This is a genomic window from Alcanivorax sp. REN37, from assembly GCF_041102775.1.
GTDB classification, from domain to species: domain Bacteria; phylum Pseudomonadota; class Gammaproteobacteria; order Pseudomonadales; family Alcanivoracaceae; genus Isoalcanivorax; species Isoalcanivorax beigongshangi.
This window is the reverse complement of record NZ_JBGCUO010000003.1, coordinates 57,027-111,691: the sequence shown is the minus strand read 5'-3', so window position 1 is coordinate 111,691 and position 54,665 is coordinate 57,027. Positions and strand designations below refer to the sequence as shown.

Below are 54,665 nucleotides of genomic sequence, written 5' to 3'. Positions count from 1 at the left end.
AAGACGGCAAGAAAGTGCGTGTCTTCAAATCGAACGGCCAAGCGCTGGGCGCCTGAGAGGTTTGGTGAAGATGAGCTCCCTGAAAGAACAGTACCGTAACGAAATCGTGCCGAAGCTGGTAGAAGAGTTCGGCTACAAGAACGTCATGGAAGTGCCGCGCATTACCAAAATCACCCTCAACATGGGTGTGGGTGAGGCAGCTCAGGATCGCAAGATCCTGGACGGTGCACTGTCTGACATGACCGCGATCTCCGGCCAGAAGCCGGTTGTCTGCAACGCGCGCAAGTCCGTTGCTGGCTTCAAGATCCGTGAAGGCTGGCCGATCGGGTGCAAAGTCACCCTGCGTGGCGAGCGCATGTACGACTTCATGACCCGTCTGATTGACGTGGCGCTGCCGCGCGTTCGTGACTTCCGTGGTCTGAGTGCCAAGTCCTTTGATGGTCGCGGCAACTACTCCATGGGTCTGCGCGAGCAGATCGTGTTCCCGGAAGTGGAATACGACAAGGTCGACAAGCTGCGTGGTCTGGATATCACCATCACCACCACGGCAAAAACGGATGACGAAGCCCGCGCACTGCTGCGTGCCTTCAACCTGCCGATGAAAGGTTAAGAGAGGCGAGTTATGGCCAAGGTTTCCATGATCAACCGTGAGCAGAAGCGCGCCAAGCTGGTAGCAAAATTTGCTGTCAAGCGCGCTGAACTCAAAGAAATTATTCGTGATCCCAATGCTGATGCAGAAGCCAAGTGGGACGCGCAAATCCAGCTGCAAAAGCTGCCGCGCGATTCAGCCCGGACCCGTCAGCGTAATCGCTGCCGGATCACCGGTCGCCCGCACGGTGTGTACCGCAAGTTCGGCCTGGGTCGTAACAAATTGCGGGAAGCGGCCATGCGCGGTGACGTGCCGGGCCTGGTGAAATCCAGCTGGTAAGCAGCCTGCAAAGGCGTAAGAGCGGAGCGAGAGCAGCATGAGCATGCAAGACACCCTGGCGGATATGTTCACCCGTATCCGCAACGCGCAGATGGCCAAGAAGGCGAAGGTGGATATCCCTTCTTCCACCCAGAAGGTGGCGATTGCCAAGGTTCTGCAGGACGAGGGTTATGTTGCTGGATATCAGGTCGGCGGCGAAGAAGCCAAGCCGGTTCTGACCATCGAGCTGAAGTACTATGAAGGCCGCCCGGTGATCGACACCATCAAGCGGGTCAGTACCCCCGGCCTGCGCGTATACCGCGCGGCGAACGAAATTCCCAAGGTGAAGGGCGGTCTGGGCGTCATGATCGTATCCACCAACCAGGGTTTTATGACGGATCGCGCAGCGCGCAAGGCCAACGTTGGCGGCGAGCTGGTCTGCGAAGTGTCCTGACCGTAGCGGCATAAAGGCTAGGTGCAGAATGTCACGTATTGCGAAGAATCCGGTAAAACTGCCGCAGGGCGTCGAAGTTAAGATCGACGGTCAGCTGGTGGCCATCAAGGGCAGCAAGGGCTCGCTGGAGCACACCCTGCACGAACTGGTGTCAGTTGAAGTGGAAGAGGGCGTGCTGAAAGTACGTCCGGCCGCTGAAAGCCAGGCCGCGTGGGCGCTCGCGGGTACCACCCGCTCGCTGCTGAACAACATTGTGGTCGGTGTTTCTGAAGGTTTTGAGCGCAAGCTCGAGCTGGTCGGTGTAGGCTATCGCGCCCAGGCGCAGGGTAAGGTGCTGAACCTGTCCCTTGGCTTCTCCCATCCGGTGGCCTACGAGATGCCGGAAGGGGTGTCGGTTGAGACCCCGAGCCAGACTGAAATTGTGCTGCGCGGCATCGACAAGCAGCTGATTGGCCAGGTTGCGGCCAACGTCCGCGGTTACCGTCCGCCGGAGCCCTACAAGGGCAAGGGTGTGCGTTACGCCGGTGAGAACGTGCGTCGCAAAGAAGCCAAGAAGAAATAACCGGTGAGACTGAAGTCATGAAAGACAAAAAAGTTGCACGCCAGCGCCGCGCGCTGCGTACCCGGATGAAGATCCGTGAACTGGGTGTGTACCGTCTGTGCGTCCACCGCACTCCGCAACACATCTATGCACAGGTGACCACTGCTGCAGGTGATCAGGTCTTGGCCACTGCCTCGACCCTGGAAAAAGACCTGCGTGGTGCAGCCACCGGCAACGCTGATGCAGCGGTTTCCGTGGGCAAGCTGATCGCTGAGCGCGCCAAGGCCGCCGGCGTGGAGCGGGTTGCATTTGACCGCTCCGGCTTCAAATACCATGGCCGCGTCAAGGCACTGGCCGACGCTGCACGCGAAAACGGGCTTGAATTCTAAGGGTACAGGTTATGGCGAAGGTTGATCCCAACGAAGGTCTGGTGGAAAAGCTGGTTCAAGTGAACCGCGTTGCCAAAGTGGTTAAAGGCGGCCGCATCTTTGCTTTCACCGCCCTGACCGTGGTCGGCGATGGCAAAGGTAAAGTGGGCTTCGGTCGCGGTAAAGCGCGCGAAGTGCCGGCTGCAATCCAGAAAGCTCTGGAAGCAGCGCGCCGTAACATGATCCAAGTGGATCTGTCCGGTACCACCATCCAGCACCCGATCAAGGCAGGCCACGGTGCCTCCAAGGTCTACATGCAGCCGGCCTCTGAAGGTACCGGTGTGATCGCCGGTGGCGCGATGCGTGCCGTGCTGGAAGTTGCGGGCGTGCAGAACGTGCTGGCCAAGTGCTACGGCTCCACCAATCCGGTGAACGTCGTGCGCGCGACTTTCGAAGGTCTGCGGGCCATGTCTTCTGCTGAGCAGGTTGCAGCGAAGCGTGGTAAGACCGTCGAAGAAATTCTGAACTAAGCCTGCATTTGAGCGGAAGCAGAAAAATGGCTGCGAATATGATCAAGGTAACCCTGACCAAGAGCACCAACGGCCGGCTTGAAAAGCACAAGGCCTGCGTGCGGGGCCTCGGCCTGCGTCGTATCGGCCACACCGTTGAAGTGGAAGATACCCCTGCTGTACGTGGCATGATCAACAAAGTCTCGTACATGGTTCAGGTTGAAGGAGAATAACGATGCGCTTGAACGAATTGGCTCCGGCTGAAGGTTCACGTCCGTCCGGCAAGCGTCTCGGTCGTGGTATTGGTAGCGGCTTGGGCAAGACTGCCGGCCGTGGTCACAAAGGTCAGACGTCCCGCTCCGGCGGCACTGTTAAGCCTGGATTTGAAGGCGGTCAAATGCCGCTGCAGCGTCGTCTGCCCAAATTCGGCTTCACCTCCCGTAAGGCCATGACCACCGCTGAGGTGCGTCTGTCCGAACTGGCGAAGGTTGACGGTGATGTGGTGGACCTGGACAGCCTGAAGGCTGCCAACGTGGTTCGTCGTGACATGACCCGCGCGAAGATCGTCCTGAGCGGTGAAATCGGCCGCGCGGTGACTGTCCGCGGTGTGGCGATGACCCGTGGTGCCCGCGAAGCCATTGAACAGGCCGGCGGCAAAGTCGAAGACTGATTAGGCGACTGACATGGCCAAAAACCGTGCACAGACATTGAGCCAGAATACCCCCGACGGGTCCGCCCTGCGGGGACTGTGGCGGCGCATTGGTTTCCTGCTCGGCGCCCTCGTGGTGTTTCGCATTGGCGCGCACATCCCGGTCCCGGGGATCAACCCGGACGCGATGGCGCGCTTGTTTGATAGCAACCGCGAAACTGTTCTGGCCATGTTCAACATGTTCTCCGGTGGTGCACTGGAGCGCATGAGTATTTTTGCGCTGGGGGTGATGCCTTACATCACCGCCTCCATCGTCATCCAGCTGTTGTCCGCGGTGCATCCCACCCTGGAACAATTGCGCAAAGAGGGCGAGCAGGGGCGGCGTAAGCTGACCCAGTACACCCGTTACCTCACTGTCGCGCTGGCTATTATCCAGTCGTTCGGTGTCGCGGCGGGCCTGTACAGCCAGAATGTGGCGTTGTTGCCGGCGGTTCCCACCAGCGCTGATGTGATGTCGTTCTACTTCGTCGCCGTCACGTCCCTGGTTACCGGCAGTGTATTCCTGATGTGGTTGGGTGAGCAGATCACCGAGCGCGGCATTGGCAACGGCATTTCGATGCTGATTTTTGCCGGTATCGTGGCCGGGTTGCCCAGCGCGGTGGCGCAGACCTTCGAAGCCAGTCGGCATGACCAGCTCAATCCGTTGGTCATGTTGCTGGTGATGGTGATTGCGATTGCTGTGGTGTTCGCTGTGGTGTTCTTCGAGCGCGGCCAGCGCCGTATTACGGTGAACTACGCGCGACGCCAGCAGGGGCGCCACGGCTACGGTGCGCCGCAAAGCAGCCACCTGCCGCTGAAAGTGAATATGGCGGGCGTAATCCCGGCTATTTTTGCCAGCTCCATCCTGCTGTTCCCGGCCTCCATCAGTCAGTGGTTTGCTGGCGAGTCCGACAGCTGGTGGGCAAGCAGCATGCGGGTCGTGACCGATGCCCTGAACCCGGGCTCGCCGCTGTACCTGTTGCTGTTCACCTTGGGCATCGTGTTCTTCTGTTACTTCTACGCGGCGTTGATGTTCAACCCGAAAGACGTGGCCGAGAACTTGAAGAAATCCGGCGCATACGTACCGGGGATTCGGCCGGGTGAGCAGACTGCACGCTACATCGACACCGTGATGGGCCGTCTGACCCTGATCGGGGCAGCCTACATGAGCGCGGTGTGTTTGCTGCCGCTGTTCCTGCAGGGCATGTGGAACGTCCCCTTCCAGTTGGGTGGTACGTCCCTGCTGATCGTAGTGGTGGTGGTCATGGACTTCTGGGCCCAGGTTAACGCCCAACTGATGTCCACCCAGTACGAAAAGCTGATGAAGAAAGCGAATCTGAAAGGCTATGGCGGCACCGGCCTGGTGCGCTAAAGCGTCGTAGCAAGCGTAGTCACAGCGAGGCAAAGCAATGAAGGTCCAGGCTTCTGTTAAAAAAGTGTGCCGTAACTGCAAAATCGTCCGCCGCAAAGGGCGGGTGATGGTGATCTGCAGCGCCGAGCCACGCCACAAGCAGCGTCAGGGCTGATCGATTTTTCGATCTCACCGACGTTAAGTTGAAAAATTGCCGGCCCGGCTGTACTATGCGGCCCCTTTTGAGGCCCGGGTCAGCCAGGCCGGCATGAAATATTGCGTTAAGCGGAGAAATTTGGATGGCCCGTATTGCAGGCGTCAACATCCCGGATAACAAGCACACTGTCATCTCGTTGACCTATGTCTACGGGATCGGTCGCACCACGGCGCAGAAAATCTGCGAGGCCGTGGGTGTTGCGCCCACCACCAAAGTGCGCGAACTCAGCGAAGAGCAGCTCGATCTGATCCGGGGCGAAGTGGCCAAGTTCACCGTAGAAGGTGATCTGCGCCGTGAAGTGAGCATGAACATCAAGCGTTTGATGGACATGGGGTGCTACCGCGGCATTCGCCACCGCCGCAGCCTGCCGCTGCGTGGCCAGCGCACCAAGACCAACGCTCGCACCCGTAAAGGGCCGCGCAAGCCGATCCGCAAGTAAACTCTGATTCGGGCTAAGACATGGCAAAGTCAAAGAAAGACAGCGGCGTTCGTCGCAAGAAGGTGAGTCGGACGGTTGCGGACGGCATCGCGCACGTGCACGCATCCTTCAACAACACCATCATCACCATCTCTGACCGTCAGGGGAACGTGTTGTCCTGGGCCACTTCCGGTGGTGCAGGCTTCCGCGGCTCGCGCAAGAGCACCCCGTTCGCGGCGCAGGTTGCAGCGGAGAACGCTGGCAACGCGGCCAAGGACTACGGTTTGAAGAACCTGGAAGTGCGGGTCAAAGGCCCGGGTCCGGGTCGTGAGTCCTCCGTGCGTGCTCTGAACGCATGTGGCTACAAGATCACCAGTATTTCAGACGTTACCCCGATTCCGCATAACGGCTGCCGTCCGGCCAAGAAACGTCGTGTGTAACGGGAGATAGAGCGAAGATGGCACGATACATTGGTCCCAAATGCAAACTGTCCCGTCGTGAAGGTACCGACCTCTTCCTGAAGAGTGGTATCCGTCCGCTGGACTCCAAGTGCAAAGCTGAGCAGGCTCCGGGTCAGGCAGCTGCCTCCCGTCGCCAGAGCCGCCTGTCAGACTACGGCGTGCAGCTGCGTGAGAAGCAGAAAGTACGTCGTATGTACGGCGTGCTGGAAAAGCAATTCCGCAGCTACTACAAAAAAGCGGCCCGTTCCAAAGGCGCCACCGGCGAAGTGCTGCTGCAGCTGCTGGAAGGCCGTCTCGACAACGTGGTGTACCGCATGGGCTTTGGCGCTACCCGCGCAGAAGCACGCCAGCTGGTTAGCCACCGTGCAATCACCGTGAACGGCCAGTCCGTGAACATCGCATCCTTCCAGGTGCGTCCGGGTGATGTCGTGGCAGTGCGCGAAAAGTCCAAAAACCAGCTCCGCGTGAAGAGCGCAATGGAACTGGCCCAGCAGCGTGGCTTTATGACCTGGCTGGAAGTGGACGAAAGCAAGTTCGAGGGTACTTACAAGGCCATGCCGGAGCGCATTGACCTGCCGGCAGAGATCAACGAAAACTTGATCGTCGAGCTGTACTCCAAGTAAGCATAGCCTGAGGGAGCCCCATGACCGCAGTGAACGACTTTCTCACGCCCCGCTCGATCGCGATCAGCACGATCAGCCCGACTCACGCGAAGGTTGTGCTGGAGCCGCTCGAGCGCGGTTTTGGCCACACCTTGGGCACCGCGCTGCGCCGTATTCTGCTCTCCAGCATGCACGGTGCTGCCATCACCGAAGTCGAAATCGACGGTGTGCAGCACGAGTACTCGTCTGTGGAAGGTGTTCAGGAAGATGTGATCAACATCCTCCTGAACCTGAAGGGCGTTGCCCTGCGCATGAACGAGCGCGATGAAGTGACGCTGGAGCTCGGTAAGAAAGGCCCCGGTGTAGTGACGGCCGGCGACATTCAGCGCGACCACAGCGTTGAAATTGTCAACCCGGACCACGTTATCTGCACCATCACCGGCGACACCGACCTGCGTATGAAACTGCGGGTCACCCGTGGCCGCGGTTACGTGGCGGCAGATGCCCGCCTCGGTGACGACGATGAAACTCGTGGCATTGGCCGCCTGCAGCTGGATGCCAGCTACAGCCCGGTACTGCGAGTGTCCTATGTGGTGGAAGCCGCTCGTGTAGAGCAGCGCACCAACTTGGACAAACTGGTGATCGATCTGGAAACAAACGGGACCATCGACCCGGAAGATGCAATCCGTTCCGCTGCGACCATCCTCCAACAGCAGATCGCCGTATTTGTCGATCTGGAGCAGGATCGCAAGCCGGAGCCGAAGCAGGAGCGCGAAGAAGTTGATCCGATCCTGCTGCGTCCGGTGGATGATCTGGAGCTGACGGTCCGGTCTGCCAATTGCCTCAAGGCGGAGAACATCTACTACATCGGTGATCTGGTACAGCGCACCGAAGTAGAGCTGCTGAAGACGCCGAACCTGGGCAAGAAGTCGCTCACCGAAATCAAAGACGTACTTGCTTCCAAGGGCTTGTCCCTGGGCATGCGTCTGGAGAGCTGGCCGCCGGCAAGCCTGCGCGACGACGAACGTCTGAGCCACAAGCTGCGCTGATCGGTTAACGTCATTTACACTGCAGTTGAAAAGGGCGTCGTGAGACGCCCCGAATCTTAAGGAACCGGAATCATGCGTCATCGCAAGAGTGGTAGAAAATTCAACCGGAACAGCGCCCATCGCCAGGCCATGTTCCGCAACATGGCGGTGTCGCTGATTGAACACGGCGCCATCAAGACCACGCTGCCGAAAGCCAAAGAGCTGCGCGGCGTGATTGAGCCGTTGATTACCCTGGCCAAGGTCGACTCTGTCGCCAACCGCCGTCTGGCGTTTTCCCGTACCCGCTCCAAGGAAGCCGTGGGCATCCTGTTCAATGAGCTGGGTCCGCGTTACCAAGCGCGTCCGGGTGGTTACACCCGCGTGCTGAAGATGGGCTTCCGCGCTGGCGACAATGCTCCGATGGCTTTCATGGAGCTGGTTGAGCGTCCGCAAGAGGCCGCTGCAGACGCAGAGTGATCTGCTTTTGCATGCTGTAAAAAAGTGCGAGCCAAGTGCTCGCATTTTTTTTGCCTGTCATAAAGTGCCGTCCGGTAGGCATCGCCGGGGCGTTGATGAATAATGTTCAGCATGGCGTTCGCAGCCTGTGCCCAAGCCCAAAGGAGGACTTTACTTTCCGGGCTCAAAGGTGCAGAGTGCCGCGGCGTCAAGCGGTGCAACCCCTATCGAAAGGCCGGCAACGGCACGCTCTGAACAGGCGCTGATGGGGGTTGGGGCCGACGGATGTGCAGGGGAGAGAGTAACGTTCCGACCGCCAAGTGGCGGCTTTTTCGTATTCCCCGCGAGGCGAGCTGCTCCGCCTGCACGGCCCAATCGGGCCGCCGCGCATCCGGTGTCCGCCGGGTTGCCTGATCCAGCCCGGTGTCCTGAACCAGTCAGTAACCGGGGTATCCATTGATGTCCGAAGCCGTCTCCATCTGGCCGTTTGTGGTCTTCCTGCTCGGCATTGCTGCCATGTGCGCCTTCATGCTCGGCGTCTCGTCCCTGCTCGGGGGCAAAGCTTGGGGCCGCGCCAAGAACCTTCCCTTTGAGTCCGGTGCTGAATCCTTCGGTGATGCCCGACTGCGCTTTTCCGCCAAATTCTACTTGGTCGCCATGTTGTTCGTGATTTTCGACGTGGAGGCTCTTTATCTGTTTGCCTGGGCGACTGCCGTCCGCGAAGCCGGCTGGGCCGGTTTCATTGAAGTGACCCTGTTCGTGGCCTTCCTGTTGGTGGGCCTGATTTATCTGGTGCGCATCGGTGCGCTGGATTGGGCTCCGCGTCCGCGCTCTGAGCGCCGGGCTTCCGACCAGCAGGAATAAGGGAGACGACTGATGCAGTACAAACTGACCCGCATCGACCCGAACGCTGCCAATGACCAGTACCCCATCGGCGAGACCTCCATTGTGAGCGACCCGGTGGAAGAGCAGGTTCACCGCAACATCTATCTCGGCAAGCTCCAGGACGTGCTGCACAACAGCGTCAACTGGGGCCGCAAGAACTCACTGTGGCCGTACAACTTCGGTCTGTCTTGCTGCTACGTGGAAATGACCACCGCGTTCACTGCGCCTCACGACGTGGCGCGCTTCGGTGCGGAAGTGATCCGCGCCAGCCCTCGTCAGGCGGACTTCATGGTCATCGCCGGTACTTGCTTCATCAAAATGGCGCCGGTGATTCAGCGCTTGTACGAGCAGATGCTGGAACCGAAATGGGTGATTTCCATGGGTTCCTGTGCCAACTCCGGCGGTATGTACGACATCTATTCGGTGGTGCAGGGTGTCGACAAGTTTCTGCCGGTGGATGTTTACATCCCAGGTTGCCCGCCGCGTCCGGAAGCCTTCCTGCAAGGCCTGCAGCTGCTGCAGGAATCGATCGGCAAAGAACGCCGGCCGTTGTCCTGGGTAGTGGGCGACCAAGGCGTGTACCGGGCTGAGATGCCGGCCCAACGCGAAGAGCGTCGCGAAGAGCGCATCAAGGTGACCAACCTGCGTACCCCCGACCAAGTCTGAGGCCGGGCTTTTCCATCGCAGGTTTTTTTGCGCGTGAGCGCACCTGATCAATCGCTGGTGAACATGAACATGAGCACACCCGGTGCAACCTCTGTGCCGCCGTACAAGGCGGACGACCAGGACATCGTCGTCGAGCTGCAGCAACGGTTCGGCGCCGCCCTTCTCGCGGTGCAACCCACCCGCACCGGTATGCCGGTGATCTGGGTCGGACGTGACCAGGTCAAACAGGTGCTGCAGGCCCTGCGCCAGATGCCGCGCCCTTATGTGATGCTGTACGACCTGAGCGCCACCGATGAGCGCTTGCGCACCCATCGCGAAGGTCTGCCGGCGGCTGACTTCAGCGTGTTCTACCATCTGATGTCGCTGGAGCGAAACAGCGACGTGATGATCAAGGTGCCGCTGGCCGACAACGACCTGTCGCTGCCGTCGGTCACCGGTGTGTACAGCAATGCCAACTGGTACGAGCGCGAAGTCTACGACCTGTTCGGCATCCACTTCAGTGGCCACCCGCACTTGAGCCGCATCATGATGCCGTCCACTTGGGAGGGGCATCCGCTGCGCAAGGACTACCCGGCGCGCGCCACCGAGTTCGATCCGTTTGCGCTGAGTGCCGCCAAGCAGGATATGGAGCAGGAGGCGATGCGTTTCAACCCCGAGGATTGGGGCATGAAGCGTGGCGCCGAACATGAAGACTTCATGTTCCTCAACCTCGGCCCCAACCACCCGTCGGCGCACGGTGCGTTCCGCATCATCCTGCAGCTGGACGGTGAAGAGATCGTCGACTGCGTGCCCGAGATCGGCTACCACCACCGCGGTGCCGAGAAGATGGGCGAGCGCCAGTCCTGGCATTCCTACATTCCCTACACCGACCGCATCGACTACCTCGGTGGGGTGATGAACAACTTGCCGTACGTGCTGTCGGTGGAGAAACTGGCCGGCATCGAGGTGCCGGACCGGGTGAAGTTCATCCGCGTGATGATGGCTGAGTTCTTCCGCATCACCAGCCACTTGCTGTTCCTCGGCACCTACATCCAAGACGTCGGCGCGATGACGCCAGTGTTCTTCACCTTCACCGACCGCCAACGTGCCTACACCGTGATCGAGGCCATCACCGGCTTCCGTCTGCATCCGGCCTGGTACCGCATCGGTGGCGTCGCCCACGACCTGCCGAATGGCTGGGATCGTCTGGTGCGTGACTTCGTCAACTGGCTGCCCAAGCGCCTCGACGAGTACGAAAAGGCGGCGATGAAGAACAGCATCCTTAAGGGCCGTACGGTGGGCGTGGCCCAGTACAACACCCGCGAGGCGTTGGAGTGGGGTGTGACCGGCCCGGGTCTGCGCGCTACCGGTCTCGACTTCGACCTGCGTAAGGCGCGTCCGTACTCCGGCTACGAGCACTTCGATTTTGAAGTGCCGCTCGGCCACCGTGGTGACGCTTACGATCGCGGCATGATTCGTGTCGAAGAGATGCGCCAGTCGATCCGCATCATTGAGCAGTGCCTCAACAACATGCCGGAAGGGCCGTACAAGGCGGACCATCCGTTGACCACGCCGCCGCCGAAAGAGCGCACGCTGCAGCACATTGAAACCCTGATTACCCACTTCTTGCAGGTGTCTTGGGGGCCGGTGCTGCCCGCTAACGAATCATTCCAGATGATCGAGGCGACCAAGGGTATCAACAGTTACTACCTGACCAGCGATGGCTCCACCATGAGCTACCGCACGCGCATCCGCACGCCGAGCTTTGCCCATTTGCAGCAAATCCCGGCGGTGATCCGCGGCGCCATGATTCCGGACCTGATCGCTTACTTGGGTTCCATCGATTTCGTCATGGCCGACGTGGACCGTTGAGGAGAGCACCATGAGCAACACCCTGATTTACTCCGACGGCTACCGGCTCAGCGACGCCGAGCGGGCGGCCATCACCACCGAGATGCAGCACTACGAAGATCCGCGCGCGGCGTCCATCGAAGCGCTGAAAATCGTGCAATCCCATCACGGCTGGGTGCCGGACGCGGCGATTTACCAGATCGCCGACATCCTTGGTATTCCCGCGGCAGACGTGGAAGGCGTGGCGACCTTCTACAGCCAGATCTTCCGCCAGCCGGTGGGCCGCCACATCGTGCGCGTGTGCGACAGCATGGTGTGCTTCATTGGCGGTCACGAATCGGTACTGAGCGCGATTTCGGCGCAGCTCGGCATCGGCCTAGGCGAAACCACCGCTGACGGCCGTTTTACGCTGCTGCCGGTGTGCTGTCTCGGCAACTGCGACAAAGCGCCGGCGTTGATGATCGACGATGACACCTACGGCAACCTGAGCGTCGAGGCGGTGCCGCAACTGTTGGAGAAATACGCATGACTCTGACGTCTTTTGGTCCCCTCAACAGCATTGCCAAGGCGGAGGAAACCCACCCGCTGACCTGGCGGCTGCGCGAAGATGGCGCGCCGATTTGGCTGGAGGAGTACCGCAGCAAGAACGGCTACCAAGCACTGGCCAAGGCGCTGCGTGATTTCGCCACCGACGACATCGTTGAGCAGGTGAAAGCTGCCGGCCTCAAAGGCCGTGGCGGCGCCGGCTTCCCCACCGGGGTGAAGTGGAGCCTGATGCCCAAGGATGAGTCGCTCAACATCCGCTACCTGCTGTGCAACGCGGACGAGATGGAGCCGAATACATGGAAGGACCGCATGATCATGGAGCAGCAGCCGCACCTGCTGATCGAGGGCATGATCATCAGCGCGCGCGCACTGAAGGCCTACCGCGGTTACATCTTCCTGCGTGGCGAGTACGTCGACGCGGCGCGCAACCTGCGCCAGGCGATTGAAGAAGCCAAGGCAGCTGGCCTGCTCGGCAACAACATTCTTGGAAGCGGTTTTGATTTCGAGCTGTTCGTGCACACCGGCGCTGGCCGCTACATCTGTGGTGAAGAAACCGCACTGATCAATTCGCTGGAAGGCCGCCGCGCCAATCCGCGTGCCAAGCCGCCGTTCCCGGCAGCGGTGGGGGTGTGGGGCAAGCCCACCTGCGTCAACAACGTGGAAACCCTGTCCAACGTGCCGGCCATCATCCAGCACGGTGTGGAGTGGTACCAAGGCCTTTGCCTGCCCGGCTCGGAAGACCACGGCACCAAGCTGATGGGCTTTTCCGGCAAGGTGAAGAATCCGGGCATCTGGGAGTTGCCGCTGGGCATCACCGCCCGTGAGCTGCTGGAAGACTACGCCGGGGGCCTGAAAGACGGCTTCACCCTGAAAGCCTGGCAGCCCGGTGGCGCCGGCACCGGCTTCCTGCTGCCGGAACACCTGGACGCGCAAATGTACTCTGGCGGCATCGGCAAGGTTGGCACCCGTATGGGGACCGCGCTGGCGATGGCGGTGGACCACACCGTGAGCATGGTGTCGCTGCTGCGCAACATGGAAGAGTTCTTCGCCCGCGAGTCCTGCGGCTGGTGCACGCCGTGCCGTGATGCGCTGCCTTGGAGTGTGAAAGTGCTGCGCGCACTGGAGCACGGTGAAGGGCAGGAGGGCGACCTCGAACTGCTGGAAACCATTGTCCGTAATGCCGGCCCCGGAAAAACCTTCTGCGCCCACGCGCCGGGGGCGGTGGAGCCGCTGGGCAGTGCGCTCAAGTACTTCCGTGACGAGTTCCAGGCCGGCATCGCGTCGGTGGCTGGGGCGCCCGCTGCGGCGCCGCAAGCGCTGGGTGTGTGATCCGATTTCTTTTCCCACCGCCTGGCGGTGATGAGGCAAGAAGACGTTATGGCCACGATCCATATTGATGGCAAGCAATACGAGGTGGACGGCGCAGACAACCTGCTGCAAGCCTGTCTGTCGCTGGGGCTGGATGTGCCCTATTTCTGCTGGCACCCGGCACTGGGTTCGGTGGGCGCGTGCCGCGCCTGCGCGGTGAAGCAATTCGCCGACGAGAACGACACCCGCGGCCGCTTGGTGATGTCCTGCATGACCCCGGCTGCGCAAAGCGCATGGGTGTCGATCGCCGATGACGAGGCGGTGGCATTCCGCAAGAGCGTGGTGGAGCTGATCATGACCAACCACCCGCACGACTGTCCGGTGTGCGAGGAAGGCGGCCACTGCCATTTGCAGGACATGACGGTGATGACGGCACACAGCGTGCGCCGCTACCGCTTCAGCAAGCGTACCCACCAGAACCAAGAGCTCGGGCCTTTCATTGGCCATGAGATGAACCGCTGTATCGCCTGTTACCGCTGCGTGCGCTACTACCAGGATTACGCCGGTGGCACCGACCTCGGCGTTTACGGTGCCAACAGCAACCTGTACTTCGGCCGCGTCGAAGACGGCACCCTGGAAAGCGAGTTCTCCGGCAACCTCACCGAGGTGTGCCCGACCGGTGTGTTCACCGACAAGACCCACTCCGAGCGCTACAACCGCAAGTGGGACATGCAGTTCGCACCGAGCATCTGCCAGGGCTGCGCCAGCGGCTGCAACATCAGCCCGGGCGAGCGCTATGGTGAACTGCGCCGGGTTGAGAACCGCTACAACGGCGACGTGAACCAATACTTCCTGTGCGACCGTGGTCGCTTCGGTTATGGCTACGTTAACCGCGACGACCGTCCGCGCCAGCCGACCCTGCGCGGTGGTGCCACGCTCGGCCTCGACCAGGCGGTACATGCTGCGGTGGAGCGCCTGCGCGGCAAAACCGTGATCGGCATCGGTTCGCCACGGGCCAGCATCGAAAGCAACTTTGCTTTGCAGCAGATGGTTGGCGCAGAGAACTTCTACTACGGCATCGCCGCCGATGAACTGCGCTGCCAACAGCTGGCGGTGCAGATCCTGCGTGACGGTGCGCTGCCCACGCCGACGCTGCGTGAAGTAGAGCAGCACGATGCCGTGCTGGTGCTCGGTGAAGACCTGACCCAGACCGCTGCGCGTGTGGCGCTGGCCGTGCGCCAGTCGGTCAAGGGCGCTGCCGTGGACATCGCCGCCGGTCACCGCATCGCCGAGTGGGATGCGGCGGCGGTCAAGAACGTGGCCCAGCACGCCCGCCATCCGCTGTTCATTGCCGCGCCGCGCGCCACCCGCCTCGACGACGTGGCGGCCGGCAGCTTCCGTGGTGACGCGGCGGCCATCGCTCGTCTCGGCCACGCCGTGGCCCACCTGCTCGACCCATCCGCGCCGGCGGTTGCCGACTTGGATGACGCCACCCGCGCTCAAGCGGAGCAGATTGCCAAGGCATTGAAAGGCGCCAAGCGCCCGCTGCTGATCTCCGGCGTGTCGCTGAATTCCGAAGCGGTGCTGCAAGCGGCCGCCAACATCGGTCGTGCGCTGAAAGCGGCCGGCGTGGACGGCTCGGCGCTGATGGTCCAGGCGGAAGCCAACAGCTACGGGCTGACGCTGCTGACCGCTGACCAAGCGGCCCAGCGCGATGTGTCGCTGGATGCGGCGCTGACCCGCAGCGACGCCCAGGCGGCGGTGGTGCTGGAGAATGACCTGTTCCGCCGGTTGCCGGCGGCGCGCCTCAACCCGTTGCTGGAGCAGCTGTCCAGCCTGGTGTTGCTCGACCATCAGATGCACGCCACCTCGCTGTCGGCAGACATGGTGCTGTCAGCGGCCAGTTTTGCCGAAGGTGATGGCACTCTGGTCAGCCTGGAAGGCCGCGCGCAACGCTTCTTCCAAGTATTCGACCCGTCCTACTACCGCCCGCAGGACGTGATCAAGGAATCCTGGCGCTGGCTGCACGCGATCGACTGCATGCTGCAGGGCCGTGAGGTGGACTGGACTCAGCTCGACCAAGTGACCCGTGCCTGTGCAGCCAGCCAGCCGTTGCTGGCGGCGATCCCGGATGCTGCGCCGGGTGCTGACCTGCGCATCAAGGGCTTGCGCATTGCCCGTGAACCGCACCGTTATTCCGGTCGCACCTCCATGCGCGCCAACATTTCGGTGCACGAGCCACGCATGCCGCAAGACATTGACAGCGCGCTGGCGTTCTCGATGGAGGGCTACAGCGGCACTCAGGAGCCGCGCCAACTGGTGCCGTTCGCGTGGGCGCCAGGCTGGAACTCGCCGTCGGCGTGGAACAAGTTCCAAGACGAAGTCGGCGGCCACTTGAAAGCCGGTGATCCGGGTGTGCGCCTGACCTCGGCGCCGAGCGGAGCGCTGGGCTACTTTGCCGCGCCGGCTGCCGAGCAGGGCGCCGGGCTGGCAGTGGTGCGTTTGCACCATCTGTTCGGCAGCGACGAGAACAGTGCCCGCGCCACGCCGATCCAGGCGCGTATGGAGCAGCCCTATGTGGCGCTGTCTCCGGCCACCGCTGCGGCGGCCGGCGTGCAGGACGCGGCGTTCGTACAACTGGACGTGGCCGGCGAGCGCGTGGTGTTGCCGCTGCGCCAGGATGACACGCTGGCGGCCGATGTAGTGGGTCTGCCGGTGGGCTTCCCGGGTGTACCGCTGCTGGCGGCCCAGGCCCGAGTGACCGAGATCAAGGGGGTGCGCCCATGACGGATTGGCTGTCTCCGGAAGCGTTGGCGCTTCTGATCCATATCCTCAAAGCGGTGGTGATCTTGCTGGCGGTGGTGATCGCCGGTGCGCTGCTGAGCTTCATCGAGCGGCGCCTGCTGGCGCTGTGGCAAGACCGTTACGGCCCCAACCGGGTCGGTCCGTTCGGCATGTTCCAGCTGGTGGCGGACATGCTGAAGATGTTCTTCAAAGAGGACTGGACGCCGCCGTTCGCTGACAAGCTGATCTTCACCTTGGCGCCGATCGTGGCCATGAGTGCGCTGCTGGCGGCGTTTGCCATCATTCCGGTCACGCCGACCTGGTGGGTGGCGGACCTGCATATCGGCATCCTGTTCTTCATGGCGATGGCCGGACTCGGTGTTTATGCGGTGCTGTTCGCCGGCTGGTCGTCGAACAACAAATACGCGCTGCTGGGGGCCATGCGTGCCTCGGCCCAGACCGTGTCCTACGAAGTGTTCTTGGGCATTGCCTTGCTTGGCATCGTCGCCCAGGTCGGTTCGTTCAACATGATCGACATCGTTAATTACCAGGCCGACCACCTGTGGTTCATCATTCCGCAGTTCTTCGGTTTCGTGACCTTCTTCATCGCCGGTGTAGCGGTGACCCACCGTCACCCGTTCGACCAACCGGAAGCCGAGCAAGAACTGGCCGACGGCTACCACGTGGAATATGCCGGCATGAAATGGGGCATGTTCTTCGTCGGTGAGTACATCGGTGTGGTACTGGTGTCGGCGCTGATGGCGGTGCTGTTCTTCGGTGGCTGGCACGGTCCGTTCGGTTGGCTGCCACAGATCCCGCTGGTGTGGTTCGCCCTCAAAACCGGCTTCTTCATCATGATCTTCATCCTGTTGCGCGCCAGCTTGCCGCGGCCGCGCTATGACCAGGTGATGTCGTTCGGCTGGAAATTCTGCCTGCCGCTGACCTTGATCAACCTGCTGGTGACCGGCGCCGTGGTGTTGGCCACCGCGCCGGCCGTGAACTGACGAGGAACCTGCCCATGTTCAGATATCTTGCCAACGTGGTGCACGGCGCCTGGACCCAGGTGCGCAGCCTGCTGATGGTGTTCTCCCACGCATTCCGCAAACGCGACACGCTGCAGTACCCGGAAGAGCCGGTGTATCTGCCGCCGCGTTATCGCGGCCGTATCGTGCTGACCCGCGACCCAGACGGTGATGAGCGTTGCGTGGCCTGCAACCTGTGTGCGGTGGCATGCCCGGTGGGCTGTATCGCGCTACAGAAAGCCGAACGCGAAGACGGTCGCTGGTACCCGGAGTTCTTCCGCATCAACTTCTCACGCTGCATCTTCTGCGGCCTGTGTGAAGAAGCCTGCCCGACCACCGCGATCCAACTGACGCCGGACTTCGAAATGGGCGAATTCAAACGCCAGGATCTGGTGTACGAAAAAGAGGACCTGCTGATCAGCGGCCCCGGCAAGAACCCGGAGTACAACTTCTACCGGGTAGCGGGCATGGCGATCCAGGACAAGCCCAAGGGCGCCGCCGAGAACGAGGCGGAACCGGTCAGCGTCAAGTCGCTGCTGCCGTAAGGAGGAGAACCATGGCATTTGTGTTCTATTCCGCCGCGCTGATTGCAGTGCTGGCCACCCTGCGGGTGATTACCCACACCGAGCCGGTGCGCGCGCTGCTGTATTTCGTGGTGTCGCTGATGGCGGTGGCGGTGTGTTTGTTCAGTCTCGGGGCGCCGTTGGCGGGCGCGCTGGAAATCATCGTCTACGCCGGCGCCATCATGGTGCTGTTCGTATTCGTGGTGATGATGCTCAACCTCGGCCCGGCGACGCGGGAGCGCGAGCGCAAGTGGCTCAGCCCCGGCGCCTGGGTCGGGCCAGCGATCCTCGCCGCCATTTTGCTGCTGGAACTGCTCTACATGCTGTTCTCGGCACCGTCGCTGGGCATGGTTTCTGGTGACCTGATCGGCGCCAAGGAAGTCGGTGTGGCGCTCTATGGCCCCTACCTGCTGATGGTGGAACTGGCTTCCATGCTGCTGCTGGCCGCCCTGGTCGGCGCGTGGCACATGGGCCGTTCTGACAGCCAGCTGCCGGCGGCGATCCGGGCGTTCAAACAGAAGGAGCAGGGTAAATGATCCCCCTCGAACACGGTCTGGCCCTGTCGGCCATTCTGTTCAGCCTCGGCATGGCCGGCCTGATGATGCGCCGCAACGTGTTGTTCGTGCTGCTGAGCCTGGAAGTGATGATGAACGCGGTGGCGCTGGCATTTGTGGTGGGCGGCGCCCACTGGATGCAGCCGGACGGGCAGGTGATGTTCATCCTGACGCTGACGCTGGCGGCGGCGGAAGCCACCATCGGGCTGGCGATCCTGCTGCAGCTGTACCGGCGCTTCAACAGCATTGATGTGGACACAGCGAGCGAGATGCGCGGATGAACCTCCTTCCTCTGACCATACTGTTGCCGCTGATCGGCTTTGTACTGCTGGCCTTCTCCCGTGGCCGGCTGTCTGAGAACACCGCCGCCACGCTGGGCGTGGGCAGCGTTTTCCTGGCCGCGCTCAGCGCTGCTTGGGTGATCGCTGACTTCCTCGCCAGTGGTGGGCAGCCGGTGTCTATTACCTTGTGGCAGTGGATGACAGTGGGCCGTTTCGACCCGTCGTTCACGCTCTATCTGGACGGCCTTGCGGTCACCATGCTCGGCGTGGTCACCGGCGTTGGCTTCCTGATTCACCTGTTTGCGTCGTGGTACATGCGCGGTGAAGAAGGGTATTCACGCTTCTTCGCCTACACCAACCTGTTCGTGGCGGCGATGCTGTGCCTGGTGCTGGCGGACAACCTGCTGTTCCTGTATCTCGGCTGGGAAGGCGTGGGGCTGTGCTCCTACCTGCTGATCGGCTTCTACTTCCGTGATCCGAACAACGGCGCGGCGGCGCTGAAGGCGTTCATTGTCACCCGCGTCGGTGACGTGTTCCTCGCCATTGGCCTGCTGATTCTCTACACCCAGCTCGGCACCTTGAATATCCAAGAGCTGCTGGTGCTGGCGCCGCAGAAATTCGCTGAGGGCGATCTGTGGATCAACTTGGCCACGCTGATGCTGCTGGGCGGCGCGGTGGGCAAATCAGCCCAGCTGCCGCTGCAAACCTGGCTGGCGGACGCGATGGCCGGCCCGACCCCGGTGTCGGCGTTGATCCACGCTGCCACCATGGTTACTGCCGGTGTCTACCTGATTGCGCGCACCTACGGCCTTTACTTACTGGCGCCGGAAGTGCTGCATTTGGTGGGCGTGATCGGTGCTGTAACACTAGTCATGGCAGGCTTTGCCGCACTGGTGCAGACCGACATCAAGCGGGTGCTGGCGTACTCGACCATGAGCCAGATCGGTTACATGTTCTTGGCGCTCGGCGTACAGGCTTGGGATGCCGCGGTGTTCCACCTGATGACCCACGCGTTCTTCAAGGCGCTATTGTTCCTGGCGTCCGGCGCGGTGATCCTCGGCTGCCACCACGAACAGAATATCTTCCGCATGGGTGGCCTGTGGAAACGCCTGCCGGTGGCCTACGCCTCGTTCTTGATCGGTGGCGCGGCGCTGGCGGCCCTGCCGTTCATTACCGCTGGCTTCTATTCCAAAGATGAAATCCTTTGGGAGGCCTTTGCGGCCGGCCAGAGCGGACTGCTGTATGCCGGTCTGTTCGGTGCCTTCCTGACCTCGATCTATACCTTCCGCCTGATCATGCTGGTGTTCCATGGACCGGCCCAGGGCGAGGCCCAGCCGGGCCGTGGTGTCAGCCACACGCTGCCGCTGGTGGTGCTCATGGTGCTGTCCACTGGCCTCGGCGCCATGATCATCCCGCCGCTGGCCGGGGTGCTGCCGGAAAGCATCGGCCACGCCGGGGGGCCGGAGAAATTGCAGATCGAGCTGGCTTCCATCGCGTTGGCGCTGTCCGGTGTGGTGTTGGCGCTGGTGCTGTGGAGTGGCCGTCGCCGTCAGGCGGTGGCGAGTGTGGCGGCGACCGGCGGTGGCCGGGCGTTGTCCGCCCTCTGGGGCAGTGGCTGGGGCTTCGATGTGTTGTATGACGCCCTGTTTGTGAAGCCTTATCTGCTGCTGACCCGCTTGCTGAAAAGCGATCCGGTGGATCAGCTGCTCGGTCTGATACCGGGTGTGGTGCGGCTCGGCAATCGCCTGGCCGTGTCGTGGGAAACCGGCTATCTGCGCTGGTACGCCGTGACCTTGGCCGGCGGCATGGTGCTGGTTCTGGGCGCCCTTCTGGTGTTGGGCTGAGGCCCCTGTGAGAGGATCTGACGACTCATGATGTTGCCTTGGCTGATTCTGATTCCCTTCATCGCCGGCCTGCTGTGCTGGCAGATGGAGAAAGTAAATACCCTCGCTACCCGATGGGTGGCGCTGCTGTCGATGCTGTTGCTGCTGGGTCTGAGCCTGTACCTGTGGGCCACCGGTGACTACAGCTTGGCGCCGATGCCAGGGGCTGCGCCCCAGTTCGCCCAGGAATTCCACTGGGATTGGATCCCGCGCCTGGGTATCAGCGTGCACCTCGGGCTGGATGGCTTGTCGCTGCTGATGATTGCACTGACCGGTTTGCTCGGTGTGCTGTCGGTGGTGTGTTCCTGGAATGAAATCCAGCACCGCGTGGGCTTCTTCCACCTCAACCTGCTGTGGGTGATCGGTGGCGTGGCCGGCGTGTTCCTGGCGCTGGACCTGTTCCTGTTCTTCTTCTTCTGGGAAATGATGCTGGTGCCGATGTATTTCCTCATCGCACTGTGGGGCCACAAGAGCTCCGCCGGCAAATCCCGTATCACTGCGGCCACCAAGTTCTTCATTTACACCCAGGCCAGCGGCCTGATCATGCTGGTGGCGATCCTCGGGTTGGTGTTCGTGCACTATCAGAGCACCGGGGTGCTGACGTTCTTCTACGGCGACCTGCTGAACACGCCGATGTCGAGTGCCATGCAGTGGCTGCTGATGCTGGGCTTCTTCATCGCCTTCGCAGTGAAATTCCCGGTGGTGCCGCTGCACTCTTGGCTGCCGGATGCTCACGCCCAAGCGCCCACCGCCGGCTCGGTGGACTTGGCCGGTATCCTGCTCAAAACCGCGGCCTATGGTCTGCTGCGCTTCGGCATTCCGCTGTTCCCGGAAGCCTCGGCGGAGTTTGCGCCGGTGGCCATGGGACTGGGTGTGCTGGCCATCGTGTACGGTGCGCTGATCTCGTTCGCGCAGACCGACATCAAGCGTCTGATTGCCTATTCCAGCGTGTCGCACATGGGCTTCGTGCTGATCGCCTTGTACAGCGCCAGCTACACCGCACTGCAAGGGGCGGTGGTGCAGATGGTGGCCCACGGACTGTCGGCGTCGGCGCTGTTCATTCTCTGCGGCCAGCTCTACGAGCGTCTGAAAACCCGTGACATGCGCCAGATGGGCGGCCTGTGGGCACGGTTGCCGTTCCTGCCGGCGCTGAGCTTGTTCTTCGCAGCGGCTGCACTGGGGCTGCCCGGTACCGGTAACTTCATCGGCGAATTCCTGATCCTGATCGGTACCTTCGGCACCTGGCCGTGGGTGGCGGTGCTGGCGACCAGCGGTCTGGTGCTGGGCTCGGTCTACGCATTGATCATGATCCAGCGTGCCTACTTTGGCGCGCCGAAATCCGACCAGCCGCTGGCGGCACCGAGCCACCGCGAGCTGTACATGATCCTGGGTCTGGCGGCGCTGCTGGTGGGCGTTGGTCTGTACCCGCAACCGGTGCTCGACCTGTCCGAACCCGCCATGCGCGGTGTGCAGCAATGGCTGATGGAAGGCGTGGCGCAACTTGGCCGCGTACGGTAAGGGTGAGAAGCCATGAATCTGACGACTGAACATTTTATTGCACTGCTGCCATTGCTGATCACCGCCGGCACGTTGATGGCGGCGATGCTCGGCATCGCTTGGAAACGCTGCCACCGCATGACCTTCCTGATCACCGTGGTGGGGCTGAACTTGGCGCTGCTGTCGCTGTATCCGGTGCTGAAAGTGGCACCGCTGGAGGTCACCCCGCTGATGACGGTGGACCGGCTGGCGGTGATGATGATGGCGCTGGTGCTGGTGGCCGGCTTGGCCGTGGCCACGCTGGCGCGCGCCTACCTCGGTCACCAAGAAGGGGAAGGTTACCCGGCTAACCGGGAAGAAATGTACCTGCTGGTGCTGCTGTCGGTGGCTGGCGCATTGGTGCTGGTGAGCACGCGCCACTTGGCTGGCATGTTCATTGGCTTGGAACTGATGTCGATGCCGCTGTACGGCATGATCGGCTACGCCTTCTTCCAACGCCGTTCACTGGAAGCCGCGCTCAAGTACTTGGTGCTGTCCGGCGCCGGCAGCGCTGCGCTGCTGTTTGGCACCGCGTTGTTGTATGCCGAAGCCGGCAGCTTGGCGTTTTCCGACCTTGCGCTGCTTGATGGCGGCTCACACTTTGCCCAGTTGGCCCTCGGTCTGATGGTGGTCGGCTTCGCCTTCAAGCTGTCGCTGGCGCCATTCCATCTGTGGACCCCGGACGTATACGAAGGCGCGCCGGCGCCGGTGGCGACCTTCCTCGCCACGGTCGGCAAAGTGGCGGTGTTCACCGTCATGCTGCGTCTGTTCATGGAACTGCCGGTGGTGAACGAAGGCTGGCTGAAGCCGATGCTGATGGTGCTGGCGGGGCTGTCGATTTTGGTCGGCAACCTGTTGGCGCTGCAGCAAAGCAACATCAAGCGACTGCTCGGTTACTCCTCGGTGGCGCACTTCGGTTACCTGCTGCTGGTGGTGTTCCCGGGTAACGTCGAGTCGGTGGAAGCGGCGGTGGTGTACATGGCCACTTACCTGTTCACCAGCGTGGCGGTGTTCGGCGTGGTGACCTTAATGTCGAGCCCGTTCGGTGGCCGCGACAGCGATGCGCTGTACGAATACCGCGGTCTGTTCTGGCGCCGCCCTTGGCTTACCGCGGTGATGACGGTGGGCATGCTGTCGCTGGCGGGTATTCCGCTCACCGCCGGTTTCATTGGCAAGTTCTACCTGATCGCAGTGGGTGTTGGTGCTCAGCTGTGGTGGCTGATTGGGTTGCTGATCGTCGGCTCCGCCATTGGCCTGTACTACTACCTGCGAGTGATGACCACGCTGTTCCTGCTGGAAGGCCGCATGATTCGTCGCCAACCGCCGCTCAATTGGGAACAGCAGGCTGGCGGCATCATGCTGCTGCTGGCCGCCGCCCTGGTGATTGTGCTCGGGGTCTATCCGCAGCCGCTGCTGGTGCTGGCACAGGCCGCGTCGCTGTAATCGCTGTGGCTGCCTCCACTCACCGGCGCCGTAAGGCGCCGGTGTTGTTTCCGGCGTCTGAAAACTGACGACGCCATCGCTCCAGTATTTTTGTTGAAGGCCTACTGCCCATGGTTGCTGATCGTCACGGTGCCACGGCTACCGCATTGTGGGTGTCGCTGCTGTGCAGTGCTGCCGCTGGCACGCTCGGCGTCATTGTGTTGCATCACTGGGTGGGCCATGACGGCTTGGCACCTTGGGAGTTTATTGCGGTGTTGGCGCAAGTGATGCTGTATGCGTGGATGGGCATCTGGCTCAGCGTCCGTCACCGCCTAGCCTATTGGCGCTTCATGCTGTTGGTGGCCGCCGAAACCGGTTTGGCGCTGCTGCGACAGCAGGGGCTACCGCCTTGTGCGATCACGGTGCTGCAAGGGCTGCTGTTGACGGCGCTGTGCATCTGGCTGAACCGCACCGGCGATGTGGGGCTGGCGTTGTGGCTGGGCCTGGCGAGCCAACTGTTGCTGTTGCGGGGCGCGGTGTTCAGTACCGAGCAATGCACCGCGGCGGCCTACCTGGCCGGCAGCAGTGCGGTGGCGGTGGGGCTGGCGGTCGGGTTACGCCGTCCGACGCCGAGCTGAGCGAGGAACGTGGCAGCGGCCAATAAAAAAGGCACCTGCGGTAAGCAGGTGCCTGAGTGATGCAGCGGCGGGCGGTCAGCCCGCCACCGGGGTCAGTAACCCAGTGCCAGACCGTCGCCGCGCGGGTCGGCACCGCCTTCATACTGGCCGTCCGCGTGGATGCGGATCGCTTGGGCATGGCCCAAGGTGCCGTCCCAGCCGGCCGCCATTTTCACCGGATGGCCACGCAGCCGCAGTTCGCGAATCACTTCCTCTGGAATGCGTGACTCCAGCATCAGGTCGCGCGATACCGTGCCCCAGGTGCGGCCCATCAGCCAGCGCGGTGCTTCAATCGCCTGCTGCACGTTGAAACCGAAGTCGAGGATACGGGTCAGCATTGCCGCCTGAGTTTGCGGCTGGCCTTCGCCGCCCATGGTGCCGTAGGCCAGCACCGGTTTGCCGTCTTTCAGCAGCATCGCCGGAATGATGGTGTGGAAAGTGCGTTTGCCCGGCTCCAGCGTGTTCGGGTGGGCCGCATCCAGCGCGAAGAACGAGCCCCTATTTTGCATGATGACGCCGGTGTTGCCGGCGATCACTGCCGCGCCGAAGTCGTGGTAGATCGACTGGATGTTGGACACCGTCAGGCCGTCGCTGTCCACCGCGCAGAAGTACACCGTATCGCCGTCGGGGATCTGGCGGCGGGCGTCGTCACCGAAGCGAATGCCCGGTTCGATGCGGCCATCGGCCAGCGCCTGCTCCGGCTGGATCAGCTTCAGCCGTTCACGGGCGTAATCTGCTGACAGCAGCGTGTCGAGCGGAATGTCCACGTGGGCCGGGTCGGTCAGCCACTCGTCACGGTCAGCGAACGAGACTTTGATGGCCTCCACTAGATGGTGGTAATAGTCGGCGCTGTTTGGGCCCCAACTTTTCACATCCGACTGCTCCAGCAGATTCAGGATCTGGATCGCGGCAAAGCCCTGGGTGGACGGCGGCAGCTGGTAAACCTGGTGACCGCGGTAGGAACCGGAAATCGGCTCCACCCACTGGGCTTTGAACGAAGCAAAGTCCTCATAGCGCAGCGGCGAGCCCATGGCTTCCAGGGCGCGGCCCATTTCTTTGGCGATGGGGCCTTCATAGAAACCATCACGAGCGCCGTGCTCGGCCAAATACTCGAAGGTATCAGCCAGCTCTTTCTGTACCAGCAAGGTGCCTTCACGCTGAGGTTTGCCGCTGGGCAGGAAGATGCGCGCCATGTCGGCGTTGGCATTGAGAATCGCCTCGTCGGTCACTAGCCAATCGGCCAGTGAACGGGTGATCGCCATGCCGTTGCGGGCGTAGTCGATGGCATCGGCAAACAGCTCTTTCCATGCCAGCTTGCCGTAACGCTCGTGGGCCAGTCGCCAGCCGTCCACCACGCCGGGCGTGGTCAGGGCGGCCAGTGCGCCGCGCATGGGAATCTGCTCGGTGTGGCCCAACTCACGGTAGTAGTCACGGGTCGCCAGCGCTGCCGCTGGACCACTGGCATCGATAGCTTCCACGTTATGGGCGGCACCGCCGGCAATCAGCAGGAAGGCGTCACCGCCGAGGCCCGCCATGTGCGGGTAGACCACACACAAGGTGGCGCTGATGGCGATGGCGGCGTCCACCGCGCTACCGCCCCGGCGCAGGATGTCCTGGCCGGTGGCAGAAGCCAAGTAATGCGGCGTGCTGACCATGCCGCGCGAAGCGATGACCGCGGGGCGGCCGGTTCTGGGGCCATTGGCACTGATCATTTGTCGATTCCTTTTCCAGTCACACTGCCTGTTCTTCAAACGCTGCGCTTGGGCGGAAATAAAAGGCGCTGAACAGGGGGAATTGCTGCTGCGATGTTGATCGCAATCACGCCCAGCAATGAGTAGAAGCGTTCATCGTTCACCGCGCCGTGGCTTACCAGTGGCAGCGAGATCATGAACAACACGAGCGAGACACTCAGATACGAGAGTCTGTTTTGTAGAATGCGCTTAATCACAAGACGTCTCCGGTCTCAGAAATACAGGGAAAACAGCACCGTCATCACGCCGGTGAGGACGAAGGCTGCCAGCGTCCACGGCAGCGTTTTACGCAAGATCGCGCCTTCCTGGCCGTTGATGTTGGCGGTACTGGCGCCCATCACCACGTTGGCGGGGGCGATGGCGTTGCCGATCGCACCGCCGGCACTCTGGGCGGCCAGAATGGTGGTCGGCGGCAGGCCTTTGGCTTTAGCCAGCTCCACCTGCAACTCCGAGAAAATGACCTGTGATGAGGTGCTGCTGGAAGTCATGAAGGCGCCCAACAAGCCGATGCCGTTGGCGAGGAACGCGAACACGTAGGTCGGCGCAATGGCGGCGACACCCAGCGCCAACATGGCGTTCTGACCGGAGTGTTTCATCACCGAGGCCAGCACCAGGAAGGCGACGATCGGCACCGAGGCTGGCACCGCCGAGGCCACCAGCCCCTGCAAAATGCCGGCCGGCTGCTTGCCACTGCGGGCGGTCCACTGGCGGAAGAAGTCCTTGCGCCGGAACAGAACCCACGTTACCAGCGCGGTCACGGTGATGGTGGCGCCTGGATGGTTGAGGAAATGCAGCGGTGCGTACAGCTCTGCTGCCGCCAAACCGCCGCCGGCAGCAGACTGCAGCGCCGGGAACAGGAAACCGAATGACGGCCCGTGCAGGAATGCACGCAGGGGATCAATCAGCGAGGTGGCCAGTGCCAACACCGTCAACAGGGCGTAGGGGAAGAACGCCATGCCCATGCCCATCGGTGCGGCCGTCGACTGCGCTTCCACATGCGCGTCGCCGAGCATGGCGGGGCGGTCGGTGATGCTCAGATCCGGCTCGCGGTACCGGCGCCAGCGTGACAGCGGGTACAGCGCCAACATCGCGAGGGCGGCCGGCAGGAAGGCGGCCAGAATCGGGTCGATGTAGACCACCAGGAACTGGCCGATGGCGTGGATGCTGGCAATGATCAATACCAGTGGCAGACCGGCTTTCACCGCCGCCCAGCGACCATACATGTAGGCCACGGTGAAGCCGCCGAAAAATGCCTGGATGCTGATCAGCGCGGCCGCTTGCAGGCCCATAGACAGCTCGCTGGCGGGGTCGAAATCCACTACCGCCAACGTTGCCAGCCAGCCAACACCAAGGGTGCCGAAGAACTTGGCCCAGATGTGGGCAATGATCGGAATCGCCACGGCGTAGATCGGCTTCATGCCGAAGGCCACCAGCAGTGGCGCCACCACCGCGATCGGGGTGCCGAAACCGTCGATGCCTTGCAGGAACGAGGTGAACACCCAGCCCAGCGCGACCACCACGAACAGCTCGTTACGGGACAGCTTGGCAATGCCTTGGCGCAACGCGTCATAGCCGCCGGACTGATTCATCACCTGGTACAGCAACAGCGCCGGCCACACCACGTAGAGAATTGGCAGCGCATCCCAAACGCCCTTAGCACCGGACACTGACAGCGCGCGCAGACTCATGTCAAAAACGAAAATGGCCACTCCGACCGAGATGAAGATCCCAGTGGCTCCCGCCTGCTGGGCGGTCCAGTTCATTTGGACCATTAAAATAAGTAGGGCAATGATAGGAAGCGCTGAAAAAATCCAGCTCATCAGGTCTAGCTCTAAAGACACGCAGCCTCCCGGTTGGGCACACATGATTGATGGGGCTCGCCCATGGTGCCATCGACCGTGAAAACGGTGTTGATATGGGTCAATGCAGGTTTACGCCAAAAATGTCCTCGCTGTTTTTTGTTCTTTTTATATCAGTAGGTTGTTTGGCAATGTGTGGGGCTAACTGCCGGAATAGTGGGCCATGCTCGGTGCTTTTTTTTTGCGTGAAGGAAAGCCAATACGGGCCGGTGTTTCGCATCTCAAAAAATTATTTTTTGCGGTCATTGCTGGGCGCCAAACGAGAGGGCGGCTGCTTTTGTTTGGTTTTGGGGATTGCAGTGAGCGAGCGTGGTTAACATTCGGCAGCAATCGGCGGCTCACGCAGGAAAAGTGGCGGGGGGATTGGAGCGGTAGAGGGAAAAATGCACGACTAGGCCGCCCCAGCATCGACAGTGTCAGATTCTGGGGCGGCAGGTTGTTACAGCAGCGGTTTTAGGAAACGCGCGGTATGACTGCCGGCCACTTCGGCCACTTGTTCCGGCGTGCCCTCGGCAATGATCTGCCCGCCGCCATCACCGCCTTCCGGCCCTAGATCAACGATCCAGTCGGCGGTCTTGATGACATCCAAGTTGTGTTCGATCACCAAAATACTGTTGCCCTGGTCGCGCAGCCTGAACAACACGCCAAGCAGCTGCTGGATGTCGTGGAAGTGCAGCCCGGTGGTGGGCTCATCGAGGATGTACAGCGTGCGGCCGGTGTCGCGCTTGGACAGCTCTTTGGCCAGCTTGACCCGCTGTGCTTCGCCACCGGACAGCGTAGTGGCGGCCTGGCCGAGAGTAATGTAACTCAAGCCCACATCGATCAGCGTCTGCAGCTTGCGCGCCAGCGCCGGTACCGCATCGAAGAACTCGCGCGCCACTTCCACGGTCATGTCGAGCACATCGTGGATGCTTTTACCCTTGTAGAGGATCTCCAAGGTCTCGCGGTTATAGCGTTTGCCGGCGCACACTTCGCAGGGCACATAGATGTCCGGTAGGAAGTGCATTTCCACCTTGATCACGCCGTCGCCTTGGCAGGCCTCACAACGGCCGCCGCGCACGTTGAAACTGAAACGCCCCGGCTTGTAACCGCGTGCGCGCGCTTCTTGAGTGCCGGCGAACAATTCGCGGATCGGTGTAAACAGGCCGGTGTAGGTGGCCGGGTTGGAGCGCGGTGTGCGGCCAATCGGCGACTGGTCAATGTCGATCACCTTGTCGAAATGATCGAGCCCGTCGAGCTGGTCGTAACTGGCGGGTTTAAGGCTGGTGGCACCGTTCAGGCGTGTTGCCGCCAGCGGATAGAGCGTGCTGTTGATCAGCGTCGATTTGCCGGAACCGGAAACCCCGGTGACGCAAGTAAACAGCCCCACCGGCACCCGCAGGGTAGCGTCTTTGAGGTTGTTGCCGCGCGCACCGGACAGCGTCAACCACTGCTCCCCGGGTTGGTGGCGCTGCGCCGGCACGGCAATTGCCTTGCGCCCGGACAGGTAATCGCCGGTGATCGACGCCGGGTTAGCCGCTACTTCTTCGGCGGTGCCCTGGGCCACCACTTGGCCGCCGTGCACGCCGGCGCCAGGGCCGATGTCGACCAGGTAATCAGCGCTACGGATAGCGTCCTCGTCGTGCTCCACCACGATCACGGTGTTGCCCAGGTCGCGCAGGCGTACCAGCGTGTTCAGCAGGCGTTCATTGTCGCGTTGGTGCAGGCCGATGGATGGTTCATCGAGCACATACATTACCCCCACCAAGCCAGCGCCGATCTGGGAGGCGAGGCGGATGCGCTGTGCTTCGCCGCCGGACAGCGTGTCGGCGTTGCGCGCCAGCGACAGGTAATCGAGGCCGACGTTGACCAGAAACTGCAACCGTTCGCGGATTTCCTTGAGGATCTTGGCGGCGATTTCGCCACGATGGCCGGCCAGCGCCAACTGACCGAAATAGGCTGCCGCACGACCCACCGGCAGGCTTACCAGGTCTGGCAGGGAACGGTTATCAATGAACACATGGCGCGCGGATTCGCGTAGCCGCGATCCATCGCAGGCCGGGCAAGCCGATGTGCTAAGGAAACCCGCTAGGTCTTCACGGACCGACTCAGACTCGGTTTCACGATAGCGCCGTTCCATATTCGGCAGGATGCCTTCGAAAGGATGTTTGCGGGCCACCACATCGCCGCGATCGTTGAGGTAGCGGAACTCCACTTCTTCGCGACCGGTGCCCTGCAGGATTTTCTTGCGCACCGCGGCTGGCAGCTCGCTGAACGGGGTATCCAGGTCAAAGCCGAAATGGCTGGCAAGAGCACCCAGCATCTGGAAGTAGTACACGTGGCGGCGGTCCCAGCCACGGATGGCGCCCTGCGACAGCGATAGCGAGTCATCGGTCACCACCTTGTCGGCATCGAAGAACTGCTGCACGCCGAGGCCGTCGCAGGTGGGGCAAGCACCGGCCGGGTTGTTGAACGAGAACAGCCGTGGCTCCAGCTCCGGAATGCTGTAACCACAATGGGGGCAGGCGAAGCGCGCGGAGAACACCAGCTCCTCGCCATCACCTTCCATCGGTGCCACCAGGGCGATGCCGTCGGCCAGCTCGAGTGCGGTTTCGAACGATTCCGCCAGTCGGTTTTGTAGGTCAGCGCGTACCTTAAAGCGGTCGATCACCACTTCAATGCTGTGCTTCTTTTTCTTGTCCAGCGCCGGTACATCATCCAGGTCAATCACCAGACCATTGACGCGGGCACGGACGAAACCCTGCGCTCGCAGCTGGTCGAGCAGGTGCAAGTGCTCACCTTTCTTGTCACGCACCACCGGCGCCAGCAGCATCAGCTTGCTGCCCTCCGGCAGCGCCAGCACCTGATCCACCATCTGACTGACGGTTTGCGCGGTCAGCGGCACCTGGTGCTCGGGGCAGCGCGGCTCACCGGCGCGGGCAAACAGCAGCCGCAGGTAATCGTAGATCTCGGTGATGGTGCCAACGGTGGAGCGCGGGTTATGGCTGGTGGATTTCTGCTCGATCGAAATCGCCGGCGACAGACCCTCGATATGGTCCACATCCGGTTTTTCCATCATCGACAAGAACTGCCGCGCGTAGGTCGACAGCGACTCCACATAGCGCCGCTGGCCTTCCGCGTACAGAGTGTCGAACGCCAACGACGACTTGCCCGAGCCGGATAGCCCGGTGATCACCACCAGCTTGTCGCGAGGCAGATCGAGGTCAATGTTCTTGAGGTTATGGGTGCGTGCGCCGCGAACCAGGATGGTGTCCATGGGAAACAGTACTACTGGCCAAAATGACAGCAGAGTATAGGCCCATTGTCAGAGCACCGCTATTGGACTGGTACGAGATCGGTATGGCGGAGAGTAAAAAGATGGCAAGGCCACGGGACAGTGCCCGTGGCCGTCGCGCTCAGAGGTTCTCTTGCGCCCAGTTCACCGCCTGCAGGCGGTTGGAGGCGTTGATCTTCTTAAAGATGTTGTAAATGTGGGTCTTGATGGTGTGCGGGCTCAGGTTCAGCGTCTCGGCGATATCCGAGTTCTTGGCGCCGGTGGCCATCACTTTCAACACTTCCACTTCCCGTTCGGTGAGCGCCACTTCGCTGCGCGAGAAGGTCTTGTTGAATGCGCGGCTGCGCATCAAGTATTGCTGCAGCACTTTGCGCGGCAGCCACAGCTCACCCTCGAACATGGCGCGGATGCCGCGCAGCAGCAGGTCCTGCGGGCAGTCATGCAAGAAGCCGCCGTTGACCATCGGCAGCCCGGCCAGCCGCGACAGCGAGCCTTCGTCATCGACGTTGAACACGGCGATAAACAGATCGGCGTCCACGGTGGGGTCAATGCTCAGCAAGTGGCTGATGGTGTCGTTAATGTCGACGGTGTTGTAGTCCACCAGCACCAGCGCCTGCTCGGCCTGGGCCAGATGGGCCGGCGTCAGATCCTGGATATTGCGGATGCTAATCGCGTGCACGTCCTGCTTGCTCAGGAACTCTGTCAGCAGGGAATTCTGCAGCTGCTGCCCGCCTGTAACGTATACCTGGTGACCATTACTGTTGGAATTCATCGGTCGATCCCTGTGTAAAAGCCATGCCCTGGGGCCTCGTCAGTCACTACGCCAAGGTGCAGCGCTACCGGGGTAGATAAGGAACGAACCGTGCGAGGTCGGGGAGCGGTCGTGCCGGAGCGCCGGAGCTTGAATCGCCTGAAGGGCGCCTGGGCGAGCTACGAAGAAAAACTGACGCGCACAATCTAGCACCAGTTCTGCCGGGGTTCAATTTGCTTGGTCACCGGCGCGATACCTTTCCTGCTACACTGCGCCCCTTTCCGCCGGCGCTTTTTCGACCCAGAGAATCCATGCCCGATACTGCTTCCCGCACCGCACTGGCCCGCAATGAGCGGCGCGTCACCGGCATCCTGGCCGCCATCTTCGGTCTGCGTATGTTCGGGCTGTTTATGATCCTGCCAGTGTTCACCGTGCTCGGTGCTGAGCTGGACGGCGCTACCCCGTTGTTGATGGGCGTAGCGATCGGTGCTTATGGCCTGCTGCAGGCATTGTTCCAGGTGCCGTTCGGCATGTTGTCCGACCGCTACGGACGCCGAGTACTGATGGTGGTGGGGCTGTTGGTGTTTGCCGCCGGCGGTGTGATCGCAGCCAGTGCCGACAGTATCTATGGCGTCATTGCCGGGCGTGCCGTGCAGGGCGCCGGCGCGGTGGCAGCGGTGATCATGGCGCTGCTGGCGGATGTGGTCTCAGAGCAACAGCGTACTCGCGCAATGGCCATTGTCGGTATGACGGTGGGCAGTGCATTCATAGTGGCGCTCATCATCGGCCCGGCGCTGGCCGCCTGGCTCGGTCTGTCGGGCCTATTTTGGCTGGCGACCGGGCTGGCGCTGGTGGGCTTATTGATGACGTTGTTGTGGTTGCCGGAGCCGCAACTGCGTAGCCGCGAAGCCCAGCTGCCGTGGCGGACGCGGGTGGCGGGCGTAGTGCGCGATCCGCTATTGGCGCGCATGAATCTCGGCATTTTCATCTTGCATGCAGTGCTAATGGCCACCTTTGTGACGGTGCCGGGTTTACTGCAGCAGCAATTGCCATTGGCGCAGCACAGCGTGCTCTACCTAGTGGTGTTCATTGCCAGCCTGCTGGTGATGGTGCCGCTGATGATTCGTGGTGAACGGCGTGGGCTACGCGGCGCCAAGCTGGTGGCGATCGTGCTGCTGCTGGCAGCGCAGTTGCTACTGGCGCTCGGGCATAAACAGCTGTGGCTGCTGACGGTGGCGCTGTGGCTATTCTTTGCTGGCTTCAATTTGCTGGAAGCCCTGCTGCCATCGCTGGTCGGGCGGGTGGCTCCGGTTGGCACCCGCGGCACGGCCATGGGGCTGTATTCCACCTTGCAGTTTTTGGGGGTGTTTGCTGGCGCCGCGTTGGGCGGTTGGCTGTTGCAATACCAAGGTGCCGGCGCGGTATTCTGGGCCGCTGCGATGCTGTTAGTACCGTGGCTGCTGGCGGCATTGACCATGCCACCGCTGCGACGGCTGGAAAGCCGCTCACTGCCATTGCCGCCAGCGGCTGCGCTGGCTGGCTGGAGCGAACGGGTGCTGGCGGTGCCCGGGGTGCTGGAAGCAGTGGTGTTCGCCGAGTCCGGGGTGGCGATGATCAAGATTGACCCGGCAGAAATTGACGAGGCCGCGCTCGACGCTGCGGCCGCACAACTGAACTGACCCGATGGAGTAAGTAGCGATGGCACGTGGCATCAACAAAGTGATCCTGATCGGTAACCTGGGCCAGGACCCGGAAACCCGCTTCATGCCCAGCGGGGGTGCTGTCACCAACGTGAGCTTGGCCACCAGTGAAAGCTGGAAGGACAAGAATAGCGGGCAGATGCAGGAGCGTACCGAATGGCACCGGGTGGTGTTCTTCAATCGCTTGGCCGAGATCGCCGGTGAGTACCTGAAGAAAGGCAGCAAGGTGTACATCGAAGGCTCACTGCGCACCCGCAAGTGGCAGGGGCAAGATGGCCAAGACCGCTACACCACCGAGATCGTTGCCAGCGAAATGCAGATGCTGGACGGCCGCGGTGACGGCGGTGGCGGCTTTGGCGGCCAGGGCGGCGGTCAGAACCAAGGCGGTTATGGCGGCGCTGATGCCGGCGGCTTCGGTGGCAACCAAGGTGGTGGCTTTGGCGGCAATCAGGGTGGCGGTTTCGGCGGCAACCCAGGTGGCGCTCAGCAGGGCGGTGGTTTCGGTGGCAACCAAGGCGGCGGCTTCGGCGGCGGTCAGGGCCAAGCCAATCAGAACCGTGGTGGCCAACAGCAGTCTGGTCAGCAGCAGGGTGGCAACGGCAACCGTGGCGGTTTCTCTGCACCGGTGGATGACTTCGACGACGATATCCCGTTCTGAGCGGAGAGATGACCATGCCCCGCGCACGGATCCTGATCCTGGTGTTTGTGGTGTCGCTGCTGGTGTTCGGTCTGTGGCGGTTGCCGGCGGCGCCGGTTTTAGCACAGCTCGACGGCGTGCAGATCGATGGCCAACCACTGCAGCTCGAGCGGGTTCAAGGCCGCATCTGGGACGGCAAGGCGCAGTGGGCTTGGGCGGATCAGCAGGGTCACTTCGGGTGGGCGCTGGCTTGGCGCGGGTTGCGGCCTGGCGCCAACCTGGTGCTGACTAGCGCTGCCGGCAGCCTGCGTGGTTGGGCGACTGGCACGCCGAGCCGAGTGACACTGGAAGAGGTGCGCGTTGACGTGGCGCTGGCGCCATTGTCGCGCGGCCTTGGAGTGGGCCAGGCTGAAGGCGAGGTGCTCGGTCTGCTGTCACGGGTGAGTTGGCAGCGCTCGGGTCTGTTGCAGGTGGACGGGGTCCTCCATTACGGTGGTGGCTCGGTGCGTTGGCAGGGGGGAGGCGCCGAAGCGCCGCCGCTGGAAGCTCGGTTGTTCAACGAAGGCGAGGTGGCGCGTATGGTTACCACCGCCCCGGATGGTGCCACCGTCGCCGATGCCCAAGTTAAGGATGGCTTGGCACAGGTGCGGGTTTACCGCGTCTGGCCCCGTTTGCTGGGGGTCAGCCAAGGCGGCAGCGATGAGGATGTGGTATTCGAAGTCAGCCAACCTCTGGTACCGTCTGGCGGGCAGTCTTGAGCCGCCGATGAACTTGCTAGGCGGTTCAGGCTCATAGCAGTGCAGGGAAGCGGCGCAGGGAGCGCGCAGGTTGCGTTTTTTTGTCCCCAGCCGTCACGACATTGGAACATCTGGCAATAATAATGAGCATCCAGGCCAGAACCTGGGTGAAGCAGGCAGTCGGGACAGTGCATGATCCTTAATCTTCAACCTCCCCACATTGAACGCTTGGCGGCGTTGGCACGCGTGCTGCTGGCCGTGCTGCTCACGGTCTGGTTGGCGTCGGTGCTGGTGAACACGTTCTGGCTGGCATTCTCCGGGCCACAGGACGTGCCGGATGCCGACCCGTCCCAGCGCCGGCTGCAAGCAGTAGCGCAACGCGATCTGGGTTCGCTGGCGCTGACCCAGGTAGAAGCTTGGCGCTTCTTCGGCGTGCCCCCGGAAGCCCCGGAGCAACGCGTGGTGGACGCCCCCGATACCAGCCTGCGGCTAGAGTTGGTGGGCCTGTTCATGCATTCCGATCCGGCGCGCGCCAGCGCCATCATTGCTGAGCAGGGCCGCGACGCGATGCTGTATCGGCCCGGCGACAAAATCCCCGGCAACGCTGAACTCAACGAAGTGCTGGGCGACCGCGTGATCCTGCGCCGCCAGGGGCGGCTGGAAGCGCTGCGGCTGAAAGAGCTGACGCTCGGCGCCGGTGTGGTGGCGGGTCGCACCCCGTCACGGGCGCCGGACCCTGCCCCACCGGCCACGGCGGAAAACACCGTGCCGGATGGTGACCCGGCTCAGCAACGCGCCATGATCATCGAACAACTGGGCCTTGAGCCGGTCACTGAAGGGGCGGCGGAAGGGTACCGCATCCAGCCCAGTGCTTCGGCGTCGGTGCTGGCCAGCGTCGGCCTGCGCCCTGGCGACCAGATTCTCACCGTTAACGGGCATGCCCTGGGTGAAGAGCAGGGGGACTTGAATGCCATGCAGGACGCCATGGCAGCCGGGTCCGCTTCCATCGAAGTGCAGCGCGGCTCACGGCGCTTCACCGTCAACTATCCGCCCTGAGCTGAAGGCGAAGACCCATGAAAGTCATCCATACCAGTTTGGCCGTTCTTTGCTGTGCAGCCGGTGCGCTGACACTGGCACTGCCGGTGCAGGCGCAGAATCCGGCAACGCCGGTGGTCAGTGACAATGCGGAAAAAACCTGGACGGTGAACATCCGCAACGCTGACATTCAGGCATTTGTCGGCCAGGTGGCCGACATGACCGGCAAGAATTTTGTCGTTGACCCGCGCGTGCGGGCCCGCGATGTGACGGTGATTTCGCGCCAGCAGCTGACCTCGTCCGAGGTCTATGAGCTGTTCCTAGCGGTGCTACAGGTGCACGGTTACGCGGCGGTGCCGTCCGGTGAGATCATCAAGATCGTGCCGAACACCACCGCTAAACAGGGCAGCCTGCCGTTAAACCAAGACGCCAATATCAGCGGTGAGGAGCTGATCACGCGAGTGATCAGCATCGACAACTCGCCGGCGGAAGAGCTGGTGCCGGTACTGCGACCGCTGGTGCCGCAGTACGGCCATTTGGCGGCGGTGAGTTCCGCCAACGCGCTGATCATCAGCGATCACGCCGACAACATTCGTCGCATGGAAGCCATCATTTCCCACCTCGATGGTTCCGAAGCTGAAGAAATCCAGATCATCCCGCTGCGTAACGCCTGGGTGGGTGACGTGGTGAAGCTGATTGAAACGCTGACGCCGCAGCAGGCGCCGGCGCAGGGTGCCGCCGCCCGCCGAGGTGCGCCGCGCGAAGGCCGCATTAGCGTGATTGCTGATGAACGCACGAACCGCCTGATCATCAAGGGTGACAGCGTGATGCGCCGCCGGGTGGCGGAACTGGTGCGTGATTTGGATGTGCCGCCGTCGCGCACCGGCTCGGCGCAGGTACTGCGGCTGAACTACGCCGACGCCGAAGCGCTGGCAGAATTGCTCAACAACTTTGCCGACGCCACCGTGAAGGCGGAGGGCAGCGACAAGGCCACGGCCAACCCCAACTCCAATGTGTCGATCCAGGCTGACACTTCGCTCAACGCGCTGGTGATCCGGGCTGAGCCGGCGATGATGGACGATCTGGCCAGTGTAGTGCGCCAGCTCGACGTGCGCCGCGCGCAGGTGCTGATCGAAGCGGCAATTGTGGAAGTGTCCGGCAACAAAGGCCTAGACCTGGCGGTGCAGTGGGCAGTGGGTGGTTCCAACTCGATGGTGGGCGGCTCCAACTTCAATGATGCTGGCCTGTCGCTCAACGATATTCTCGGTTATGCGGTGTCGGGAAGTGTTACCACCACGCTGCCCAGTGGCGCGGTGATTGGCGGCGGTGAAACCGATTCTAAGGGCAACCTGCGTTGGGGCGGGCTGCTGACGGCACTGGCTACCAGCAGTAATGTGAACCTGCTGTCCACGCCCAGCATCCTGACGCTGGACAACCAAGAAGCGACCTTCATCGTCGGCCAGAACGTGCCGTTTGTGACCGGCACCAGCACCAACACCGGCTCTGGTATCAACAACCCGTTCCAGACCATCCAGCGGGAAGACGTGGGTATCACCCTGACGGTAACGCCGACGCTGGCGGGTGATGGCACCGTGAAGTTGCAGTTGGAGCAAGAAGCGTCGTCAGTGCAGGCGTCGGTGGATGGCGTGAACTCGGTCGACTTGATCACCAACAAGCGCTCAATCAAGACCACAGTGTTGGCGGATGACGGCCAGACCATCGTGCTGGGCGGTTTGATTCAGGACGACGTACGCCGGGTGACCAGCAAGGTGCCGTTGCTAGGCGATATCCCACTGCTGGGCGCGCTGTTCCGTTCCACCAGCGACAAAGTGGAAAAGCGCAACCTGATTGTGTTCCTGCGCCCCACCATTTTGCAGGACAGTGGCCGCTTGGTGGCGCTCACCCGCGAGCGCTACATGGGCATCACCGCACTGCAATTCAGTGTGAACCGGCGTGGCGAGTTGGAGCGGGTGGTCAGCCAGCCACTGCCGAAGGATGTGGAAACGCTGTTTACCGGTCGCACCGATGTGCCAGCGGAGCTGCGCGAGTATCTGGAGCGCGGCCGATCGCTGGAAGCCGTGCCGCTGGCGGATCGTGCCTCACGCTGACGTGCGTTTGCGTTTGACCCATGAAAAAGCCCGCTTAATGCGGGCTTTTTCATGGGCAGAGTCTGTCAACGCTGGTTGCGCAACTCCTGTAAGGAGTCGAGCACTTGGCGGGTGCGCGTCAAACGGTTCTGCAGCCCCTCGTGCTCCGCGTTGAGCGGCTGGATGCCGAGCCAGATGTGGTAGGCGCGTTGGTATTCGCCGCGGGCATAGAGCGCATCACCAGTGGCTAGATCGCGGTCGAAGCGGGTTTGTCCAAGCATGCGCAGGGTGTCGGCTTCGGCGCTCAGCAGTTCGCCAGCGTTGGCGTCGCGGATAAATTGCTTGGCCGCGACCCAGTCGGCCACGTCTTGGCTGTTCTGGAAGCGGGCAATGCGTGAGCGGGCTTGCTCCACCAAGGCCTGGCCGCGCTGGCGCTGACTGGATTGCTGCGCCTGCTGTAACCGCTGGCGGGCCTGCTCCAGCAAGGGGTGGCGCTCCAGGCTGTGATCGAGCCGGGCAGCGGCTTGCAGTGCATTGCGCGCGGCCAACCACTGGCCCAGTCCAGCAAACTCATCGCCCAGTGCCAGCAGTCGTTCGACCACATAAGTTTGACGCGCGAGCAGGGCCGCCACTTCCGAGCGAGTGGTGGGGTCGGAGGCCAGCGCCAGTTCGCGCAGTCGGCTGTCCTGCTGGGCAAACCACTCCGCTTCGGCGATGTAAACGCGGCTGCGCACCGGATCGAGCCGTTCCCGCTCCTGTTGCGCCAACCGTGCGCGCTCGGCTTTCAGACGGTTGCTGCTTGGCCACTGCTGCAGCGCTTGGTCGAGGCTGTCGAGCGCTTGGTGCCAGTTATTGAGCGCTGCGGCGTCCGCGGCGGCCTGCAGCGCGTTCCGCTCCAGCTGTGAGATGCGTTGTTCGACGCTGGCGTCGCGTTCCAGCCACAGCGCGCTCTGGTCGCGACGGCGGCTGGCCAGGTCGTGGGCTTGCACCAGGTCGCCGCTGGCTTCGGCGCGCTCGAACGCGCGTGTGGCGCGGCCGTCGGCGGTGAGCACCTGGCAGCCGGCCGCGGACAGCATGGCCGCCATGGCCAGTGCAGACAGGGTGATACGCCGCATTGAAACTCCTTGGTTTACACGCTGCGCAAGGGGGGCCGCTGCGCCGGTGGCGGAGGGCCCTGCTCGAGAAAGAATTGGGTGATGCGCTGGGTCATCTGGTTTTCGCTGCTGCCGTGCACACCGTCCACACGGTGGGTGACCACCGCCGTGCTCTTGCCGCGCACTGGCACCGAGCCGGCAAGGCTGCAGCGGGTGCGCGAGGCAACATTGGTGTCCTGCACCAGGGCATCCGGCACGATGATCTCGCCGGCTTCGGCCATGCTGCACAGGCGCGAGGCGAGATTTACCGCATCGCCGACCACGGTGTACTGCATGCGTTCCTGAGAGCCGAGGTTGCCGGCCAACATCGGGCCACAGTTGAGGCCAATACGGAAGCGCGCCGTGACCAGTCCTCGCTTCTGGCGTTCGACGTTGATCAAGGTGATCAGCCGCTGAATCATCACCGCGCAGCACAGTGCATGGTACTGGTGCTCCTCGTCGGCTTCCGGCACCCCGAACACCAGCATGGCGCAGTCGCCCATGTACTTGTCGATGGTGCCCTTGTAGAAATCTGCTGCGCAGCTGATGGCATTGAAATAACAGTTGAGCATTTCCGCCACCGCTTCCGGTGCCAAGCGTTCCGATAGCCGGGTGAAGCCGGCGATGTCGGCAAACAGCGCCGTGGCCACCACCTCGCGGCCGCCGAGCTGGACCTCGCCGAGATCCGCCATCATCTGCGCCGCTACCCGGGGGCTGACGAAGCGTGATAACACTCGCTCCACTTGGCTTTTTTCCAGCAGCCCGCGCGCCATGCTGTTGTAGGCAGAAATCAGTTGGCCGATTTCATCGTTGCTCTGATTGTGCAGGTGCACATCGAGCTTGCCGGCGCGCATGGCGGAGGTGGCCGCCACTAATGCCCGCAGTGGTTTGACGATGCGCCAGCTGAGCAGCACCGACATCAGCACCGTGATCAAACCCATCAGCGCGGTGGCCATCACCATCGCCCGCCGCGCATCGCGTTGGGCCGCCACGATGCCGGCGCGCGACAGCGACACCGCTGCATAACCGGCCACATGGCCCTCCACAGAGATGGTGGCGAAATAGGTGGTCAGCGGGGTGTCGTTGTAGTGCCACTGCAGCGCGTCGCCGTGCTGGGCGGGGTTGATGTCGGTGGGCAGCAGCCCGACCCGCTCTTTGAGTTTGAAGTGGCGGTCGTACAGCGCTGCGCCGAGCGTGTCGCCGCTGCTGTTGAGGTTGTTGAGTAACACCTTGAGGGTGAAATCATCCGCCGCCAGCAGAGGTTCTTTAACGCCGTAGGCGAGCTGGGTGGCGATCACCTGCCCGTAGCGCTGGCTCTGATTGAGCATGTCGTTGAGCTGGTTGTTCAGCAGCCAGGTGCCGAGCACCCCCATGCCGCCGAGCAGCAGTGCCGAGAACACCAACGCCATCTTCCACGCCACCGGCAGATAGTCTGGCAGCCAGGCACGGGCGCGGGTGCCGAGACGGCGCCAGAGACTGGGACGGCGGTGGCCGGACTGACTCACGTATGGAGGTCCTCGATGCTGCGGCAAACGGCGTCGCAGTGGTCAGCAGCGCCGGTGAAAGGGTGGGGCGATGGTGGCAGGGGCTCCACCCTGCCGCAAGTGCGGCAGGGTGGGTCGGTCACCGCCAGGTTACCAGTGGATGCCCTTGAACAGCCGCGAGAACGCGCGTTGCTCACGGCGGCGGCGCTCCGGTGAAGGGGCTTGCTCGCCCAACGCGGCGGCCGAGTCGGAGAACAACTTGTAGCCAGTGTTCATGATGGTTTCGGTAATACGCGGCGTCAGGAAGTGCGCCACCGAGCCGAGGATGCCCAGCTGCGTGGCCACCCGCTTCGGTTGCTTCACCACCGCTTCGCAGATCATGTCCGCGGCCTGCGACGGACTGATGGTGGGCACATGGTTGTAGATCTTGGTCGGCGCGATCATTGGCGTGCGCACCAGCGGCATGTTGATGGTGGTGAAGCGGATGCCCTGGTGGGCCAGCTCTGAGGCCGCGCAGCGACTGAATGCATCCAGTGCCGCTTTCGACGCCACGTAGGCGGAGAAGCGCGGGGCGTTGGTGAGCACGCCGATCGAGGAAATGTTGATCACATGGCCGCCTTCGCGCTCCAGCATGCTTGGCAGTAGCGCCATGATCAGCCGCAGCGCGCCAAAGTAGTTGAGCTGCATGGTGCGCTCGAAGTCATGGAAGCGGTCGACACTATTGGCCACCGAGCGGCGGATTGAGCGGCCCGCGTTGTTGACCAGCACATCGACTCCGCCATGTTCCGCCAGCACCTGTGCCGCCAGCCGGTCGCAGGCCTCCATGTCGGTGACATCGCAGCTGTAAGCGTGGGCGGTACCACCCAGCTTTTTGATCTCGTCCAGGGTTTCACTGAGCTTGTCGGCACTGCGCGCTACCACCAGCACGCGCGCGCCGGCGCGCGCCAGTTTCAGGGCGCTGGCCTTGCCGATGCCGGAGGTGGCGCCGGTGATCAGCACCACTTTGCCGGCCACTTTCTGCTCCAGTGATGGCCACACTCGGTGCGGGTCCTCACGCTCGTCGCGCTCCGGGTCGAGGTGGTTGCTCCAGTAGTCCCACAGCAGCTGCGCGTAGCTCTCCAGTTCTGGCACTTGGATGTCGGAATCGGCCAGCGCGTCGCGGGTGCGCTGGTTGCTGTAGGTGGTGGGGAAGTTCATGAACTTCATCACCGCTTCCGGCATGTCGAGCCGTTCCAGCACTTGGCTGAGCATGAACTTGCTGGGGGTAATGCGGCCAAGGCCGGCACCGACCTTGCCCAGCATCGGCACGTGGTCGATCGCCGTGGCATCCACCCGCAGCGCGAATTTCGGCGCATCGGCCACCGCTGCGATCAGGTTCATCAGTTCACCGAGCCGGTAGTGGCGGCTGTCGGTGAGGTGGAAGCACTGACCATCACGGTCCGGTTGGTGGGCAATGTGATCCACCGCATCGGCGACGAAGTCCACCGGCACCAAGTTGTAGTAACCGCCTTCCAAGCCGATCAGCGGCACCCAGGGCGGCAGCCAGTCGTGCAGGCGCTGGATAATCTTGAACAGGAAGTAGGGTCCGTCGACCTTATCCATTTCGCCGGTGCTGGAGTCACCGACCACCATCGATGGCCGATAGATGCGCCACGGCACGTCGGTCTGTTCGCGCACCAGTCGTTCAGAATCGTGCTTGGTGCGGAAGTAGGGATCATCCAGCTCGCCGGCCTCGCCAAACATGTCCTCGCCGAATTCGCCGCGGTAGAGACCGCCGGCAGCGATCGAACTCATGTGATGGAAACAGCCGGCTTGCAGAGTGGCGGCCAGCCGCAGGGCCTCGCGGGTGCCCTCGACGTTGGCCTGTTGCTGCTGTTCCGAGCCGGCCGCCAGATCGTAGATCGCCGCCAAGTGGAACACGTGGTCCACATGGCCGGTGAGATCGGTGAGATCGCGGCGGCTGACACCGAGCAGCTTGCGGTTGAGGTCGCCGGAGATGCTCACCAGCTGGTCGGCATCGACCCCTAAACGCCGGCGCAGAGCATCAATTTTGTAATCGGAGCCGGGGCGGACCACTGCAAAGACCCGGGCGCCGGGGCGGCGCAGCAGGCGAGCGATCAGAAAACGGCCAATGAAACCGGTGGCACCGGTGACCAAATAGTTCATGGATTCCTTTCTCCGCTTTATGTTGTGTCAGTGCCGCCGGCACGGTGAGCGCGGGACCAGGGCCGGCATGCAGGGTCATTGCGAGCGCCTGCAGTGGCCACTATAACGCCGGCGGAGCACCTTGGTCCCGTTTGCGTGGTCGAGTTGGTGACTGATTGGTTCTATAGTGTCCGCCGCGATGCAATCCCCTTATCACCATCTGCCCTGAGGAGTTTCCATGACCGCAGCAGACATGAGTCTGGAACAGGCCATCCTGAACCGCCGTTCCGTGCGCGGCTACCGTGCTGACCCGGTGCCGGCCGATACCCTGGACGCCATCTTCCGCTTGGCCCAGCAGGCGCCCAGCAACTGCAACATTCAGCCGTGGAAAGTGTATGTCGCCTCCGGCGCCACCCGTGACGCACTGCGCGAGCGCATGGTGGAGAAGGCGTCCCAAGGCGTCATGATCAACCCGGATTTCGATCATCTGCCCAACTTCGAAGGGGTTTATCGCCAGCGCCAAGTGGATTGTGCGGTGGAGCTGTACGGCAACATGGGCATTGATCGCGGTGACAAGATCGGTCGCGCCAAAGCGGCGCTGCGCAACTTTGAACTGTTCGACGCCCCGCATGTGGCGTTCATCGGCATGGAACGCCATTTCGGCGTCACCGTGGCGCTGGACGTGGGCATGTATATCCAGACGCTGATGCTGGCGATGACGGCCTACGGCGTCGGCTCCTGCGCGCAGGGGGCACTGCGTTACTACCCGGATCAGGTGCGTGAAGAGTTCGGCCTGCCGGACAGCGAAGCGATCCTGTGCGGCATCAGTTTCGGCTTTGAAGACCAGCAGGTGGCGGCCAACCGCACCCGCGTTGGCCGTGAGCCGCTGAGCGCCAACGTCACCTTCAAAGGTTGAGTGGCCGCCGGTGCCCGCCGCCGCGGGCGCCGGCCGGTTGTGCTATACTTGCGCGCTTCAAACCGCTGTCAGGGTATGAAACGCTGATGATCATTGTGAAAGGCGAGTTCCCCATCAAAGCCCAGTGCCGCGAGCAGGCCGTGGCGCTGGTGCGTGCGCTGGCCGACGCAGCGCGGGCTGAGGACGGATGCCTGTCCTACGAGGTCTACCTGCCGATCGACCACGCTGACGTGATTGTGGTGTGGCAGCAGTGGCGCTCGGTAACGGCGCTGGAGACGCACTTCGAGTCCGATCACTTGGACGCCTTCTTGGATGCCATCCCGGATCTGATTGCCGGCGATGTCACCTCGGTGCGTTTCGATGTCCGCGACATTGACGGTGATATCGATGACAACGAGGTGCCCTGCTCCCCGGTCATGTTCGGCGATGAGGTGACCTTGCACTGACCCAGTTGGGCACAGTGATCAAGGCTGGCGCGACGCGGTTGCTTTACACTCGCCGCATCCCGCAACGGAGTGACCAGTTCCGATGAATCCGCTTCCTGCTTCCCCGGCCGATGTGCTGGCGGCGTTCGCTGCCGAGGGCTACATCGGCACCGACGACATCGCCATGTCGGTGTTCCTCGCCCAGCATCTGGACAAACCCATCCTGGTGGAAGGCCCCCCCGGCGTCGGCAAGACTGAGCTGGCGAAAACCGCTGCCGCGGTGCTGGCTGCGCCGCTGATCCGGCTGCAGTGCTACGAGGGGCTGGACGAATCGCGAGCGCTGTACGAGTGGAAATACAGCAAGCAACTGCTCTACACCCAATTGCTGAAGGAAAAGTTAGCGTCGCTGCTGGATAGCGCCGCCAGCGTGGAAGACAGTCTGGCTGCCCTGCAGGGCCCCGGTGAGCTGTTTTATTCGGCGGACTTCCTCCAGGCCCGACCGCTGCTGGCGGCGCTGCAATCGCCGCAGCGCGCAGTGCTGCTAATCGACGAGATCGATAAGGCCGATGCCGAGTTCGAAGCGTTCTTGCTGGAACTGCTGTCTGATTACCAAGTGACCATTCCTGAGCTTGGTACCGTGCGTGCCCAGCAGCCGCCGCTGGTGGTGCTCACCAGTAACAACTCCCGCGAGCTGTCCGACGCGCTCAAGCGTCGCTGTCTGCATCTGTTCATTCCGTTTCCAGATCTGAAGCTCGAGCAGCGCATCCTGCGCGCCCGCTTGCCGCAGTTGGATGCTGAGCTGGCCAGTCAACTGGCGGGCTTCGTCGCCAAACTGCGTGAACTGGATCTGAAAAAGCGCCCCGCGGTATCCGAGACGCTGGATTGGGCTCGCGCGCTGTTGGTGCTGCATGCGGACAGCCTTGACCCGGCGCTGGTGACGGCCACGTTGCGGGTGCTGCTCAAGCATGAGGAAGATGTGGCGCTGGTGCGCGATCAACTGCACCGCCTGCTGAGCGCCTGATGCCGCTGCACAATTACACCGCTTTCATCAAGGCGCTACGTGGCGCCGGTGTGGCAGTGTCGCCGGCGGAAGCAGAAGACGGCCTGCGGGCGCTGTTGCAATTGGGCTATGACTCGCGCCCCGCGCTGCGCAGCGCCTGGGCGCAATGTCTCGCCAAGGATGACGCCGCCAAGCAGCAGTTCTTCACCACCTTCGACCAGTATTTCCGGCCACCGCTGATGGAGGTTGCTGCGGTGCCATTGCCAGCCCCGCCGCCGGCCGCCGCCGACCAGGCGTTCGCACCAGGCCAGTCCGGGCAGGGCGGTGGTGGTCAGGGCGGACAGGGCAGCCAAGGCGAGGGGCAAGGCCAGGGCGAAGGCGGCGAACTAGTGGCGGCGCTGCTCGCCGATGACCAGCCGGCTCTCAGCGCCGCACTGGCGCGTGCTGCCGCCGAGGCTGGGCTGTGGCAGATCCGGGTGATTACCCAGAAAGGTCTGTTCGCGCGGCGCATGTTGGTGGCGATGGGCATCGAACAGGTCGATGAGCAGCTGCTGACGTGGGAGCGGGCTGGGCACCCGCGCGCGGCTGCGCTGCGCGCGGCACGTACCGCCTTGCAGCGGCGGGCGCTGGCGGAGGTGGAGCAGGCGTTTGCATTGCAGGGTCGTGAGGAAGGCGAGCGCCTGCGCGAATGGGCGATGCGCACCACTGATCTGCGCCACCTGCATGAATTCCGAGATGTGGAGCGGCTGATCCAACGCATGGCGCGCAAGCTGGCGGCTCGGCATGGCCGCCGCAAGCGGCGCGCTAAACGCGGCGAACTGGACGTGCGCCGCACGGTGCAGGCCAGCATGCATACCGATGGCATTCCGATGAAGCTGGTATGGCGCGCGCGTCCGCGCCGGCGGCCCAAGGTATGGGTGATTTGCGACGTGTCCTCGTCGGTGGCCACCGCCAGCCGGTTCTTGCTGATGTTCCTCTACGCGCTCAACGACGTGTTGCCGGCGGTGCGCTCGTTCGCGTTCGCTGCTCGCTCCGGGGAAGTGACGCATTACTTCAATGATGGCCAACTGAGTGCTAGCCAGGCGGTGGCGCGGGTGTTGGATGATTTCGCCGGCAGTGGCACCGATTACGCCAGCATGCTGGAGCAATTCTGGCAGCAGCATCAAGCGGCATTGGACCCCCATGCCACGGTGATCATCCTCGGTGATGCCCGCAACAACGGTTTGCCGGCCGGGCAGCAGTGGCTGGCGCGCATTGCCGAACGCAGTGCCCGGGTGCTGTGGCTGAACCCCGAGGCGCGCAACCGCTGGGGCAGTGGCGACTCGGAAATGCCTGCCTACCGACCCTACTGCCGCATGGCGGTGTCATGCCGCACGCTGCAACAGCTGGAGCTGTTCGTCGATCAGTTACTGCGCGAATTGGACTGAGCGGTGGCCGCCAGCGCCCGCGGCGGCGCTAGTACCGCGCGCAGCCCTTGCTCGAGCTTGGCCAGCGTCACCGGCTTGTCGATGTGGCCGACCATGCCGGCGTCAAAACAGGCGGCGACTTTTTCCGGCAGCGCATGGGCGCTGAGGGCAATGATCGGCGCCGGCGCCACCAGTCCCTGCTGCTGCAGACCGATGATGCGCCGCGCGGTGGCGTAGCCGTCCAGGCCAGGCATCTCACAGTCCAGCAGAATCACTTCGAATGGCCAGCGGCTGGACATCAGCCGATCGATGGCAGCCATGCCGCTGTCGGCGCTTTCCACCTCGTGGCCCAATTTGCGACACAGCCCTTCTGCCACCATCAGGTTAATCGGGTTGTCGTCCACCACCAGCAGTCGTGCGCTGCGCACCCCGGCTGGGCGCTCATCGTCAGCGACGGGGTTGATCGCTTGGGAAATCGGCAGCGGTACGCGGAAGGTGAAGCAGGAGCCGCGCTGAGGAATTGAATCAACGCTGATGTCGCCACCCATGGCTTCCACGATTTGGCGGCAGATTGCCAGACCCAAACCGGTGCCCCCATGCCGGCGCGAACTGGAGCCGTCGACCTGGCGGAACTGCTCGAACAGTTCGGTCAGTTGCTCGCGGGGAATGCCGATGCCGGTATCCTCCACCTCACACACCATGAATTCCGGGCGCCGCTCATCACGGTACCAGCGCACCCAGATTTCGCCGTGATCAGTGAACTTCACTGCGTTGCTGAGTAGGTTCACCAATACTTGCCTTAGCCGCAGTGGGTCACCCAGCACCGGCTGCAGCGCTGACGGCGCCAGGTAATGACTGATGCGATTGCCGTCGCGGGCGGCGCGGGACTGGAACAGCTGCACGCATTCCTCGGTCAGCGTCGCCAGATCCACAGTGGCGCTCTGAATCGGCATTTTGCCGGCCTCCAACCGTGAGTAATCGAGCACGTCGTCGATCAGCGTCAGCAGGTTGTGGCCGGACTGCTCAATGATGCCCAAATGCCGGGCCTGATCGCTGGTCAGCGGGGTGTCGCGCAGCAAGTCGAGGGTGCCGATGATGCCGTTCAGTGGTGTGCGGATTTCATGGCCCATCACCGCCAGAAACTGGTTGCGGGCATCGAGCGCGGTGTTGAGTGCCTGGGTGCGTTCGCGCACCCGCTCTTCTAGCTCGCTGTTGGCGGCCTGCTGGGCACGATTGCTGCGCAGCGTCAGCGTGTTCATGCGGTCGGCCAGCGCGAACGACAGCAGCAGCGCCTGTAACGCCAGCCCGAACTGCATAGCGCTTTCCAGCCAGGTGCTCACCGGCAGCACGCCGAAGCCTTTGAGCACGTACAGGGTGGAGCACAGCCCGAGCACGAAGAACGCGCTGAAGAAATAGCCTGCCGAGCGCTGCCCCAGCCGCCATTCCCGGATCGCCAATATGTTGGCAGCCAGCACCCAAATCACCACCACCAGAGCGCTCAGTCGCAGTGCCAGGCTGTAATCCAACGGTGCGGCGAAACTCACCATTAGCACCAGTCCGGCGGCTAGCAGCACATGGCGGTGAATAGCGGGGCGGTCCTTGGACAGGCCAAGGAAGTGCGAGGTGAACAGAATCGACGAACTCACCGCCACCGCGTTCAGCAGCACCAGACTGTAGTGGTTCCAGTGCGGCGCATCCGGCCACAGGTACTGGTAGGCAAGGCCGTCGCGGGTCAACAGGTTGAGGCCGACGCTGGCCAAGTGTGCCACATAGTAGAGGTAACTGCGGTCGCCGCTGGACATGAACAGGAACAGATTGAACAGCACCATGATCAGCATGGCGCCGTAGAACAGGCCAAGGCGCAGACCGTCGCGGGATTGCTGGCGTGCGAACTCGGACTGGGTCAGCAACCGGATTGGCAGGTCGATGGCGGTATCGGTTTTTACCGCTAGCAGGAAGCTGTGCTGACCGGGGGCCAGTGTCAGCGGTACGCTCAGACTGCGATCAGCCAAAGGCCGCTCGTGGAACGGCTCGGCACCCCCAAGCGTGTGCAGCAAAATGGGTTGATCTTGTTCCACTCGATACAGGCGCACGTGATCAAGATAAGGGCGGCCCAACTGCAGTACCCATTCGTGCTGGGCGCCGGTCTGTTCCAGCTGTAGCAGGAACCACTGCGTGTTGGAGCGGAAGCCGAGCGCCGGGAAGGTGGCATCGAGGATACGGCCGTAACCGTCCTGCAAACGTCTCAGCGCCTGCTCGGCGTCTAACGGTGTGGGGCTGTTGAGCCACCATAATGGGCCAGACAGTTGCTGGCGCGGCAGCGGTGTATCGGCCAGCTGGGTCGGCGTCGGGCCACTGGCTAAAGCGCTGCCGCAGAGCAGGCACAACATCAGTAGCAGTACAGTGCGCAGAGCGCCGGTTGCGGCGGCGGTTGGTCTCATTCCTTGATTCTCAAACGGTCACGGCCCTGTGCATGGTAACGGGCGCCGGGCCGGACACAACCGCCGCGGACCGGCGGTGCGGCGGTGGTTAGCGATCAAGTGACGCAAACAGCGCCTCCACTTGGGGGCGGAAACCGGCCACGACGCCGAGCCGCACCATGGTCCAGTAGTGGCCGCCGAGCACCCGATTCACCAGCAGCAGCCGCGCCGAGGGCTGGAACGACTCCAGATAGCTCCAGGGCGTTTGTCGGGTCAGCTCTGCCACCCGCACATGCAGCATCGAACCGGCAAAATCGAACGCGGCGCTGTCGAACGGCGGCAGCAGTGCGCTAATCCAGCGCCGGTAGAAACTATCGGGGATGTCGGGGCCGCCGGATTTGCGCACGCCGAGGCCGCGCAGGCAGTCCTCCAGCCCGGCGATGTCGTCGCGGTAAGCACATTCGGTCAGCCGCCGCATGGCCAGCAGGTCTTCCACGTCGATGCGTTTGATGGCGCCGAAGTCATACATCACCAGACTGCCGTCAGCGCGGAAGGCAAAGTTGCCGGGGTGCGGGTCGCAGTGCACCGCTCGCAGCTCGAACATCTGCCGGCCGATGGTCTCAAACAGGCGCGTGCCGAGCAGGTTGCGCAGCTCTGGTGTGTAGTCCGGGTGGTTTTGGATCTGGTCGAGGTCGTCGCCAGGCTCGAAGCTGAGCGTCAGCACGCGGTCGCTGCTAAGGCCCTCATGCACGGTGGGAATCACCAGCCACGGCTGGTCGGCGTGGAAGGCGCGAAACTCAGTCAAGTGCCGGGCTTCTTGGCGGTAATCGAGTTCTTCCTCCAGTTGCTGGCGGATTTCCTCGAAGATTGCGTCCAGCGTGCGTTCATCGACTTTCAGCAGTCCGCCGAGGCGCAACAGACGCCGCAGTTGGCGCAGGTCGGAATGGATCGATTCCTTCACTGCGGGGTACTGCACCTTCACCACCACCTCGCTGCCGTCATGGGTGACGGCGCGATGGACCTGCCCAATGGAGGCGGCGGCAAACGGCGTATGACTGAAACTGGCAAACAGGGTGTCTGGATCGGCGCCCAATTCACGGCGCACTTGGCCGCGAATCACTGAATAGGGCATCGGTGGCGAGGCTTTCTGCAGTGTCTGCAGCGCTTCAGATACTTCCGGTGGCAGGAGGTCCTGCATTTGCGAGGCGATCTGGCCGACCTTCATCACCGCGCCTTTCATTTCGCCCAGCGTTTGGGCGATGTCGGTGCCGATGGTGCGCAGCAGTTTCTCGCGATCGCGTTCGCGCGAGGCATCAGACTGGAACAGCCCCTTCACCGAATGGGAAGCAACGCGGCCGGCGATGGATGTGGTCATGCCAGTCAGCCGTAACAGGCGACCTGCTGTGGTGGTGGTGCGGAACGAAGCTTTGTCGTCTTTCGCCACTGCCGACTCCGTGGATTCAGTGACGGCGTGTGCTGCCGGGCCCGTCGGGAAGGCCATGAATCTGGGTGATCGAGGGCGGGTCTGTCAATGCCTACCAGGGCCAAAACAAACGCCGCCAAGGCCAGCAGGCCTTGGCGGCGTCGGCGTTGGCGCCTAGTTGATCAGGCGCGCTGTTCGCCGGCGCTGACCAGAGTTTCGAACAGTTTCGGGGTTTCGCTGCGCAGCGTCGCCACGGCACCGAAGGCCGCCAGTACGTAGTCGGAATCGGTGTCGGCTTTCTCGCCACGCTGCTCGCGACCGGCGTCTACCAAGCGCTCCAGCAAGGCAGCACGCTTGGCCGGCGCGTTGGCGGCCAGTTCGCGGGCGGCGTCCAGCAGACCGCGGCCGGCTAGCAGCGTCTTGTTGGTCTGCTCGGCGGTGTCGCCGGCCAGCTCGGCGCCGCGTTCGGCGTAACGATCGTACAGATCAGTGCCAGCGGCTTCGGCTTTCACCACGGCGCCACGGCCGGCCAGTACCAGCTTGCGGTTGAGGTCCTTGGCGCGTGCCATGATGCTGTCCAGTTGGGTTGCTTGTTCGTTCAACTCACCCATGATCATCCTACCTGTGCAAGGGTTGCGGGGGATTCGGGGAGAGCTCCCCGATGACGCCGCGCAGCATAGGGGTGGTTAGCAGACTGGACCGGATTGCCTGTTCGACAATCGTACAGCGGGCCGACTAACGCGCGGCCGCGGTGTGATGCCGGTCAACCCATGGCCCTCGAGCCGGCCACAGAGCGCGCCCGGGCAGGCCGCTACACTGGCCCATCGGGATTGGAGGGACGCATGACAGAAAAACAGATTGCCAGCGTACCGGAGCATCTGTGGGGGGCCGGCCAGGCTGCCCGTGGGCGCAGCTGGGATGCGCAATACAATGTGGCCGCATGGGTGCGGATCAGTGCTGGACGCGGCAGCGTGCGACTGCTGCTGCGCTATACCGACGAGCAGGGTGTGCAGCAGCTGGTGGTGGATAGTGCCACCGTGAGTGGTGCCGGGACGGTGCTCTTATCGAGCATGGTATCGGCGCGGTTGCACGGTCGGCCGACGGCGATGCAGGCGGTGCTGGTGTGGGATGACCCGGCGCTGCAATACAGCGTCGAGGAACTCTATGTGCAGCCGGCCGGGCAACCGGCGGTGCGGCAGGAAAAATTGATCAGCGTTTACTGACGCAGGCGGTGACCGGCGCTGGCGCCTGTGGCTCCGCAGTGATTGCGGCGGTGGGTGGCGCTGGATTCACCAGTGATTCCGGGAAGCTGCTGAACGCCAGCCCGGTCAGGCGGCGCAGGTGCTCCAAAGCCTGTTCCGGCGCCGCCTGTTCGATTCGGATGACTTTGGCCATCTGGGGTCTCCCATGTTTAAGGAGACAAAGCCAGAACCGTGCCAGTTTCCAATCCCTTGATTCACCGAGACAACCCTTCTTCTTCGGGCCGCTGTTGCCGGCCTCCGCCGCTATAAAGTGACAAATCTTGGCGCCCGCGCTGCATGCCCAGCGTGCGTCCTCTGCGGCCAATGACGGCGCTGGTGCCGCTGATGATGATGCGTGATGCCGTGCTTCACCCCACCCGGGTCGGGGGGAGGCTTGCAGCGCATCGAGCAGAACGCTAAGGTGCTGCATTCGGTCATTTTGGGCCATGGTTGGCCCGCTGTTGCGTGAAGTGCCCGGGTGAATGAGGAAGGCGCTTGATGACTATTCTAAAAATGAATCCCGATGAGTATTCGGTGTCGGCGGAGTATGTGCCGCTGTTGATTGACGTGCTGGAGCGCCGCGGTATTCCGTCGTCGGATCTGCTGACCGGTATGGGGCTGCCAGCGTCGGCTTGGCGTGAACCGACGGCACGGGTGTCGGCGGAACGGTTTGAAAGCTTGGTGCGGCGTGCCATCGACCTGACCGGCGATGAGTGGCTGGGCTGGGAGTTCGGCGCCGCCATGACCATGTCCACCCATGGCTTCCTCGGTTACGCCGCGCTCAGCAGCGAGACGTTGGGCGAGGCGATTGAGCTGGCGGTGAAGTATTTCAGCACGCGTTCCACCATCCTTGATCTGCAATTGCTGTACGAGGGTGACACCGCGGTGCTTCAGCTGGATGAGATGATCTCGCTGAACGATCTCGCCCCGTTCGTGGTGGAGAGCCTGTTCAGCAGCTTCCACTTCATGTCTGCCAAGGCGCTGCCGGATCTGGTCATCGATGATGGCGAGCTGCGATTCGCTTATGCCGAGCCGAACTACTTTGCTAAGCTGCGACCGATAGTCCCGGTGCCCTGCCTGTTCGACTGCGCTTATCACCAGATGCGATTCCCGGCGGCACGCTTGCGCGAGCGTCTGCGGTTTGCTGATCCGCGTCTGGCACGTATGGCTGCAGCCCAATGTGAGCGCGAACTGGCGGCCATCAAGGCGCCGCCGGGGGTGCTGGGGCGGGTGCGGCGCATTGTGCTGACCCATCCGCGCCGCTTTCCGAGCGTGGAAGAAGTGGCGTCAGAGCTGCATATGTCGTCACGTACGCTGAAGCGTAAATTGCAGCAGTTGGGCACCAGCTATCAGCGCATTCTCGATGACTTGCGCAAGGGATTGGCGGTGGAGCATCTGACGCAAACCGACAGCACGGTGGACGATATTGCCCTGATGCTGGGCTATTCCGATGCATCGAACTTCGCGCGGGCGTTCCGTCGCTGGACCGGCCGCAGCCCCTCGGATTACCGGGTCGGGTAAGCTTCACACAGATGCCGGCTTGGCCGGTGCCGCAGCAAGGAGGTTCTTGGGTGACAGCAGCGCTTCTGCATCCCCGTCTGGAGGCCGACACCCACGCCATTGGCGAAACGTCGGACATGTGGCTGCGTTGGATGGATGACCAGCGCTTTCCCTGGGTGATTGTGGTGCCCAAGCAGCACGGCGTCACGGAATGGTATGAATTGCCGATCGAATCCCAGCACGCGTTGCTGGATATGGCCAACCGTTGCGGGCTCTATCTGAAAGGGCTCACCGGCGCCGACAAGATCAATATCGGTGCATTGGGCAACTTGGTGCCGCAGCTGCACATCCATGTGATTGCTCGGCGCCAGGATGACGCCTGCTGGCCGGGGCCGGTGTGGGGGCAGGGCGAGCCGCAACCCTATCCGACCGGGCAATTGCCGCCCTGGCTGCCCGGACTGCGCGAGCGCCTCAGTCAGCGCTGCGCCTGAGGCGTGTCATCCACGTGGCCGAGCGCGCGATTCGGTGCGATGCGGTCGCGTACCCGCCGTTTTAACTCTGCCGCTTGTGGAAAACCGCCGTTTTCGCGGCGGTCCCACAGCACCTCGCCGTTCAGCGTGATGATGAACACGCCGCCGGTGCCGGGTGCCAAGCTGACTTGTGCCAAGCTGTCGTCGAAAGTATGGAGCAGCTCCTGCGCCATCCAGCTGGCGCGCAGCATCCAGTTGCACTGGCGGCAGTAATGGATCACCAGGTGGTGGTCAGGGCAGGTCTCAGGGGCGGTCATTGCCAGCCAAGAAGGCGCGCATTTTCGGGTCTACCAACAGTCGGTTAAGCGTGCGCTCAAGCACGTCGTTGATCATTTGTTCGTTGCGCGAGGCGCTGGGAGTGAGCGGCGTTTCGTGGGTCACGGAACTCTGGTAGCGACCGATGTGCTCGGCGCTGCCGCGGCGGGCAGTGGCTTCCAGTTTGGCGGTGATGACCACCTTGTTGACCACCGCGCCTTCGGCCGGCACGTAGCTCAGCTCAGTCAGCCGCAGTTGCAGCTCTGTGGCTGCGTCGCCCGGATTGAGGGCGTTGTAACCCATGCTCTGCAGGCTGCGTGTTACCGCATCGTAGAGCGCCTTGGCGACGTTATTGGCAGGCCGGATCAGGCTGGTGTCGGGGTAAACGCCGCCGCGGCTGCCAACGTGTTGCTGTGGCCGTTCATCGTGCACTTCCACCCGTACCGGCGCGTTGCGGCCATTAGTGCCGCTGTCTGCCTGGGGCGACGGCGCCACATTGACCACCTGCGGACTCAGGCCGCAGGCACTCAGCAGCAGGACAAGGCAGGACAGGGAGGCAAGTCGGCGCATCATGCTGTGGCGGTTCTCCTGGGGCCCGGGGCGGATCAGAACTCGCGTTCTGCCGCCTCGAGGGCGAGTTGCTCAAGTGCCTGGCGGTAGCGAGAGTCCGGTACTTCGGCCAGTGCATCAAGTGCGGCGCGGGTGTGCTCGCGGGCGCGTTCACGGGTGTATTCCAGCCCGCCACAGCGTTGCACAGTGGTGATGATCCCGTCCAGTTGCTCCAAGCCGCCAGTGCGGATGGCGTCGCGAATCAGTGCCGCTTCGCTAGGGCTGCCTTCACGCATGGTGTAGATCAGTGGCAGCGTCGGCTTGCCTTCGGCGAGGTCGTCGCCGACGTTCTTGCCGAGTGATTCGACATCGCCGGTGTAATCAAGCACGTCGTCGATCAGCTGGAATGCAATGCCCATGTGGCGGCCGTATTCGCCGAACACACGTTTG

The 54,665-nt window shown here is 62.7% G+C and carries 57 protein-coding genes (2 of these 57 cut by a window edge); 42 read left to right on the top strand and 15 right to left on the bottom strand.

Annotation, left to right across the window (positions count from 1 at the left end; genetic code table 11):
- The 30 genes from rplX to AB5I84_RS13375 all read left to right on the top strand — a co-directional run.
- On the top strand, positions 1-56 hold the 3' portion of the coding sequence (gene rplX, locus AB5I84_RS13520; protein WP_369456447.1) for a 50S ribosomal protein L24. It extends 262 nt beyond the left edge of the window; only the last 56 of its 318 coding nucleotides appear in the window; its start codon lies off the left edge, out of view; its stop codon occupies positions 54-56.
- A 14-nt stretch (positions 57-70) separates the two neighbouring features.
- Positions 71-610 carry a 50S ribosomal protein L5 gene (gene rplE, locus AB5I84_RS13515; RefSeq protein WP_369456446.1) on the top strand — a complete coding sequence of 180 codons (540 nt, stop codon included), beginning with the start codon at positions 71-73 and terminating at the stop codon, positions 608-610.
- A gap of 12 nt (positions 611-622) precedes the next feature.
- Positions 623-928 carry a 30S ribosomal protein S14 gene (rpsN, locus tag AB5I84_RS13510; RefSeq protein WP_369456445.1) on the top strand — a complete coding sequence of 102 codons (306 nt, stop codon included), beginning with the start codon at positions 623-625 and terminating at the stop codon, positions 926-928.
- A 37-nt stretch (positions 929-965) separates the two neighbouring features.
- Entirely contained in the window at positions 966-1,361 is a 396-nt protein-coding gene (gene rpsH / locus AB5I84_RS13505; protein WP_369456444.1) for a 30S ribosomal protein S8, read from the top strand.
- A 28-nt stretch (positions 1,362-1,389) separates the two neighbouring features.
- Positions 1,390-1,923, top strand: coding sequence for a 50S ribosomal protein L6 (gene rplF / locus AB5I84_RS13500; protein ID WP_369456443.1), 534 nt, complete (start codon positions 1,390-1,392; stop codon positions 1,921-1,923).
- A 17-nt stretch (positions 1,924-1,940) separates the two neighbouring features.
- Complete coding sequence (gene rplR, locus AB5I84_RS13495; RefSeq protein WP_369456442.1) at positions 1,941-2,291, top strand: 50S ribosomal protein L18; 351 nt, start codon at positions 1,941-1,943, stop codon at positions 2,289-2,291.
- Between the two features lie 11 nt (positions 2,292-2,302).
- Entirely contained in the window at positions 2,303-2,800 is a 498-nt protein-coding gene (gene rpsE, locus AB5I84_RS13490) for a 30S ribosomal protein S5 (RefSeq protein ID WP_369456441.1), read from the top strand.
- 26 nt (positions 2,801-2,826) lie between these two features.
- Positions 2,827-3,012, top strand: coding sequence for a 50S ribosomal protein L30 (gene rpmD / locus AB5I84_RS13485; RefSeq protein WP_369456440.1), 186 nt, complete (start codon positions 2,827-2,829; stop codon positions 3,010-3,012).
- Between the two features lie 2 nt (positions 3,013-3,014).
- Positions 3,015-3,449 carry a 50S ribosomal protein L15 gene (rplO, locus tag AB5I84_RS13480; protein ID WP_369456439.1) on the top strand — a complete coding sequence of 145 codons (435 nt, stop codon included), beginning with the start codon at positions 3,015-3,017 and terminating at the stop codon, positions 3,447-3,449.
- Positions 3,450-3,462: 13 nt separating this feature from the next.
- The gene (gene secY / locus AB5I84_RS13475) at positions 3,463-4,839 is read left to right on the top strand and encodes a preprotein translocase subunit SecY (protein ID WP_369456438.1); all 1,377 of its coding nucleotides are present in this window, start codon (positions 3,463-3,465) and stop codon (positions 4,837-4,839) included.
- 37 nt (positions 4,840-4,876) lie between these two features.
- Positions 4,877-4,993 carry a 50S ribosomal protein L36 gene (rpmJ, locus tag AB5I84_RS13470; protein WP_008740001.1) on the top strand — a complete coding sequence of 39 codons (117 nt, stop codon included), beginning with the start codon at positions 4,877-4,879 and terminating at the stop codon, positions 4,991-4,993.
- Between the two features lie 124 nt (positions 4,994-5,117).
- On the top strand, positions 5,118-5,474 hold the full coding sequence (rpsM, locus tag AB5I84_RS13465; RefSeq protein WP_369456437.1) for a 30S ribosomal protein S13: 357 nt from the start codon (positions 5,118-5,120) through the stop codon (positions 5,472-5,474).
- 20 nt (positions 5,475-5,494) lie between these two features.
- Positions 5,495-5,893, top strand: a complete 399-nt coding sequence (gene rpsK, locus AB5I84_RS13460) for a 30S ribosomal protein S11 (RefSeq protein WP_369456436.1) — start codon at positions 5,495-5,497, stop codon at positions 5,891-5,893.
- Positions 5,894-5,910: 17 nt separating this feature from the next.
- On the top strand, positions 5,911-6,537 hold the full coding sequence (rpsD, locus tag AB5I84_RS13455; RefSeq protein ID WP_369456435.1) for a 30S ribosomal protein S4: 627 nt from the start codon (positions 5,911-5,913) through the stop codon (positions 6,535-6,537).
- A 20-nt stretch (positions 6,538-6,557) separates the two neighbouring features.
- On the top strand, positions 6,558-7,565 hold the full coding sequence (locus tag AB5I84_RS13450) for a DNA-directed RNA polymerase subunit alpha (protein WP_369456434.1): 1,008 nt from the start codon (positions 6,558-6,560) through the stop codon (positions 7,563-7,565).
- 72 nt (positions 7,566-7,637) lie between these two features.
- A complete protein-coding gene (gene rplQ, locus AB5I84_RS13445) occupies positions 7,638-8,021 on the top strand; it encodes a 50S ribosomal protein L17 (RefSeq protein ID WP_369456433.1) in 384 nt (127 codons plus the stop codon).
- Between the two features lie 438 nt (positions 8,022-8,459).
- A complete protein-coding gene (locus tag AB5I84_RS13440; protein WP_369456432.1) occupies positions 8,460-8,864 on the top strand; it encodes an NADH-quinone oxidoreductase subunit A in 405 nt (134 codons plus the stop codon).
- Between the two features lie 12 nt (positions 8,865-8,876).
- Complete coding sequence (locus AB5I84_RS13435; protein WP_369456431.1) at positions 8,877-9,551, top strand: NuoB/complex I 20 kDa subunit family protein; 675 nt, start codon at positions 8,877-8,879, stop codon at positions 9,549-9,551.
- A gap of 33 nt (positions 9,552-9,584) precedes the next feature.
- The gene (gene nuoC, locus AB5I84_RS13430) at positions 9,585-11,402 is read left to right on the top strand and encodes an NADH-quinone oxidoreductase subunit C/D (RefSeq protein ID WP_439650219.1); all 1,818 of its coding nucleotides are present in this window, start codon (positions 9,585-9,587) and stop codon (positions 11,400-11,402) included.
- 10 nt (positions 11,403-11,412) lie between these two features.
- Positions 11,413-11,910 carry an NADH-quinone oxidoreductase subunit NuoE gene (gene nuoE / locus AB5I84_RS13425; RefSeq protein WP_369456430.1) on the top strand — a complete coding sequence of 166 codons (498 nt, stop codon included), beginning with the start codon at positions 11,413-11,415 and terminating at the stop codon, positions 11,908-11,910.
- Positions 11,907-13,256, top strand: a complete 1,350-nt coding sequence (nuoF, locus tag AB5I84_RS13420; protein WP_369456429.1) for an NADH-quinone oxidoreductase subunit NuoF — start codon at positions 11,907-11,909, stop codon at positions 13,254-13,256. The genes nuoE and nuoF overlap by 4 nt, the downstream gene beginning before the upstream one ends.
- Positions 13,257-13,304: 48 nt before the next feature.
- Positions 13,305-16,022 (top strand): NADH-quinone oxidoreductase subunit NuoG, encoded by a 2,718-nt coding sequence (nuoG, locus tag AB5I84_RS13415; protein ID WP_369456428.1) that lies wholly within the window; start codon positions 13,305-13,307, stop codon positions 16,020-16,022.
- Complete coding sequence (gene nuoH, locus AB5I84_RS13410) at positions 16,019-17,023, top strand: NADH-quinone oxidoreductase subunit NuoH (protein WP_369456427.1); 1,005 nt, start codon at positions 16,019-16,021, stop codon at positions 17,021-17,023. Before nuoG ends, nuoH begins: the two co-directional genes overlap by 4 nt.
- A gap of 14 nt (positions 17,024-17,037) precedes the next feature.
- Positions 17,038-17,586, top strand: a complete 549-nt coding sequence (gene nuoI / locus AB5I84_RS13405; protein ID WP_369456426.1) for an NADH-quinone oxidoreductase subunit NuoI — start codon at positions 17,038-17,040, stop codon at positions 17,584-17,586.
- A gap of 11 nt (positions 17,587-17,597) precedes the next feature.
- Positions 17,598-18,140, top strand: a complete 543-nt coding sequence (nuoJ, locus tag AB5I84_RS13400; RefSeq protein WP_369456425.1) for an NADH-quinone oxidoreductase subunit J — start codon at positions 17,598-17,600, stop codon at positions 18,138-18,140.
- On the top strand, positions 18,137-18,439 hold the full coding sequence (gene nuoK / locus AB5I84_RS13395) for an NADH-quinone oxidoreductase subunit NuoK (protein WP_369456424.1): 303 nt from the start codon (positions 18,137-18,139) through the stop codon (positions 18,437-18,439). Before nuoJ ends, nuoK begins: the two co-directional genes overlap by 4 nt.
- Positions 18,436-20,283 (top strand): NADH-quinone oxidoreductase subunit L, encoded by a 1,848-nt coding sequence (gene nuoL, locus AB5I84_RS13390; RefSeq protein WP_369456423.1) that lies wholly within the window; start codon positions 18,436-18,438, stop codon positions 20,281-20,283. Before nuoK ends, nuoL begins: the two co-directional genes overlap by 4 nt.
- Positions 20,284-20,310: 27 nt before the next feature.
- Complete coding sequence (gene nuoM / locus AB5I84_RS13385; RefSeq protein ID WP_369456422.1) at positions 20,311-21,840, top strand: NADH-quinone oxidoreductase subunit M; 1,530 nt, start codon at positions 20,311-20,313, stop codon at positions 21,838-21,840.
- A 12-nt stretch (positions 21,841-21,852) separates the two neighbouring features.
- Entirely contained in the window at positions 21,853-23,301 is a 1,449-nt protein-coding gene (nuoN, locus tag AB5I84_RS13380; RefSeq protein WP_369456421.1) for an NADH-quinone oxidoreductase subunit NuoN, read from the top strand.
- Positions 23,302-23,411: 110 nt separating this feature from the next.
- Positions 23,412-23,918: a hypothetical protein gene (locus AB5I84_RS13375; RefSeq protein ID WP_369456420.1), complete on the top strand. Its 507-nt coding sequence runs from the start codon at positions 23,412-23,414 to the stop codon at positions 23,916-23,918.
- Positions 23,919-24,010: 92 nt separating this feature from the next.
- On the opposite strand, the gene ggt is transcribed toward AB5I84_RS13375, so the two are convergent.
- From ggt to AB5I84_RS13350, 5 genes are all read right to left on the bottom strand, one after another.
- Positions 24,011-25,669 carry a gamma-glutamyltransferase gene (gene ggt, locus AB5I84_RS13370; protein WP_369456419.1) on the bottom strand — a complete coding sequence of 553 codons (1,659 nt, stop codon included), beginning with the start codon at positions 25,667-25,669 and terminating at the stop codon, positions 24,011-24,013.
- Positions 25,670-25,704: 35 nt separating this feature from the next.
- A complete protein-coding gene (locus AB5I84_RS13365) occupies positions 25,705-25,905 on the bottom strand; it encodes a hypothetical protein (protein WP_369456418.1) in 201 nt (66 codons plus the stop codon).
- A gap of 15 nt (positions 25,906-25,920) precedes the next feature.
- A complete protein-coding gene (locus tag AB5I84_RS13360; protein ID WP_369456460.1) occupies positions 25,921-27,528 on the bottom strand; it encodes an L-lactate permease in 1,608 nt (535 codons plus the stop codon).
- A gap of 478 nt (positions 27,529-28,006) precedes the next feature.
- Positions 28,007-30,823: an excinuclease ABC subunit UvrA gene (gene uvrA / locus AB5I84_RS13355; protein WP_369456417.1), complete on the bottom strand. Its 2,817-nt coding sequence runs from the start codon at positions 30,821-30,823 to the stop codon at positions 28,007-28,009.
- A 139-nt stretch (positions 30,824-30,962) separates the two neighbouring features.
- The gene (locus tag AB5I84_RS13350) at positions 30,963-31,613 is read right to left on the bottom strand and encodes a LuxR C-terminal-related transcriptional regulator (protein WP_369456416.1); all 651 of its coding nucleotides are present in this window, start codon (positions 31,611-31,613) and stop codon (positions 30,963-30,965) included.
- 290 nt (positions 31,614-31,903) lie between these two features.
- On the opposite strand from AB5I84_RS13350, the gene AB5I84_RS13345 reads away from it, so the two are divergent.
- From AB5I84_RS13345 to gspD, 5 genes are all read left to right on the top strand, one after another.
- Complete coding sequence (locus AB5I84_RS13345; RefSeq protein WP_369456415.1) at positions 31,904-33,271, top strand: MFS transporter; 1,368 nt, start codon at positions 31,904-31,906, stop codon at positions 33,269-33,271.
- Between the two features lie 19 nt (positions 33,272-33,290).
- Entirely contained in the window at positions 33,291-33,950 is a 660-nt protein-coding gene (gene ssb / locus AB5I84_RS13340) for a single-stranded DNA-binding protein (RefSeq protein WP_369456414.1), read from the top strand.
- A gap of 14 nt (positions 33,951-33,964) precedes the next feature.
- Positions 33,965-34,687 carry a hypothetical protein gene (locus AB5I84_RS13335; protein WP_369456413.1) on the top strand — a complete coding sequence of 241 codons (723 nt, stop codon included), beginning with the start codon at positions 33,965-33,967 and terminating at the stop codon, positions 34,685-34,687.
- 171 nt (positions 34,688-34,858) lie between these two features.
- Entirely contained in the window at positions 34,859-35,722 is an 864-nt protein-coding gene (locus AB5I84_RS13330) for a type II secretion system protein N (protein ID WP_369456412.1), read from the top strand.
- Positions 35,723-35,739: 17 nt separating this feature from the next.
- Positions 35,740-37,809, top strand: coding sequence for a type II secretion system secretin GspD (gene gspD, locus AB5I84_RS13325; RefSeq protein WP_369456411.1), 2,070 nt, complete (start codon positions 35,740-35,742; stop codon positions 37,807-37,809).
- Between the two features lie 65 nt (positions 37,810-37,874).
- On the opposite strand, the gene AB5I84_RS13320 is transcribed toward gspD, so the two are convergent.
- The 3 genes from AB5I84_RS13320 to AB5I84_RS13310 form a co-directional block, all read right to left on the bottom strand.
- A complete protein-coding gene (locus AB5I84_RS13320) occupies positions 37,875-38,903 on the bottom strand; it encodes a hypothetical protein (protein WP_369456410.1) in 1,029 nt (342 codons plus the stop codon).
- Between the two features lie 14 nt (positions 38,904-38,917).
- Positions 38,918-40,426: an adenylate/guanylate cyclase domain-containing protein gene (locus tag AB5I84_RS13315; protein ID WP_369456409.1), complete on the bottom strand. Its 1,509-nt coding sequence runs from the start codon at positions 40,424-40,426 to the stop codon at positions 38,918-38,920.
- Positions 40,427-40,555: 129 nt separating this feature from the next.
- The gene (locus AB5I84_RS13310; RefSeq protein ID WP_369456408.1) at positions 40,556-42,571 is read right to left on the bottom strand and encodes an SDR family oxidoreductase; all 2,016 of its coding nucleotides are present in this window, start codon (positions 42,569-42,571) and stop codon (positions 40,556-40,558) included.
- Positions 42,572-42,788: 217 nt separating this feature from the next.
- On the opposite strand from AB5I84_RS13310, the gene AB5I84_RS13305 reads away from it, so the two are divergent.
- The 4 genes from AB5I84_RS13305 (at position 42,789) to AB5I84_RS13290 (ending at position 46,318) form a co-directional block, all read left to right on the top strand.
- Positions 42,789-43,466, top strand: a complete 678-nt coding sequence (locus AB5I84_RS13305) for a nitroreductase (protein ID WP_369456407.1) — start codon at positions 42,789-42,791, stop codon at positions 43,464-43,466.
- 86 nt (positions 43,467-43,552) lie between these two features.
- Positions 43,553-43,912: a putative quinol monooxygenase gene (locus tag AB5I84_RS13300; RefSeq protein ID WP_369456406.1), complete on the top strand. Its 360-nt coding sequence runs from the start codon at positions 43,553-43,555 to the stop codon at positions 43,910-43,912.
- A gap of 82 nt (positions 43,913-43,994) precedes the next feature.
- Positions 43,995-44,912 (top strand): AAA family ATPase, encoded by a 918-nt coding sequence (locus AB5I84_RS13295; RefSeq protein ID WP_369456405.1) that lies wholly within the window; start codon positions 43,995-43,997, stop codon positions 44,910-44,912.
- Positions 44,912-46,318 carry a VWA domain-containing protein gene (locus AB5I84_RS13290; protein ID WP_369456404.1) on the top strand — a complete coding sequence of 469 codons (1,407 nt, stop codon included), beginning with the start codon at positions 44,912-44,914 and terminating at the stop codon, positions 46,316-46,318. Before AB5I84_RS13295 ends, AB5I84_RS13290 begins: the two co-directional genes overlap by 1 nt.
- On the opposite strand, the gene AB5I84_RS13285 is transcribed toward AB5I84_RS13290, so the two are convergent.
- The 3 genes from AB5I84_RS13285 to AB5I84_RS13275 form a co-directional block, all read right to left on the bottom strand.
- Complete coding sequence (locus tag AB5I84_RS13285; protein WP_369456403.1) at positions 46,294-48,738, bottom strand: 7TM diverse intracellular signaling domain-containing protein; 2,445 nt, start codon at positions 48,736-48,738, stop codon at positions 46,294-46,296. The genes AB5I84_RS13290 and AB5I84_RS13285 overlap by 25 nt on opposite strands.
- Positions 48,739-48,826: 88 nt before the next feature.
- Positions 48,827-50,161 (bottom strand): ABC1 kinase family protein, encoded by a 1,335-nt coding sequence (locus AB5I84_RS13280; RefSeq protein ID WP_369456402.1) that lies wholly within the window; start codon positions 50,159-50,161, stop codon positions 48,827-48,829.
- A 161-nt stretch (positions 50,162-50,322) separates the two neighbouring features.
- Positions 50,323-50,751: a hypothetical protein gene (locus AB5I84_RS13275; protein WP_369456401.1), complete on the bottom strand. Its 429-nt coding sequence runs from the start codon at positions 50,749-50,751 to the stop codon at positions 50,323-50,325.
- A 231-nt stretch (positions 50,752-50,982) separates the two neighbouring features.
- On the opposite strand from AB5I84_RS13275, the gene AB5I84_RS13270 reads away from it, so the two are divergent.
- Positions 50,983-51,363: a hypothetical protein gene (locus tag AB5I84_RS13270; RefSeq protein ID WP_369456400.1), complete on the top strand. Its 381-nt coding sequence runs from the start codon at positions 50,983-50,985 to the stop codon at positions 51,361-51,363.
- On the opposite strand, the gene AB5I84_RS13265 is transcribed toward AB5I84_RS13270, so the two are convergent.
- Positions 51,350-51,535 carry a hypothetical protein gene (locus tag AB5I84_RS13265; protein ID WP_369456399.1) on the bottom strand — a complete coding sequence of 62 codons (186 nt, stop codon included), beginning with the start codon at positions 51,533-51,535 and terminating at the stop codon, positions 51,350-51,352. The two genes, AB5I84_RS13270 and AB5I84_RS13265, sit on opposite strands and share 14 nt — an antisense overlap.
- A 344-nt stretch (positions 51,536-51,879) precedes the next feature.
- On the opposite strand from AB5I84_RS13265, the gene AB5I84_RS13260 reads away from it, so the two are divergent.
- Both AB5I84_RS13260 and AB5I84_RS13255 read left to right on the top strand, forming a co-directional pair.
- A complete protein-coding gene (locus AB5I84_RS13260; protein WP_369456398.1) occupies positions 51,880-52,902 on the top strand; it encodes an AraC family transcriptional regulator in 1,023 nt (340 codons plus the stop codon).
- A 50-nt stretch (positions 52,903-52,952) separates the two neighbouring features.
- The gene (locus AB5I84_RS13255) at positions 52,953-53,372 is read left to right on the top strand and encodes an HIT family protein (protein ID WP_369456397.1); all 420 of its coding nucleotides are present in this window, start codon (positions 52,953-52,955) and stop codon (positions 53,370-53,372) included.
- On the opposite strand, the gene AB5I84_RS13250 is transcribed toward AB5I84_RS13255, so the two are convergent.
- The 3 genes in view from AB5I84_RS13250 to ispB are tightly spaced (at most 32 nt apart) and all read right to left on the bottom strand, a layout consistent with a single transcriptional unit that may run on beyond the window.
- On the bottom strand, positions 53,357-53,668 hold the full coding sequence (locus AB5I84_RS13250) for an Rdx family protein (protein WP_369456396.1): 312 nt from the start codon (positions 53,666-53,668) through the stop codon (positions 53,357-53,359). The genes AB5I84_RS13255 and AB5I84_RS13250 overlap by 16 nt on opposite strands.
- Positions 53,655-54,239, bottom strand: coding sequence for a YajG family lipoprotein (locus AB5I84_RS13245; RefSeq protein WP_369456395.1), 585 nt, complete (start codon positions 54,237-54,239; stop codon positions 53,655-53,657). The genes AB5I84_RS13250 and AB5I84_RS13245 overlap by 14 nt, the downstream gene beginning before the upstream one ends.
- Positions 54,240-54,271: 32 nt before the next feature.
- Positions 54,272-54,665, bottom strand: the 3' end of a protein-coding gene (gene ispB / locus AB5I84_RS13240) for an octaprenyl diphosphate synthase (protein WP_369456394.1). Its footprint extends 587 nt past the window's final position; only the last 394 of its 981 coding nucleotides appear in the window; its start codon lies beyond the right edge, outside the window; it ends in the stop codon at positions 54,272-54,274.

Coding starts and splice junctions, on each gene's coding strand:
- rplE (WP_369456446.1), top strand. CDS start 71: ATGAGCTCCCTGAAAGAACAGTACCGTAACGAAATCGTGCCGAAGCTG.
- rpsN (WP_369456445.1), top strand. CDS start 623: ATGGCCAAGGTTTCCATGATCAACCGTGAGCAGAAGCGCGCCAAGCTG.
- rpsH (WP_369456444.1), top strand. CDS start 966: ATGAGCATGCAAGACACCCTGGCGGATATGTTCACCCGTATCCGCAAC.
- rplF (WP_369456443.1), top strand. CDS start 1,390: ATGTCACGTATTGCGAAGAATCCGGTAAAACTGCCGCAGGGCGTCGAA.
- rplR (WP_369456442.1), top strand. CDS start 1,941: ATGAAAGACAAAAAAGTTGCACGCCAGCGCCGCGCGCTGCGTACCCGG.
- rpsE (WP_369456441.1), top strand. CDS start 2,303: ATGGCGAAGGTTGATCCCAACGAAGGTCTGGTGGAAAAGCTGGTTCAA.
- rpmD (WP_369456440.1), top strand. CDS start 2,827: ATGGCTGCGAATATGATCAAGGTAACCCTGACCAAGAGCACCAACGGC.
- rplO (WP_369456439.1), top strand. CDS start 3,015: ATGCGCTTGAACGAATTGGCTCCGGCTGAAGGTTCACGTCCGTCCGGC.
- secY (WP_369456438.1), top strand. CDS start 3,463: ATGGCCAAAAACCGTGCACAGACATTGAGCCAGAATACCCCCGACGGG.
- rpmJ (WP_008740001.1), top strand. CDS start 4,877: ATGAAGGTCCAGGCTTCTGTTAAAAAAGTGTGCCGTAACTGCAAAATC.
- rpsM (WP_369456437.1), top strand. CDS start 5,118: ATGGCCCGTATTGCAGGCGTCAACATCCCGGATAACAAGCACACTGTC.
- rpsK (WP_369456436.1), top strand. CDS start 5,495: ATGGCAAAGTCAAAGAAAGACAGCGGCGTTCGTCGCAAGAAGGTGAGT.
- rpsD (WP_369456435.1), top strand. CDS start 5,911: ATGGCACGATACATTGGTCCCAAATGCAAACTGTCCCGTCGTGAAGGT.
- AB5I84_RS13450 (WP_369456434.1), top strand. CDS start 6,558: ATGACCGCAGTGAACGACTTTCTCACGCCCCGCTCGATCGCGATCAGC.
- rplQ (WP_369456433.1), top strand. CDS start 7,638: ATGCGTCATCGCAAGAGTGGTAGAAAATTCAACCGGAACAGCGCCCAT.
- AB5I84_RS13440 (WP_369456432.1), top strand. CDS start 8,460: ATGTCCGAAGCCGTCTCCATCTGGCCGTTTGTGGTCTTCCTGCTCGGC.
- AB5I84_RS13435 (WP_369456431.1), top strand. CDS start 8,877: ATGCAGTACAAACTGACCCGCATCGACCCGAACGCTGCCAATGACCAG.
- nuoE (WP_369456430.1), top strand. CDS start 11,413: ATGAGCAACACCCTGATTTACTCCGACGGCTACCGGCTCAGCGACGCC.
- nuoF (WP_369456429.1), top strand. CDS start 11,907: ATGACTCTGACGTCTTTTGGTCCCCTCAACAGCATTGCCAAGGCGGAG.
- nuoG (WP_369456428.1), top strand. CDS start 13,305: ATGGCCACGATCCATATTGATGGCAAGCAATACGAGGTGGACGGCGCA.
- nuoH (WP_369456427.1), top strand. CDS start 16,019: ATGACGGATTGGCTGTCTCCGGAAGCGTTGGCGCTTCTGATCCATATC.
- nuoI (WP_369456426.1), top strand. CDS start 17,038: ATGTTCAGATATCTTGCCAACGTGGTGCACGGCGCCTGGACCCAGGTG.
- nuoJ (WP_369456425.1), top strand. CDS start 17,598: ATGGCATTTGTGTTCTATTCCGCCGCGCTGATTGCAGTGCTGGCCACC.
- nuoK (WP_369456424.1), top strand. CDS start 18,137: ATGATCCCCCTCGAACACGGTCTGGCCCTGTCGGCCATTCTGTTCAGC.
- nuoL (WP_369456423.1), top strand. CDS start 18,436: ATGAACCTCCTTCCTCTGACCATACTGTTGCCGCTGATCGGCTTTGTA.
- nuoM (WP_369456422.1), top strand. CDS start 20,311: ATGATGTTGCCTTGGCTGATTCTGATTCCCTTCATCGCCGGCCTGCTG.
- nuoN (WP_369456421.1), top strand. CDS start 21,853: ATGAATCTGACGACTGAACATTTTATTGCACTGCTGCCATTGCTGATC.
- AB5I84_RS13375 (WP_369456420.1), top strand. CDS start 23,412: ATGGTTGCTGATCGTCACGGTGCCACGGCTACCGCATTGTGGGTGTCG.
- ggt (WP_369456419.1), bottom strand. CDS start 25,669: ATGATCAGTGCCAATGGCCCCAGAACCGGCCGCCCCGCGGTCATCGCT.
- AB5I84_RS13360 (WP_369456460.1), bottom strand. CDS start 27,528: ATGAGCTGGATTTTTTCAGCGCTTCCTATCATTGCCCTACTTATTTTA.
- uvrA (WP_369456417.1), bottom strand. CDS start 30,823: ATGGACACCATCCTGGTTCGCGGCGCACGCACCCATAACCTCAAGAAC.
- AB5I84_RS13350 (WP_369456416.1), bottom strand. CDS start 31,613: ATGAATTCCAACAGTAATGGTCACCAGGTATACGTTACAGGCGGGCAG.
- AB5I84_RS13345 (WP_369456415.1), top strand. CDS start 31,904: ATGCCCGATACTGCTTCCCGCACCGCACTGGCCCGCAATGAGCGGCGC.
- ssb (WP_369456414.1), top strand. CDS start 33,291: ATGGCACGTGGCATCAACAAAGTGATCCTGATCGGTAACCTGGGCCAG.
- AB5I84_RS13335 (WP_369456413.1), top strand. CDS start 33,965: ATGCCCCGCGCACGGATCCTGATCCTGGTGTTTGTGGTGTCGCTGCTG.
- AB5I84_RS13330 (WP_369456412.1), top strand. CDS start 34,859: ATGATCCTTAATCTTCAACCTCCCCACATTGAACGCTTGGCGGCGTTG.
- gspD (WP_369456411.1), top strand. CDS start 35,740: ATGAAAGTCATCCATACCAGTTTGGCCGTTCTTTGCTGTGCAGCCGGT.
- AB5I84_RS13320 (WP_369456410.1), bottom strand. CDS start 38,903: ATGCGGCGTATCACCCTGTCTGCACTGGCCATGGCGGCCATGCTGTCC.
- AB5I84_RS13310 (WP_369456408.1), bottom strand. CDS start 42,571: ATGAACTATTTGGTCACCGGTGCCACCGGTTTCATTGGCCGTTTTCTG.
- AB5I84_RS13305 (WP_369456407.1), top strand. CDS start 42,789: ATGACCGCAGCAGACATGAGTCTGGAACAGGCCATCCTGAACCGCCGT.
- AB5I84_RS13300 (WP_369456406.1), top strand. CDS start 43,553: ATGATCATTGTGAAAGGCGAGTTCCCCATCAAAGCCCAGTGCCGCGAG.
- AB5I84_RS13295 (WP_369456405.1), top strand. CDS start 43,995: ATGAATCCGCTTCCTGCTTCCCCGGCCGATGTGCTGGCGGCGTTCGCT.
- AB5I84_RS13290 (WP_369456404.1), top strand. CDS start 44,912: ATGCCGCTGCACAATTACACCGCTTTCATCAAGGCGCTACGTGGCGCC.
- AB5I84_RS13285 (WP_369456403.1), bottom strand. CDS start 48,738: ATGAGACCAACCGCCGCCGCAACCGGCGCTCTGCGCACTGTACTGCTA.
- AB5I84_RS13275 (WP_369456401.1), bottom strand. CDS start 50,751: ATGGGTGAGTTGAACGAACAAGCAACCCAACTGGACAGCATCATGGCA.
- AB5I84_RS13270 (WP_369456400.1), top strand. CDS start 50,983: ATGACAGAAAAACAGATTGCCAGCGTACCGGAGCATCTGTGGGGGGCC.
- AB5I84_RS13265 (WP_369456399.1), bottom strand. CDS start 51,535: ATGGCCAAAGTCATCCGAATCGAACAGGCGGCGCCGGAACAGGCTTTG.
- AB5I84_RS13260 (WP_369456398.1), top strand. CDS start 51,880: ATGACTATTCTAAAAATGAATCCCGATGAGTATTCGGTGTCGGCGGAG.
- AB5I84_RS13250 (WP_369456396.1), bottom strand. CDS start 53,668: ATGACCGCCCCTGAGACCTGCCCTGACCACCACCTGGTGATCCATTAC.
- AB5I84_RS13245 (WP_369456395.1), bottom strand. CDS start 54,239: ATGATGCGCCGACTTGCCTCCCTGTCCTGCCTTGTCCTGCTGCTGAGT.